This is a genomic window from Umezawaea sp., from assembly GCF_057122925.1.
Genome location: NZ_DBNGPQ010000032.1, coordinates 1 through 43678 on the forward strand (window position 1 = coordinate 1; position 43678 = coordinate 43678).

Genomic DNA, 43678 nt, shown 5'->3' on the forward strand with positions numbered 1-43678 from the left:
CCAGTACACCGAGGCCAGCCGGGACGCGTTGAACCAGTTCCAGGTGCCCGGTCAGCCGCCGAACTTCGAGGTCACCGCGACCTCCTCCACGGTCGGTGCCCCGGTGGGCACCGGTATCCCCGGGCTCGGCAACGCCACCCCCGGCATCCCCGGCGGCAGTGCCGTCGGGTCGCCGGTCGGTGGTGTCGGTGGTGTTCCCGGTGGCGGTGTCCTGCCGCCCCCGCAGCTCCCCGGTGGCGGCACGCAGCTGCCCCCCGGTGGTGGCACGGGCATCGCGCCGCCGGTTCCCGGTATCGGCACGGTCGTCAACCCGCCCGCCGCGGCGGGCATCCCCAAGGGGGGTGGCGGTATCGGTCCCGGTCTGGGGATCGGGCTCGGGTTGGCCGGTGCCGCGGGGCTGGGTGCGGTGGCCGCCACGGCCAAGGGCGCGCGGCTCGTGCGGGGCACCGGTGGACCCGGTACCGGTGCCGCGCCGAAGGTTCCTGTGGTGAAGCCCGGTGTGCCCGGTGTGGGTGGCAACGGCACGATCGGTGGCGCGGGCAAGTCCGGTGCCGCCGGGATGCCCGGTGTGCCGGTGGACGGCGACGAGCGCGCGAACCGCGGCACGGGTGCGGCGGGTGCGGCCGGGGCGGCTGCTCGCGGTGGCGCCGTGCGCGGTGGTGCCGGGTCGATGATGCAGCCCGCCGCCGCGGCGGGCGGGCGGGGTGCCGGCGGTGACGAGGACGAGGAGCACGTGCGCAAGTACGGGGTCGACTCGGACGACGTCTTCGGCGACGATCGGATGGTCGTGCAGTCCGTCATCGGTGAGGAACCCCAGAACAAGTGACGTCCACGGGCTCGGTCGTGCTTTCCACCCTGGAGTTCGACGTCGTGTGGGAGGCCGCCCGCCTGACTCGGCGCAACGTCGCCCTCGACGTGCCCAGCCCCGGGATCACCCACGCTGAGCGCGCGGAGTTCGTGCGGAACGCGTGGGCGTCGCTGGAAGGTCGTGACCTGGCCCGTGGTGGTCGGGTCGCGGCCGAGATCGCGGACGCGCTGGCGCTGCTGGGCAACCCGCAGGTGTCGATCGACCTCTGGATCTGGGCGGGTGGCCGGAAGATCAAGGGGCTGGCGGCCTCGGCGGGTGAGGACGCGGTGCTCGCCGTCGTCGACGGCGCCGAGGTGTGGCTGATCGAGGCACGGGGCAGCGCGCTGGCGGAGGCCGCCGTGTCCGTCGCGGGCGACATGCCCGCGGGCTTCGGGCGCTCGATCAGCCTGCCGAACGACGTGCTGCGCGAGGCGTCGGACGAGGCGGGCCGCAACCCGGAGAAGCTGGTGCTCGCCTTGGAGCGCAAGGGTTTGCCGTTGAGCGACGCGCAGGAGTTGGCGCGCATGGCCGAGGGCATGGGCACGCGCGGCCAGTTCGGTGCCGAACGCGGGCAGCACGGCGGACCCCCGGTGCGCGCCGGGCGGGTGGTGGCGTTCCACGACACGACCTCCGGCCGCTTCCTGCACCAGGTCCGCCCCAGCACGGACGGTCGGAACTGGAGCACGATCACGCCCGTCGACAACGCGCGCCTCGCGGCCTGCGTGTGGGAGCTCGTGCAGGAGGTCTGACCGCGGAACCGCGCCGCGCGCCACCGCGTCGATCCCGGTGTGGGACTCCGGGTGTCGAGTGAACCGAGCGACCTCTCCGGATGACTTTCCGCGATAAGCCGCGTCCGCGCCGCGGAACGGCTCTAGCATTCGAATGAACCATTCGAAGGGGGTTGGTGTGGCGGTCGCGAAGTTCAACGCCGAAGCGATGGACCAGTGCCGGAGCACGGTCTCCAGTCAAGCCGGACAATTCGGCGCGGTGGGGGACGGGTTCACCAACCTGTACGGAAATCCGGGCATCTTCGGCACGCTGGCGGGTTCCGGTGCGGTGGCGTCCGCCGCGTCGGGCGTGGACGAGGCCGCGGGCACCGAGTTCGCCGCCGCCGAGACGCTGCTCGGCAAGGTCGAACGGGCGCTCGACACGATCCAGCAGGCCGTCGCGAACATCGACGTCGACGGCGCCGACAACTTCCGGGCGGTGTGACCTGTGAGCGCGAAGGACGAGGTGGCGGCCCTGCCCGGCGGGCAGGCGGTCGCCGCGCTGGCGGAGAAGGTGGACGCGGCGCAGCCCGAGGCGGTGCGCGAGATCGCCACCCGCTGGAAGGAGGCCGCGGCGAAGTGCGGCGACAGCGGGAACGCGGTGCAGCGGTCGGTGAACCAGCTCGACGGCGCCTGGGAAGGCGGGTCGGCTGATGGATTTGTCGCCTACATGGGTGAATTCACCAAGAGTGGCAATTCGCTCAAGGACGCGTTGACCAATGCCGCCGCCGATCTGGAATCGGTGGCCGGGGCGTTGGAAACGGCCAAGACTTCGATCACCCGCATCTGCGAGGACCTGTTGAGCGCCGCGAAGCAGGCCCGGCAGAAGAACGCCGCGATGCCGCCCGAGGACGTCGACGGGATCATCAGCGCGCTGTGCGCCGACGCGGCGGGGGACGCCGGGCCGATGATCGAGACGGTCGAGAACGCGGTGAGCACGGCCGCGGGAGCGCTGAAGGGGAGGGCTTCGGGCATCGCGCCGAAGTTCTCGACCATGGCCGACCCCGGCGTGCAGGTGTTCGTGCCCGCGCCCGACAACCCGATCCAGTGGACCCCCACGCCGGAGGCCGGGACCACGACCTCCGCGGCCGGGACCGCGCCCGTGCCGCAGGAGGCCGCGCCCGCCGCGGCCCAGCAGACCGGAAGCGGGTCGTCCGGCGGCGGCTCCGGCTCCGGTGGCGGAGGAGGAGGCTTCAGCGGCGGTGGTGGCGGAGGAGGAGGCGGTGGCTTCGGCGGGTTCGGCTCCAGCGGCCCACCCCCGTCCAGCGGCCCGCCCCCCGGCAACGTCGACCAGTGGATCCGGGAAGCCATCAAGATCTTGCAGGCCAACGGGATCCCGGTCACCGAGGAGAACATCGACGAGATCTGGACGATCATCGAGAAGGAGTCCGGCGGCAACCCGCACGCGCTGAACGACTGGGACTCCAACGCCGCCGCGGGCACGCCGTCGAAGGGGCTGATGCAGTGCATCGACCCCACGTTCCAGGCGCACAAGCTGCCGGGGCACGACGACATCTACAACCCGGTGGACAACATCATCGCCGGGGTCCGGTACACGTTCTCGCGCTACGGCGGGTTCGAGGGGCATCCCGGACTGGCGTCCATGGCCGGTGGCGGCGGGTACCAGGGGTACTGAGGCGAACCGGCCCCGGTCGCGCCGCGCGGCACTAGCCTGGCGGTATGCCGGATGACCTGCGCCGCCTGACCACAGCCGCTCGGGCGGACGTGCCGCCGTTCCACGTGATGGACGTGATGTCCGCCGCCGCCCGTCGGCAGCGGACGCACGGGGACGTCGTCTCGTTCGCCGCCGGGCAGCCGTCCAGCCACGCGCCGACGCCGGTGGTCGAGGCGGCGCGGCGGGCGCTGCTCGACCAGCCGCTGGGGTACACCGAGCAGCTCGGCATCCTGGAGCTGCGGGAGGCCCTCGCCGGGCACTACGCGCGGCAGTACGGGTTGTCGATCAGCCCGGACGACGTCGTGATGACCACGGGGTCGTCCGGGGCGTTCCTGCTGGCGTTCCTCGCCGCGTTCGACCCAGGGGCCCGCGTCGCACTGGCCCGGCCGGGGTACCCGGCCTACCGCAACATCCTGCGCGCCCTGGGGTGCGAGGTCGTCGAGCTGCCGTGCGGGCCCGAGACCCGGTTCCAGCCGACCGTGGAGATGCTGGCGGACGTCGGACCGCTCGACGGGCTGATCGTCGCCAGTCCCGCCAACCCGACCGGGACCGTGCTCGACGCCGCCGAGCTGGCCGCGCTGGGCGAGTGGTGCGTCGAGCGCGGTGTCCAGCTCGTCAGCGACGAGATCTACCACGGCATCAGCTACGGGCGTCCGCTCGCGTGCGCGTGGACGACCTCGCGCGAGGCCGTGGTGGTCAACTCCTTCTCCAAGGCCTTCGCCATGACGGGGTGGCGGCTCGGGTGGATGCTGGTGCCGCCGCGGCTGCACCGCGCCGTCGACCGGTTGACCGGCAACTTCACGCTGTGCCCTCCCGCGCTCGCGCAGCACGCGGCCGTGGCGGCGTTCGAGCCCGAGTCGTACGCCGAGATGGGCGCGCTGGTGGACCGCTACCGGGAGAACCGCGACCTGCTGCTGAGCGGCCTGCGCGACGTCGGGATCGACCGGGTCGCGCCCGCCGACGGGGCGTTCTACGCCTACGCCGACGTCAAGCACCTGACCGACGACTCGCTGGCGTTCTGCCGCGGGCTGCTGGACGACACCGGCGTCGCGATCGTGCCCGGTGTCGACTTCGACCCGGTGCACGGGCACGAGTTCGTCCGGTTCTCGTTCGCGGGCGCCACCGCCGACATCCTGGAGGGGATGCGGCGGCTCAAGTCGTGGCTGGCCTGAGGAACTTCCCGGTCACGGCGATCGTTCACGAAGTAAGAGACCCAGGGGGAGGCGCGACATGGTCCGGATCATCGCGGTGCTGTTGGCGATCTGGTTGGCGCTGACGATCCTCGGCGCAGTGGTCAAGGGTGTGTTCTGGTTGGCCGTCGTCGGAGGTGTGCTGTTCCTCGGCACCGCGGCCTACGGAGCGGTCAAGGGCCGGTCGAAGACCTGAACCCGGTGCCCTGAAACGCTGGATAACCGCAGGTCGAGCGTTCACTATGGGGCGATGCTCCAAGCAGACGAACGACGCCTCGCCGAGTGGGAGGCGCGCGCCGAGTGGCCCCTGACGGGGTTGGCGGTCGTCTTCCTCGTCGCGTACGCCTGGCAGGTGCTGGACGACGGCGCCACGCCCGGCGTGCGGACGGGGCTGGAGATCGCGCTCTGGGTGGTCTGGCTGGTGTTCGCGGTCGACTACGTCGTGCGGCTGAAGCTGGCGGTGGACAAGCGGAAGTTCGTCGTCCGGCACCTGTTCGACCTGCTGGCCGTGGTGCTGCCGGTCGTGCGGCAGTTGCGGGTGCTGCGCCTGGTCACCGTGCTCAACGTGCTGAACAAGCGCCTCGCGGGCAGGATCCGGCAGCGCGTCGGCATCTACGTGGCGGGCGTGACGCTGATGGTCGGCCTGTGCGCGTCGCTGGCCGTGCTGGACGCCGAACGGCACCAGGAGAACGCCACCATCACGACGTTCGGCGACGCCCTCTGGTGGACGCTGACCACGATCTCGACCGTCGGCTACGGCGACCGCTACCCGGTGAGCTGGGAGGGGCGGATGGTCGCGGGCCTGCTCATGGTCGGCGGCATCGCCCTGCTGGGCGTCATCACCGGCACGATCGCGTCGTGGCTGGTGGAGAAGCTCAGCGGGGTCGAGCAGCAGCTGGAGAGGGCGGACGAGGCGCTGCTCACCGAGGTCCGCTCGCTGCGCGCGGAACTGGCCGAGATGCGGGCGGAGCTGAACGCCGGGTCAACCGAGCACGCCTAGGCGCACCAGCTGCTCGCGCGCGGGCACGGCGCCCAGCCACAGCACGCCGCCCATGCCCGCCTCCACCGCGCCGTCGATGTTGCTCTGCCGGTCGTCGAAGAACACGCAGTCGTCGGGCGTCGTGTCGAGCTGCTCGGCCAGCGCGGCCCAGATCGCCGGGTCCGGCTTGGCCACGCCCAGGTCACCGGAGAACACCAGGTGCCGGAAGTTCTTCGCCCAGGCCTGCTCCTCGACGGCCCGGCCGAACGACGACGGCGCGTTGGACAGCAGCGCGAGCGGCAGGTCGGCCAGCTCCTCCAGCAGCGCCAGGGACTCCGGGTCGGGCTGGAGCCACCCCTCCGTGTCCACTTCGGTCAGCGAGGCCGCCAGCGACGGCGACACGGGGGTCTCCAGCACGTCGCCGACGGCCCGCCAGTAGTCCAGGTCGGACTGCCCGCGGTCGTAGGCGTCGCGGGCGGCCCAGTACGCGTCGTCGAACCGGTCCACCGGGACCCCGAGCATCGACGCCAACGTCGGCAGCGCCGCCGTCCGGGTGCTGATGACCTCGCCGTAGTCGAACACGATCCACATGGACGAACGCTCCCTCAACTCGCGGACGAGATCCGGCGCAACGTTTCCTTGATATCAGCCTCGGTGACGTCGCGGTGGGTCACGAACCGCAGCTTCCCCGCCATCGGACCCGCGTAGACGCCGAGGTGCCGGAGCCCGACGATGGTCACCTCCAGGTCCGGCACCTCCGCCAGCACGATGTTCGTCTCCGGCATCGGCACGGTCCACCCCAGCTCGACCAGGCCCTCGGCGAGCACCCTCGCGTTGGCGTGGTCCTGCGCGAGGTCGTCGATGCGGTCGAGGCCGACCAGGCCCGCCGCCGCGAGGACGCCGCCCTGCCGCACGCCGCCGCCGAGCATCTTGCGGATCCGCCTGGCTTCCGCGACGAACGTCGGCGAGCCCGCGACCACGGAGCCGACCGGCGCGCCCAGACCCTTGCTCAGGCACACCTGGACGCTGTCCACGCCCACCGTCAGCGCGGCGGGCGGGACGCCGAGCGCCACGGCGGCGTTCCACAGCCGGGCGCCGTCGAGGTGCACGCGCAGCCCCGTCTCCCTGGCCACGGACACGAGCAGCGCGTGCTCGTCGGGCTGGGTGACCGTGCCGCCCGCGTAGTTGTGCGTGTTCTCCAGGCACAGCACCGTCGTGCGGAGGTTGTAGTACGGACCCTCCACGCCCGCGGCGGCCCGGACCGCGTCGGCCGAGGCCCGGCCCGGCGCCGCGTCCCACGCCAGCGCCTCCGGCATCCCGCCGGCCAGCCAGGCCGCGGTGCCCAGTTCGGCGTCCAGCACGTGGGCGCCCACCGGCGCGAGGAACCGGTCGCCCCGGTTCAGGTGGATCATCAGCGCGATCAGGTTGCCCATCGACCCGGAGGGCACCCACAGCGCCGCGTCCACCCCCAGCAGGTCGGCGACGCGTTCCTCCAGCGCCCGCATGGTCGGGTCGTGGTCGATCACGTCGTCGGCCACCTCGGCCACCGACATGGCGAGCCGCATGGCCTCGTCCGGTTGGGTCACGGTGTCGGAGCGGAGGTCGATCGGTGCGATCTGGGTCACGAATGGATCACATCACACCGGGCGGCCGCACACCGAACGCGATCGGCAGTAGGACGGTAGGGGTGACGCACGTCTCCCGAGGGGGTCGTGCAACCGTTGGCCCCGTCAGTTCCGTCCCTTACTCGCAAGCACGACGAGCGGAGAGAGTCCGCGTGGACCAGCACGACGAGCAGGAGTTCGCGGAGTACTTCGCAGCTCGCCGGGAGGCCGTGCGCCGAACGGCGTTCCTGCTCTGTGGTGACTGGCACCGGGCGGACGACTTCGCGCAGACGGCGTTCGTCGCGCTGCACCGCAGGTGGCGCAAGATCCGGGACAAGCAGGCCCTGGACGCCTACGTCCGCCGGTCCGTGGTGCGCGCGGTGATCGACGAGTCCCGGCGGCCGTGGCGGAGGGAGCGCTTCGTGGACCGGCTCCCCGAGGTGCCCGCGGGCGACGGCGAGGTCGGCGAGTCCGTGGCGACGCGGGAAGCGCTGGTCCAGGGCTTGCGGCGGGTCCCTCCCCGGCAGCGGGCGGTGCTCGTGCTGAGGTTCCTGGAGGGATTGGACGTGGCGGCTGCCGCCGAGGCGCTGGGATGCTCGGAGGGCACCGTGAAGAGCCAGACCGCACGCGGGCTGGCGGCACTGCGCGAAGCCCTCGGCGACGCGATCGACGACTTGCGACCGGCTTCATGACCGCGCCGAGGAGGTGGCTCTAGGTGGACGAGAACAAGCTCGCCGAGCTCTTCAACGACGCGGTGCGGAACGCGCCACCGGCGTCCTTCGACGCGGGTGACGTGCGGGCGGCGTCCCACCGGGCGGCCGTGCGGCGGCGGTCGGCCGTCGCGCTCGGCTCCACCCTGGCCGCGGTGCTGGTGTTCGGCGGCGCCGCCCTCGGTGCCGGGCTGTTCGTCGACCGGTCGTCGAACAGCGTCACCGGTGCGGTCGCCGACGCGGGGTCGGGCGAGGCCGCCGAGAAGCCCGCGGCTCCCTACGACCTCGGTTCGGCGCAGGCCTCCGTGCAGCGCGACGGACCGCTCACCCAGAACGTCCCCGAAAGCTCTTCCACGCAGGGAGCAGAGCCTTCGGGGAACGTCAGCCCTCCGGCTGACGGCACCCCCAGCGGGTGCGGCACGGTCGACCGGGAGCTCGCCAACGCCCTCGCTGGCGAGCTCTCGGTCGCTCCGGACCAGGCGTCCCCCGCGGGCCTGGCGTGCCCGTCCGGGTCCAGGTCGGCGGCGTTCGACGTGGACGGCGGGCGGGTCCTCGCCGTCGTGGTGCCCGGCGGCGCGGCGCTGGTCGCCCCTCCCGGCGCGGCGCTGACCTCGGAGCCGACGCTGAGCGACGCCACGTTGTACGTGGTCAGCGAGTCGCCGAAGTTCGCGGACCGGGTCGACGGGATCGCGGCGAACCTGCGCGGGAGGTTCTGACCCAGGGCAATCTGGCACGAGTGTCCCAGAAATTTGGTACGATAGTGCCACATTTCTGGAGGTGTCGTCGTGGCGTGGTTCGTCCTGGTGGTCGCAGGCCTGTTCGAGGCCGGGTGGGCCATCTCGCTCAAGCAGTCCGAGGGCTTCACCAGGCTGGTGCCCTCGCTGGTCTTCGCCGTGACGTTCGTCATCAGCGTCGGCGGTCTCGCCTGGGCGTTGAAGCAGCTCCCGGTCGGCACCGCCTACGCGGTGTGGACCGGCATCGGCGCGGCCCTCACGGCCGTGATCGGCATGGTCTGGCTCGGTGACGGCGTGTCCACGCTCAAGCTGGTGTCGCTCACCCTCATCGTCGGTGGTGTGATCGGCCTCAACCTCGCGGGCGGTGGACACTGACGTGGGACAATCAGCCCCCATGACCGCTGCAACCCCCAAGGGCGAGCGCCGCCGCCAGGCGCTCGTCGAGGCCGCGATCGGCCTTCTGGTCGACGGCGGGTTCGACGCGGTCCGGCACCGCGCGGTCGCGGAGCGCGCGGGCCTGCCGCTCGCCTCGACCACGTACTACTTCGACTCGCTGGACGAGCTGATCACCGTCGCCCTCGACCGGCACGGCCGCGCCGAGCTGGCGTACGGCAAGGCCAGGCTCGCCGAGCTCGACCCGGAGGAGTGCGGCGGCGACGCCTTCACCGAACTGGTGCTCGACCTGCTGCTCGGGCCCGCCGAGGACGTCGAGGCCGTCGTGCTGCGCTACGAGCGGCTGGTCGCCACCGGCCGCCGCCCGTTCCTGCGCCCCCTGATGCGCGAGCTGACCGTCGAGCTGCGCTCCCTGCTGCTGGCGATCTTCACCAAGGCGGGCAAGAAGATCACCCCCGAGCACGTCGAGGACCTGATCGCGATCGTCGACGGCACCGTGGTGAACGCGCTGGTGGAGGTCAGCCCGGACCCGAGGGCCGCCGCGCGCCGCAAGCTCGCCGCGGCGCTCGCGAGAACCGCCTGAGCTTTCGTGCAACCCCGCTCGCGCACCGCGCGTGGTAGGGGGTGAGTGCGCGGAAGGGGTATGCATGCGCAAGGCCGAAGAACCGGGCTTTCGTGAATTCGCGGTGACCCATGCCGCGTCCCTGCGCCGCACCGCGTACCTGTTCTGCGGCGACTGGCACACCGCGGAAGACCTGATGCAGCAGAGCCTGATGAAGCTCTACCAGGCGTGGCACCGCGTCCAGCAGCAGGACCACGCGGGCGCCTACGCCCGCAAGATCCTCCTGCGCACCTGGCTGGACGAGAAGCGGAGACCGTGGCGGCGTGCGGAGCAGCGTGACGGCGAACTGCCGGAGACGGCCGATTCGAACGCGGACCCGGACCTGGTCAGCGGTCGGCTGTGGGCACGGGACCTGATCCAGAAAGCCTTGATCAAAGTCCCGCCGCGGCAACGGGCGGTGCTCGTCCTGCGCTATTTCGAGGATCTGTCCGTCACGGACGTCGCGGCGGTGATGGGGTGCACCGAGGGAACGGTGAAGAGCCAGACGGCGAGAGGGCTCGTGGCGTTGCGGGCGGCCGTCGACGCTTTGGAGAACAACGGCTCGGCCATGGAGACGGAGGTGGCGTCGTGAGTGAACAGGACTTGCGGGATTCCATGCAGCAAGCCGTGTGGGACGAACCCCCGCTGGACTTCGACCCCGACTCGTTCATGGCCCGCGCCGAGCAGCTCACGAAGCGCAGGCGTGCGCTGATGAGCGTCGGCGTCGCCACCGCGCTGATCATCGCCGCGGTCGCCACGCTGCCCGCCGTCCTGACCTCGGGGCGCACCAGGGTGGAGTCGGCCACCAGCGTGTCCACGACCGCCACCCCCGGCCCCTCGACGGCGAACTTCCCGTGGCCGCCCAACGACGAGCCCCGCAGGAACCACACGTACGAGCAGGACCAGCCGTACCTGGAGAACATGTGGGTCAACGTCATCAGCCCCGCCCTCCAGCGCCAGGGCGCTGATCCCAGCAGCATCGGCGTGTGGAGCCCGACCTACCAGGGGACGGGCTACGAGCGGGACAACTCGGCGGCCGACGTGCTGTACGGGTCGGTCTCCTACGTCGGTCCCGGCGGCCCCGCGCAGCTGGGCACCACCATCGCGGGCGTGAGCGCGTGGGGGCCGCCGCCGGACGAGTTCTGCGCGATCCGCCAGGACGCCAACACCACGTGCAACGCGACCAGGAGGTCCGACGGCTCGATGGTGGTCGCGGTGGAGTTCGCCGCCGACAAGACCACGAGCAACGGCTTCTACTCGGGCTACCGGTCCATCTACCACTACCGCAAGGACGGTTCGGTGGTGGGGATGGAGTCCAGGGCGAACTTCGTGAACTCGACCGTCTACGCCAACACCGGGATCCCGCTCACCTTCGACCAGTTGGTCGACCTGGCCACCAACGAGATGATCGCCCTCCCGCGTTGACTAGGCTCGTCCCGTGAGCAAGCCCCGGATCTCGAACGTCCTCGCAGGCCGCTACGCCTCCACCGAGCTGGTGACCCTGTGGTCCGCCGAGCACAAGATCGTGCTGGAGCGCAGGCTCTGGCTCGCCGTGCTGCGGGCACAGGCGTCACTCGGCATCGAGGTCCCGGAGGGGGCCGTCGCCGACTACGAAAGGGTCGTCGACCAGGTCGACCTGGCCTCGATCGCCGCCCGCGAGCGGATCACCCGCCACGACGTGAAGGCGCGCATCGAGGAGTTCAACGCCCTCGCGGGCCACGAGCACGTCCACAAGGGCATGACCTCCCGCGACCTGACCGAGAACGTCGAGCAGCTCCAGGTCCTGCGGTCGCTGGAGCACGTCCGCGGCCGCACCGCCGCCGTGCTCGCGCGCCTGGCGCGGCTGGCCACCGAGTACACCGACCTGGTCATCGCGGGCCGGTCGCACAACGTGGCCGCCCAGGCCACGACGCTCGGCAAGCGCTTCGCGACCACCGCCGACGAGGTGCTGGTGGCGTTCACCAGGCTCGACGAGCTGATCGCCCGCTACCCGCTGCGCGGGATCAAGGGGCCGGTCGGCACCGCCCAGGACATGCTCGACCTGCTCGGCGGCGACCCGGCGAAGCTCGTGGAGCTGGAGCGCACGGTCGCGGGCCACCTCGGCTTCGAGAAGGTCCTGACCAGCGTCGGCCAGGTGTACCCGCGCTCGCTCGACTTCGACGTCGTCTCCAGCCTCGTGCAGCTCGCTGCGGGCCCGTCGTCGCTGGCGAAGACCATCCGCCTGATGGCCGGGCACGAGCTGGTCACCGAGGGCTTCAGGCCCGGCCAGGTCGGCTCCAGCGCGATGCCGCACAAGATGAACACCCGCTCGTGCGAGCGCGTGAACGGCTTCGCCGTGATCCTCCGCGGCTACCTGTCCATGGTCGGCGAGCTGGCCGGTGACCAGTGGAACGAGGGCGACGTGTCGTGCTCGGTCGTCCGCCGGGTGGCCCTGCCCGACGCGTTCTTCGCGCTGGACGGCCTGCTGGAGACGCTGCTGACCGTGCTGGACGAGTTCGGCGCGTACCCGGCCGTCGTGGCCCGGGAACTGGACCGCTACCTGCCGTTCCTCGCCACCACCAAGGTGCTGATGGGCGCCATCCGCGCCGGTGTGGGCCGGGAGACGGCCCACGAGGTGATCAAGGAGAACGCGGTCGCCGTCGCGCTCGCGATGCGGGAGCAGGGCGCCGAGAACGACCTCCTCGACCGCCTCGCCGCCGACGAGCGCCTGCCGCTGGACCGCGCCCAGCTCGACGCGCTGCTGGCCGACCGGCTGTCGTTCACCGGTGTGGCCGCCCAGCAGGTCGAGTCCGTCGTCGGCCAGGTCGAGAACGTGCTCACGAAGTTCCCGACCGCGGCGGGCTACGTCCCGGAGCCCATCCTGTGACCCCGGTCGTCCACGGCCTCTTCGTCCACCCGATCAAGGGCTGCACGGCGACCGCGCTCACCACGAGCGCGGTCGTCGAGACCGGCCTGCTCCACGACCGCGACTTCATGCTGGTGGACGCCGCGGACGGCCACTTCATCAGCCAGCGCAAGCTGCCCGCGATGGCCGTCATCCGCCCGACCGTGGTCGACGGGGGCCTGCTCGTGACCGCGCCGGGCCTGGAGGACTACGAGCACAAGACCCGCCCCGACGGCGACCGGCGCGAGGTCACCGTGCACTGGTGGACCGGCGAGGGCGTGGACCAGGGCGACGAGGCGGCCGAGTGGTTCACGCTCGCCCTGGGCCGTCCGTGCAGGCTGGTGCGCGTGCCGCCCGACCTCGACCGGCAGCTGGACGACGAGGGCCGGGTCGGCTTCGCGGACGCCCACGCGCTGCTGGTGACGTCGCTGTCCTCCCTGGACGGCCTCAACGAGCGGATCGTCCGGACCGGCGCGGACCCCGTGCCGATGAACCGCTTCCGCCCCAACGTGGTCGTGAGCGGCTGGCCCGAACCGCACACCGAGGACCTCGTCCGCCGGGTGTCGATCGGCACGGCGTCGTTCGGCTACTCGCGGATCTGCGTGCGCTGCGTCGTGCCGACCGTGGACCAGGAGACGGGCCTGAAGGCGGGCCACGAGCCGACCAAGACCCTCGCGGGCTACCGCCGCGCCCAGGGCGGCGTCACCTTCGGCATGAAGGCGAAGGTCCTCCGCCGCGGCACGGTGTCGGTCGGTGACCCGGTCGACGTCACCGAGTGGGCTCCTGTTCAAGCTGACGGGTGAAATCCACCGGCGAACGGTGTGCGGGACGCCGCCGCCGGTGGATTCTGAAGTGCCATGATCCGCAACAGGGTGATCTCGTCGACGGCGCAGTCGGTGGTGCAGGCGGGCGTCGTCCACGTCCACCGCCCCGCCCGGCCCGCCCCGGTGGTGCCGCGCCAGCTCCCCGCGGCGCCGGGGCCCTTCGCGGGCCGGGTCCGCGAGCTGGCCGCGCTCGACGACGCGTCGTTCGCGGTGATCTCGGCGATCGGCGGCGCGGGCGGGATCGGCAAGACGTGGTTGGCGTTGCGCTGGGCGCACGAACGCCTGGAGCGGTTCCCGGACGGCCAGCTGTTCGTGGACCTGCGCGGGTTCAGCCCGGACGGTGACCCGGTGCGGCCCGCGGTCGCGGTGCGCGGCTTCCTCGACGCGCTGGGCGTCGACCCCGGCCGCGTCCCCGTCGACCTGGACGCGCAGGCGGCGCTCTACCGCAGCCTCGTGGCCGGGCGGCGGATGCTGGTGGTGCTGGACAACGCGGCCGACGCCGACCAGGTCGTGCCGCTGCTGCCCGGCGGGTCGACGTGCACGGTCGTCGTGACCAGCCGCCGAACCCTGACCACGCTGATCACCCGGCACAGCGCCCACCACCTGCCGCTGGACGTCCTCGGCGACGACGAGGCCCGCGGCCTCATGGCGCACCGGCTGGGCCCCGCGCGCGTGGCGACCGAACCGGGGGCCGCGGCGGAGCTGGCCCGGCTCTGCGGGGGGTACCCGCTGGCGCTCGCGATCATCGCGGGTCGCGCGATCCCCCGTCCACGCGTCCCGCTCGCCGAGTTCGCCGCCGAACTGCGCCAGCAGGGGCTCGGCGCGCTGGACGACGACGATCCCGCCGCCAGCTCGCGCGCCGTCCTGTCGTGGTCGCACCGGGCGCTGGGCGCCGACCAGCGCGGGTTGTTCGAGCTGCTGGCCACCGCTCCCGGCCCGGACATCGGCCTGGCCGCCGCGGCCCACCTCGCCGACCTGCCCGTGCCGACGACCAGGAAGCTGCTCACCGACCTGGAGGAGGCGTCGCTGCTCCGGCGCGAAGCCCACGGCCGCTACTCGATGCACGACCTGATCCGCGGGTACGGCGCGGACGTCGCCGCCGAGCTGCCACCGGACACCCGGACGGCCGCGCTGCGCAGGATCGTCGACCACTACCTCCACACGGCACGCGCGGGCGCGGAACTCCTGGACCCGCACCGCATCCCGGTCCGGTTCGCCCCACCGACCCGCCCACCGGACCCGCCCGCCGACCGCCGGGCCGCGTTGGCCTGGTTCGACACCGAACAGGCGTGCCTGCTGGCCGTCCACCGCGAGGTCGTCGACCGGGGCTGGCACGAGGTCGTGTGGCAGCTGGCGTGGACGCTGACCCCGTTCCGCTCGCGCCGGGGCCACCACCACGACGACGTGGCCGCCTGGCGAGCCGGGCTCGCGGCGGCCGAACACGACCCCGACCCCGTGGTCCACGCGGTGGCCAACAGGTTCTTCGGCGCCACCAGCCTGGTCGTCGGTCGGCACGACCAGGCCGTCGAGCACCTGCACGCCGCACTCGACCTGGCCGAACGGCACGACGACCGCACCGGCCGGGCCCACACCCACCGGCTGCTCGCGAGCGCGTGGGAGCAGCGGGGGGACTTCCGCCGGGCGGTGGACCACGCCACCAGGGCGCTGCACCTGCACCGGGGCGCCGACCACCCCGTGTGGGAGGCGAACGCGCTCAACCAGGCGGGCATGTACACCGCTGTGCTGGGCGAACTCGACCGGGCGCGGGAGCACTGCGCCGCCGCGCTCGCCCTGCACCGCCGCATCCACAACCCCGAGGGCGAGGCGGCCACGCTGAAGTCCCTCGGCTACATCGCCCACCACGCCGGACAGCACCGCGAGGCGCTGGAGCACTACCACCGGGCGCTCGCCGTCTACCGCGACCTCGACAACACCTACGCCGAGGCGGGCACCGTCGAGTTCCTCGGCGACCTCCACCTCGCACTGGGGCAGCGCGCCGACGCCCGAGCCCTGCTGCTCGACGCGCTCGCGGTCTACCGGGCGCAGCAGTGCGACGACGAGGAGGAGCGCGTGAACGGCAAGCTCGCCGCCCTCGACGACGCCGGAGCGCCGGGCCAGGGGGCGTGAGGCCCGCCGCGGGGTCGGCTACAGCGGCTGCCAGCGGAGCCTGTCGCCGCTGCCCGCCGTGCACACCATCGGCTTGAGCCTGCGGTTCACGGCTATCGCGCCCTCCACCGGGCACGCCGTGCCCTGCATCACGACCAGCCCCTCCTCCGGCGGCTCGGGGTCAGCGGGCTCCTCCGGCGGTGGTGGAGGCGGTGGCGGCGGCTCGGCCGGGGGCGGCGGAGCGGGCGGTGGTGCCTCGGTGGTGGGCTCCACCTCGACCGGAGCGGGCTCCGGGGCGACGGGCGGCTGCACCGCGATGACGTCGTTCGACGGCACCGGTGGGGAGCTGGCCTGCGCCGACGTGGGGGCGGGCGAGATGGTCGGGATGCTCGGGGACGGTCTGGGGGCGGCGTCGGGGGCGCCGCACGCGGTCGCGACGAGCACCAGCGCGAGACCGGTGATCGCTGTTCCGCAGGCCTTCTTCGGGGAAAGCACGAGGTGCACCATAGGTGCGGACGGCCGAGACCTGAACCCCCGATCGGGCTACAGGCGGCCCGCGTCGATGATTCGGCTGAGGAACCGCCGCGTCCGCTCGTGGGTCGGGTCTCCCAGCACCTGCTCCGGCGGACCGGACTCCAGGAGCCTGCCGCCGTCGAGGAAGCAGATGCGGTCGGCGACCTGCTTCGCGAACCCCATCTCGTGCGTGGCCATCAGGATCGTGCGGCCCTGACCTGCGAGTTCCCGCACGAGCGCGAGCACTTCGCCGACCAGTTCCGGGTCGAGGGCGCTGGTGATCTCGTCGAACAGCAGCAGCCGCGGGTCGTAGGCCAGCGCCCGCGCGATGGCCACCCGCTGCTGCTGGCCGCCGGACAGCCGGTCCGGGTACGAGCCCGCCCTGTCCGCCAGGCCCACCCGGTCCAGCAGTTCACGGGCCCGGTCGTCGGCCACCGACCGCGGCACGCCGTGCACCACGCGCGGCGCGAGCGTCACGTTGTCGAGCACGGACATGTGCGGGAACAGGTTGAACGCCTGGAAGACGATCCCCATCGCCCGCCGCGCCACGTCGGCGTCCACGCGCGGGTCGGACACGTCCACGCCGTCGAGCAGCACCTGCCCGTCGTCCAGCTCCTCCAGCAGGTTGGCGCAGCGCAGCAGGGTCGACTTGCCGGAGCCCGACGACCCGATCAGCACCACGACCTCGTGCTCGTGCACGTCGAGGTCGATGCCGTCGAGCACCGTCGTGGCGCCGTACCGCTTCACCAGTCCGCGCACACCCAGCACCGGATCGGTCCCCGACATCACGCCCCCTGCCTGCGCGCGGCGCGCCGCGACACCCAGTCCGCCAGCCGCCCGGACGGCACGGAGAGCAGCACGAACAGCAGCCCCGCCACGACGTACGGAGTGAAGTTGTACGACGTGGACGACTCGATCTGCGCGGCCCGCACGGCGTCGACCGCGCCGAGCACCGAGATGAGGCCGCAGTCCTTCTGGAGCGCCACGAAGTCGTTCAGCAGCGCGGGCAGCACGCGGCGGACCGCCTGCGGGAGCACGACGAGCCGCATGGTCCTGCGGTGGTTCAGCCCGAGCGAGCGGGCGGCGGCCAGCTGCGACGGGTGGATCGACTCGATGCCCGCGCGGAAGACCTCGGCCACGTAGGCGGAGTAGACGAGCACGAGGGCGATGCCGCCGAGCAGCACCGGGTCGTTCGGGACACCGGACAGCCGCAGCCCCGGCAGGCCGAAGCCGACCAGGTACAGGCAGATGATCAGCGGCAGTCCGCGGAACAGGTCGACGTACCCGGTCGCGAACGCCCGCACCGGGAACCAGACCGGGCCGCGCAACGTCCGCAGCGCGGCGATCCCCAGCGCCAGCACCAGGATCACGGCCTCGGCGGCGACGAGCACCCGGACGTTGAGCCACAGCCCGTCGAGGACCGCGGGCAGGGTGCGCCACGCCGTGTCCAGGCTGAAGAACGACTGCCGCACCCTGGGCCAACCCGGTGCGCCGCGCACCGAGAACCAGACGACGGCCGCGAAGACCGCGGTGGACAGCAGGGCGACCGCGGTGGAGCGACGAGCGCGGGAACGCTTGTACGCCGAGCGTTCCCGCTGGAGGTCGCTCATCACTTGAGTTCGGGCGCCTTGCCCTCGGTGGTCAGCCACTGCTTCTCGATCTCGGCGAGCCTGCCCTGCGACCGCAGCGCCTCCACGGCCGTGGACACGCAGCCGGTCAGCTTGCTGCCCTTGTCGAGCACGATGCCGAACATCTCCGGCTTGCCGTCACCGGCCGGGATCTGGCCGACGATCGTGGTGTCCTGCAACTCCGAGCTGGTGATGAAGAACGCCGTCGGCAGGTCCACCACGATCGCCTCGACCTGACCGGCGGTCAACGCGGCCTTGGCGTCGTCGTTCGTGTTGTAGACGGCGATGTCCTGCTCGGCGGCCAGCCGCTTCGCGGCGGTGAAGCTCGTCGTGCCGACCTGGGCGCCGATCTTGGCCTTCCGCACGTCGGCCAGCGTCTTGGCACCGGCCACCGGCGAGGTCTTCAGCGAGACGACGGCCTGCGCGACGGTGTAGTACGGCGCCGAGAAGTCCACCGCCTGCTTGCGCTCGTCGGTGATCGAGAACTCGGTCAGGTTCGCGTCGTAGGTCTTGGCGCCGGGCTGGATGGCCGCGTTGAACGGCACCCTCACCCACGCCACGTCCTCCTTCGCGTAGCCGAGCTGCTGGGCGACGGCGTAGGCGACGGCCGACTCGAAGCCCTTGCCGTTGGTCGGGTCGTCGTCCTGGTACCACGGCGGGTAGACCGGCTGGTCGGTGCCGAACGTGAACCTGCCCTTGGTCAACGTCGTCAGGTTGTCCTTGGTGCAGGGGACGCCGTCGACGGCCGTGGGCCCGGTGGGTCCGGTGTTCTCGTCCACCGGGGCGCAGGCGGACAGCAGCAGGGCTGCGAGGAGCAGGGCGGGTGCGCGCATGTCGGGAATCTAGCCGTCCACGAGGCTCTTTTGGAGGTCGACCCGCCATCTGGGAAATCCGAAATCTGCCTGTGACCTGCGCGGATGCTTTCCATCGGGCAAAGAAATGGTCTGAACAACTTGGCCGTACCGGGGCTGGCCTGCGTGATTGACACCACCGTCCGCCGAGCGGTCGGGGTCCGGGCGCGAAGTACGCTGGCCCGCGTGCCCAAGCTCGCCGATTACCCGCAGGTCGCCGTAGGCAAGGTCCGCAGGCTGTACGCCGTGGACGACGAGCTGCTGCTGCTCGTCGCGACCGACCACATCTCCGCCTACGACCACGTGCTCTCCAGCGAGATCCCGGACAAGGGCCGGGTGCTCACCGCGATGAGCGTGTTCTGGTTCGAGCAGCTCGCCGACGTGGTTCCGAACCACCTCGTCGCCTACGACGACCCGCGCATCCCGGCCGAGGTCCGCGGCCGGGCACTGCTGGTCAAGCGCCTGGAGATGGTGCAGGTCGAGTGCGTGGCGCGCGGCTACCTGACCGGTTCCGGCCTGTCGGACTACCGGGCAACCGGCGCCGTGTGCGGCGTGGAGCTGCCGCCCGGCCTGGTCGAGGCGGCCGAGCTGGCGGAGCCGATCTTCACGCCCGCCACGAAGGCCGAGCTGGGGTCGCACGACGAGAACGTGAGCTTCGAGGCCGTGAGCGCCGAGGTGGGCGCCGAACTGGCCGACCAGCTCCGCGAGACCACGCTGGCCGTGTACCGCGAGGGCCGCGACTTCGCCCGCAAGCGCGGGATCATCCTGGCCGACACGAAGTTCGAGTTCGGCCACGACCGCGACGGACGGCTCGTCCTCGGCGACGAGGTCCTGACCCCGGACTCGTCGCGCTACTGGCCCGCCGACGTCTACCAGCCGGGCCGCGTGCAGCCGTCGTTCGACAAGCAGCAGGTCCGCGACTGGCTCACCTCGCCCGCCTCCGGCTGGGACCGCGCGTCCGACACGCCGCCGCCCGCGCTGCCGGACGAGGTCGTCGAGACCACCCGCGCCAGCTACGTCGAGGCGTACGAGCGGATCTCCGGCCGGTCGTTCGCGGACTGGATCTCCTGACCGGGTTCGGCGCGGAGGGCTCTCCTCCGCGCCGAACCTCGTGGTCAGAGGGCTGACAGCAGCTCGTACTCCTCGTCCGCGGTCAGGCCCGCCCGCCGCACCCGGTCGATCCCCAGCTCGTGCTCGTACGCGAGCGCGTCCTTCGCCGTCTCGCCGACGGGCCGCACCCGCAGACCGGCGGCCATCGCGGGACGGGCGTCGCGGAACATCATCGCCAGGTGCGACTCGGTCAGCCACAGCGGCAGCGACCGGGGACCGGCCCACGGCGCGATCTTCAACCGGTCCAGCACCTCCAGCGGGACCCGCACCAGCTGCGTGCCGGGGGGCGCCACGGCCCCGGCGATCTCACCGAGGAAGAAGCTCAGCGGCTCCGACGGCCCGGTGCCGTCGAACGTCCCCACCAGCCGGTTCTCCGCCGCGTCCACGATCCACGCCGCCAGGTCGCGCACGTCGACGTGCGACGCGGCCTGGTCCGGCGAGTCCGGCACCGCGACCTGCCCGCCCTTCGACATCCGCGCGGGCCAGTACCCGAACCGGTCGCTCGGGTCACCGGGCCCGGTGATCAACCCGGCCCGCAGGATGAACGCCCGGTCCTCCAGCTGGTCCAGGACGGCGTGCTCGCTCGCCACCTTCACCGACCCGTACCGGTTCGCGTCGAACGGCGCGGTCGGGTCGTCCTCCAGCGGCGGCAGCGTCGGCGACTGCACCGTCTGACCGGCGGACGAGTGGTCGCGGTACACCGAACAGCTCGACACGAACGTCCAGTGGCCCGTGCTCCCCGCCAGGACGTGCAGCGCCTCCCGCACCCAGTTCACCGACATCTTCGCGACGTCGACGACGGCGTCGAACTGCTCGCCCCGCAGAACCTCCAGGGCCCCCGGCTGATCCCGGTCGACAACAACAAGGTCCGCACCCTCGGGCACGGACCCGGAAGCACCACGTGCCGCGCACACAACCTCGTGGTTGCGACGCACGGCCTCCGTCGCCACCGCCTTGCTGAGGAAGACGGTTCCACCCAGCACCAGGATTCGCATACCCGTAACACTGACGACCCGATCGTGGTTCCGCCACCGGTCTCGCAGAGGGCGAACGGCACCACCTGGCGATTTGCACCAAAGTGATCGTCCGATGGCGTTAAGTGATCTTCGAGAAACTTGCGAAGAGGGCAACGAAACCGCAGACCTGCGGACGACTGGTCACAACGCTCGGACTGCCGCTCGTGCCGGAGACCCGGCCAGGCCGCGCAAGCTGCTCAGGAGCCTGCTGCTGCCGGGGCAGAAGGAGGTCCACTTCCACAACGAGAAGAACGACCGCCGCAAGATCGTCCTGTCGCGCCTGGTCGTGTCTGGTGCGCTGGTGCACGTCTACCAGCGCACCTGCGCGACCGGGGAGGAGCGCGCTCGGCAGGAGTGCTTGGTCGCCGTGGTGGTCGACCTGACCGCCTTGGGCGTGGCCAGGATGGTCCTGGACACCCGTCGCGAGCGCGACCGGCACGACAAGCGGACCATCCGGGCGGTCCTGGGCAAGGAGGCGAAGGAACCCGTCGTCCACGAGCACGTGGTGAGCGGTCAGGAGCAGATGCTGTGGATCGCCGACGTCGTCGCGTGGTGCTACGGCGCGGGAGGTGGGTGGAGGAGGCGGGTCACGCCCTTGGTGGCCAGGGTGGTTGATCTCGACACCTGGTCCTGACAGCGCAAAGCGCGGCTGCCAGCCGTCCGGCTGGGAACCGCGCCTACTTCCTCGGCCTACTGGCCTCGGCTCCTCAAATATGCATCCCCGTCTCCGCCGATCAAGCTGTGTAACCCGAACGTGTGATGACCTGCGGATGTGGCCCAGCGCACCCGTGGCCGGGGTGAACGTGCAGGTCAGGTAGGCTGTGCGGTATCCCCCGCCCTCTGTAACAGGGAGCAGCCTGCTGTGGCTCGTGTCGTTGTCGACGTCATGCCGAAGCCCGAGATTCTCGACCCGCAAGGTCAGGCGGTGGCCAATGCGCTGCCCCGGCTCGGGTTCGAGGGAATCACCAGTGTCCGCCAGGGCAAGCACTTCGAGTTGGAGGTCGACGACTCGGTCGACGACGCCACGCTCGAGAAGATCGCCGAAACCTTCCTCGCGAACCCGGTCATCGAGGACTGGGTGGTTCGGCGGGTCGACGCATGAGCGTTCGCGTTGGGGTGATCACGTTCCCCGGCACGCTGGACGACGTGGACGCCGCTCGTGCGGCGCGGTACGCCGAGGCGGAGGCCGTGCCGCTGTGGCACGGTGACCCGGACCTCAAGGGTGTCGACGCGGTGATCGTGCCGGGTGGGTTCTCCTACGGCGACTACCTGCGCTGCGGCGCCATCGCCCGGTTCGCGCCGGTCATGCAGTCCGTGGTCGAGGCCGCGGGCAAGGGGATGCCGGTCCTGGGCATCTGCAACGGGTTCCAGATCCTGTGCGAGGCGGGTCTCCTGCCGGGCGCGCTGGTCCGGAACTCCGGTCTGCACTTCGTGTGCAAGGACCAGTGGCTGAAGGTGGAGAACAACACCACCGCCTGGTCCAGCCGCTACGAGGTGGGCGCCGAGATCCTGGTGCCCCTCAAGTCGGGCGAGGGCGGCTACCAGGCCACCCGGTCCACCGTGGACGAACTGGAGGGTGAGGGCCGCGTGGTGTTCCGCTACGTCGGCGACAACCCCAACGGGTCGCGCGGCAACATCGCGGGCATCACCAGCGCCAACGGCCGGGTCGTCGGCCTCATGCCGCACCCGGAGCACGCGATCGACGCGCTGACCGGCCCGACGGACGACGGACTGGGCATGTTCCTGTCCCTGATGGATGCGGTGGTGAACGCATGACGACCGACACCGTCAAGCACGCGGAGACCACGCCGGACCAGGAGCAGCCGTTCCGGGAGCTGGGTCTCAAGGACGACGAGTACGCCCGCATCCGCGAGATCCTCGGCCGCAGGCCGACGGACGCGGAACTGGCGATGTACTCGATCATGTGGAGCGAGCACTGCTCCTACAAGTCGTCGAAGGTGCACTTCCGGCACTTCAGCGAGTCGCTGACCGACGAGATGCGCGCCAAGATGCTCGCGGGCATCGGTGAGAACGCGGGCGTCGTCGACATCGGCGACGGCTGGGCCATCACGTTCAAGGTCGAGTCGCACAACCACCCGTCCTACGTCGAGCCGTACCAGGGCGCGGCGACGGGCGTCGGCGGCATCGTGCGCGACATCATCGCGATGGGCGCCCGGCCGCTGGCCGTCATGGACTCGCTGCGCTTCGGCAAGGCGGACGCCCCCGACACGCGCCGGGTGCTGCCCGGCGTCGTCGCGGGCGTCGGCGGCTACGGCAACTGCCTCGGCCTGCCGAACATCGGCGGCGAGGTCGTGTTCGACGAGTCGTACGCGGGCAACCCGCTGGTCAACGCCCTGTGCGTCGGTGTGCTGCGGGTCGAGGACCTGCACCTGGCGCACGCGTCCGGCGCGGGCAACAAGATCATCCTGTTCGGTGCTCGCACCGGGCTGGACGGCATCGGCGGCGTGTCCGTCCTCGCGAGCGACACGTTCGCGGGCGACGACGGCAGCGGCAAGCGCAAGAAGCTGCCCGCGGTGCAGGTCGGCGACCCGTTCACCGAGAAGGTGCTGATCGAGTGCTGCCTTGAGCTGTTCGGGCAGGGCATCGTCGTCGGCATCCAGGCCCTCGGCGGCGCGGGCCTGTCCTGCGCGACCTCGGAGCTGGCCAGCGCCGGTGACGGCGGCATGCACGTCTACCTGGAGCGGGTCCCGCTGCGGGCGACGGGCATGACCCCGGCCGAGATCCTGTCGAGCGAGTCGCAGGAACGCATGTGCGCGGTCGTCGCGCCGGAGAACGTCGACGCGTTCATGGCCGTCTGCGCGAAGTGGGACGTCATCGCCTCCGAGATCGGCGAGGTCACCGAGGGCGACCGCCTGGTGATCACGTGGAACGACGAGGTCGTCGTGGACGTGCCGCCGCGCACCGTGGCGCACGAGGGCCCGGTCTACCACCGGCCCATCGAGCGCCCGGCCGACCAGGACGCGCTCGTGGCCAACGGCCCCGAGTCGCTGGCCAGGCCGACCGAGGCCGCCGACATCCTGAAGACCATCGTCACGATGGCCGCCTCGCCGAACCTCGCGTCGCGCCGCTGGGTCACCCAGCAGTACGACCGCTACGTGCGCGGCGGCACGGTCCTGGCGCAGCCGTCGGACGCGGGCATGATCCGCATCGACGAGGAGACCAACCGCGGCATCGCGCTGGCCACCGACTGCAACGGCCGCTTCACCAAGCTCGACCCGTACGCAGGCGCGCAGCTCGCGCTGGCAGAGGCCTACCGCAACGTGTCGGTCAGCGGCGCGACGCCCATCGCGGTGTCGGACTGCCTGAACTTCGGCTCGCCCGAGGACCCGGCCGTCATGTGGCAGTTCGAGCAGGCCGTCAAGGGCATCGCCGACGGCTGCCGCGAGCTGGGCATCCCGGTGACCGGCGGCAACGTCAGCTTCTACAACCAGACCGGCAGCACGGCGATCCTGCCGACGCCGGTCATCGGCGTGCTGGGCGTGATCGACGACGTGCGTCGCCGCATCCCGACCGGCATCGGCGCCGAGGCGGGCGAGACCCTGCTGCTGCTGGGCGACACCCGCGACGAGTTCGGCGGCTCCGAGTGGGCCCACGTCGTGCACGGCCACCTGGGCGGCACGCCGCCGAAGGTCGACCTCGCACGGGAACGCCTGCTCGGCGAGGTGCTGCTGGCGGGGTCGCGCGACGGCATGGTGTCCGCCGCGCACGACCTGTCCGACGGCGGTCTGGCCCAGGCGCTGGTCGAGGCCTGCCTGATCGGCGAGACCGGCGCGCGGGTGTTCCTGGACGGTGACCAGGACGCGTTCACGCAGCTGTTCAGCGAGTCCGCCGGCCGCGTGCTCGTGGCCGTGCCGCGCAGCGAGGAGCTGCGGTTCACCGACATGTGCACCGCGCGCCAGCTGCCGTGGCGCAAGGTCGGCGTCGTCGACCCGGAGTCGGAGTCCCTGGAGATCCAGGACCTCGGCCAGCTCCCGCTCGGCGAGCTCCGCGCGGCCTGGGAGGGCACCCTCCCCGCGCTGTTCGACTAGCACCGGTGGTGGTGGGGAGGCCGTGGTGGTCTCCCCACCACCTCGGGGTCAGCCGTTGGCCAGCGCCTGGAGGCGGTCGTAGCCGCCGTTGAACAGGTTCTGGTCAACAGGCGTCGACGAGTACTGCCAGAACGTGTGGAAGTCCCGGTCGAACGGGAGCGCGCCGGGTGTCGAGGCGTACCCGGCCACCCACAGCGGGTTCGTGGTCTTGAAGCTGGCGTTGACGCACTGGTCCCACCAGCTCGTGGACGTGTGGATGACCGGGTGGACGCCGGTCCGCGCGTGGTAGGCGTCGCTGAAGGCGAGCACCCAGGACGTCATGGCGGCCCTCGACAGGCCGTGGCAGGTGCCGCCGTAGGGGTTGTGCTCCACGTCCAGCGCACCCGGCAGGGTTCGGCCGTCCCTCGACCAGCCGCCGCCGTTGGCGAGGAAGAACTCCGCCTGCGCCTGGCCGCTCGACCGGTCCGGCAGCGCGAAGTGGTAGGTGCCGCGGATCATGCCGACGTCGTACGGGCCGTTGTACTGCTGGGCGAAGCACGGGTTGCGGTAACCCGTGCCCTCGGTGGCCTTGACGTACGCGAACCGCTTGCCCCGCCTCCGGTGAACGGGTCACCGGAAGGACCAGGCGCCTCACTCGCCGACGAGCGCGAGCAGCCTGTCCCGCGGGTGCCGCTCCACGGACGGTGACGGTCGGAGCCACAGCGGGTAGACGCCCCGGCCGCGGGGCAGCGCCCCCGGCGTCGCCGAGTGCTTGTCCACCCGCAGCGGGTTCACCGGGCCCGCCTCGGCGCCCGCGCACTGGCTCCACCAGGTCGTCGACGTGTAGACGACCGGGTAGCGGCCGGTCCACTCGTGGTAGGTGTCGCCGAAGTCCAGCACCCAGTCCGACAGCGCGGCCCTGGACAACCCGTAGCAGGCCTTGCCGTACGGGTTGAACTCCAGGTTCAGCGCGCCGGGCAGGGTCATGCCGTCGTTCGTCCACGCCCCGCCCTTGTCCACGAAGAACTCCGCCTGGTCCGCGCCGCTCGACCGGTCCGGCAGCGCGAAGTGGTAGGCGCCGCGGATCAGGCCGGCGTCGAACGACTCGGCGTACTGGCCGCCGAAACCGGGGTTCACCCGGTCCACTCCCTCGGTCGCCAGCACGTAGGCGAACCTCTTCCCCTGCTGCCAGAGGGCCGTCCAGTCGGCCTCGGTCGGCTCCTGCGCGCTCACGTCGACGCCGGACACGGCGCTCTCCACCTGCCTCACGGCCGCGCTCAGCCCAGCGCCAGGCGGACCAGCTGGTCGTGGTCGCCGTTGAAGAGGTTCTGGTCGCCGGGGAACAGCCCGGCCGCGTCCCACTGCCAGATGGTCTCGTGGTCCCAGCCCACGGGCAGCGGGCCGAGGACCTCGGCGTAGTGCGCGACCCACAGCGGGTTCGTCCGGCCGAAGTGGACGGTGCCGCCGACGCACCTGTTCCACCAGCTCGCGGAGGTGTAGATCGTCGGGTACCGCTGCGTGCGCGCGAGCATCCGGTTGCTGAAGTCCAGCACCCACCGGGTCATCTCGGCCTGGTCCAGCCCGTAGCAGGCGTCGCCGTACGGGTTGTACTCCATGTCCATCGCGCCGGGCAGCGTCTTGCCGTCCGCCGACCAGGCACCGCCGTTGTCGGCGAAGAAGTCGGCCTGCTCGGCTCCGCCGGAGCGGTCCGGCAGCGCGAAGTGGTACGCGCCGCGGACCATCCCGACCTCGTAGGAGCCGATGTACTGCTGGGCGAACTTCGGGTTGCGGTACCCGGTGCCCTCGGTCGCCTTCACGTAGGCGAAGCGGGCGCCGTCCGCCCACGACCGCTCCCAGTCGACGTCGCCCTGGTGGCTGCTCACGTCCATGCCCGGTACCTCGCCGAACGGTGCGAGGGACCGGGCGGTCCTGGTCGTGCCCTCGTGCTTGGCGATCTGCGAGCCCGCGTGGTGCTCGGCGGACCCTTCCGGCAGCGGTGCCGCGGTGGTGCTCGACACGGGCGTCGCGACGAGCGCGCTCGCCGCGAGCGTGATGACGCCGAGCCGGGTGGTCCAGGCGCGGAAGCGGGGTCGGTCGACCACGGGACGCCCCCATTCGGTCGTAGATCGTTGAGCCGTTAGGCCTAGATCATCCGTCCGGATCGGGCGAACCGCACCCGGTGATCACCCGAGTGGACCAGTCGAAGGGCACGTTCGGGGACGGCCTCCGACTAGTCCAGGCGTGCGAGCTCGTCGGCGGTCAACTCAACGTGGGTGGCCCCGGCCGAGTTGCGGATGCTCTCCGGCCGCGACGAGCCGGGGATCGGGATGACGACCGGGGCCTTGGCCAGCATCCAGGCGAGGCACACCTGCTGCGGGCTGGCGCCGTGCGCCTCGGCGATCTCGGCGAACGCCGAGTTCCGCTCGCCCAGTTCGCCGGCCTTGCCGATGCCGCCGAGCGGGCTCCACGGCAGGAAGGCGATGCCCATCTCGGCGCACAGCTCCAGCTCGGGTTCGCTCGACCGGAACGACGGGGAGAACTGGTTCTGCACGGAGACGAGCCTGCCGCCGAGGACCTCGTTCGCGAGCCGGATCTCGTCGGGGTTGAAGTTCGAGATGCCCGCCTGCTTGACCTTGCCCGCGTCCAGCAGCTCCGCCAGCGCGCCGAACGAGTCGGTGAGCGGGACGGTCGGGTCCGGGCGGTGGAACTGGTAGAGGTCGATCGCCTCGACGCCGAGCCGCTTGAGCGACGCGTCGCAGGCCGACCGCAGGTACTCGGGGCTGCCGTTGAGCGCCCAGCCGCCGCCCGCGACCCTGGTGTGGCCGCCCTTCGTCGCCACGAGCACGCCGTCGGCCGCCGACCCGAGCCCGCGCAGGGCCTCGGCGATCAGCTCCTCGTTGTGACCGAAGTCGGTGTCGTCGAGCGAGTAGGCGTCCGCGGTGTCGATCAGGGTCACGCCCGCCTCCACGGCGGCGCGGACCGTGGCCAGCGCGCGTTCGCGGTCCGGGCGGCCTTCGACGGACAGCGGCATGCCGCCGAGTCCGATCGCACTGACCTCGACGTCGCCGATCCGGCGGGTGCGCATCAGGTGTACCTCCTGGGACGAAAGTGGTGGACCGAGTCTGCGCCCGAAGAATTAAGCTGTCCAACAGAACAGGCTTATGACATTCAGCAGTTTGGGTGATTAGTCGTGGAACTGCGCCAGCTCGAGTACTTCGTGGCCGTGGCCGAGGAGTGCCACTTCACCAGGGCCGCCAAACGCGTGCACGTCGCCCAATCGGGTCTGTCCGCCTCCATCCGCTCGCTGGAGGCCGAGCTGGGCGCGCCCCTGTTCGTCCGCAGCACCCGTCAGGTCGAGCTGACCGAGGCGGGCCGCGCCCTGCTGGTCGAGGCCCGGCGCGCGCTCGGCTCGGTCGACGCCGCCCGCGACGCCGTCGCCGCCGTGCAGGGCCTGCTGCGCGGGTCGCTGTCGGTCGGCAGCCTCCAGTGCCTGCACGTCGTCCACCTGCCCGCCGTGCTGGCCGCGTTCCACGACGCGCACCCCGGCGTCGAGATCCGGCTCCGGCAGGGCGGCACCGCCGACCTGGTGGACGAGGTGCGGGCGGGCCGGGTCGACGTGGCGTTCGTGACGCGCTCGCCCGACCGGGACGTGCGGATGTCCACCCTGGCCACCGAACCCCTGGTGCTGGCGTGCGCGCCGGAGCACCCGCTGGCCGGGCGGCCGTCGGTGGCGCTGCCCGAGCTGGCGGGCGAGTCGTTCGTGGACTTCAACGAGGGCTGGGGGACGCGGGACGTCGTCGACCGCACGCTCGCCGCGGCCGGGGTGGACCGGCGGGTCGGCGTGGAGGTCAACGACGTCCACTCACTGCTGGACTTCGTCGGCTTCGGTCTCGGCGTCGCGCTGGTGCCGCGGTCGTTCTCGCTCAAGACGGACCTGGTCCGGTTCGTCGACCTGGACGGCGGCCCGGTCGCGGAGACCGTCGTCGTCACGGGCACGACGGTCAGCGCCGCCGCCAGGGCGCTGCTGGACCTCGTACGAGCCGGTTAGCTCCCAGCCCGCGGGCGGCGCGATCCTCATGGCGGTGCCGGGCTCGACGGTGAGCGCGCCCCTCACCGGCTTCGGCAGGTCGGTGCCGAGGTGCAGGAACGTGCCGACCACGGCGCCGCGGACGTCGAACTCGTCGGCGAAGGTGACGTCCTGCAGGGACAGTCCGCCCGCGAACCTCGCCTCGGCCGCCGACGCGCGGCCGTGGAACACCGCCCCGGAGAACAGCGCGGGCTTGGACGCCCGCAACTCGTTGATCATGGTGATGCCGTAGAAGTGGGCCCGGCGCGCGTTGAGCCGCCCGATCCTCCTGCCCGACAGCCGGAAGTACTCCAGCCGTGCCCCGGTCAGGTCCAGGTGGTAGGCGGTCGGGTCCTCGTCCGCGCCCCACGGCAGCAGGTCGGTGATCAGCCGCTGGGCGGTGCGCCGCACCTCGCGCTCCCGGTCGCTGCTCGCCAGCTCCTCGTCCGTCGACTCCCTCGGCAGCTTGTCGGGGTCGCCCGAGTAGTCGCCGGTGAAGCCCGCGTGGTGGAACGGCCTGCGCAGGTACGCGCACAGCACGTCCAGCACGGTCTGCTTGTACCGCGGCGCCGCCGCCGTGAGCCCGGCCAGCGCGTGCATCGCACCCACCCGCACCTGGTCCGCCTCGTGGCCGAGCATCTCCACCGACCGCGCGAACCGCTCGTCGGCGACCTTGTCGCTCTCCAGTTCGTGCCGGGCCTCCTCGGTGCGGCGCCTGCGGTCGTTGAGCCACAGCGCGTACAGCGCCACGACCGCGCCGCCCGCGAGCCCACCGGTCTTGACCGCCTCCGCCTTGGACAGCTTCGGCTCCACCAGCAGCAGCACCACGACCGTCGCGACGGTCACGGCGACCGCCCCGAGCACGCTGGCCAACAACATCCCGCGTCCGCGCACCATCAGCTCCTCACCAGTCCGGTGCCGTCGGGGCGCTGGTCGACGACCCACCCGTCCGGCAGCTGGTTCTCGTGGTTCAGGGACACGAACATCGAGTGCGTGCGGGCCACCTGGCCGCCCGCCATCCGCAGGTCGAGACCACCGGTGAACTTCGTCCCGCTCAGCTCGACCGGCTGGTCGAACACGGCCCGCTCGAAGGACACCGGTCCGGAGAACTCGGTCCTGGTGAACTTCACCGGCCCGAGGAAGCGGGTGTCCCGGAAGTCGACCCAGTCGTCGGCGGACGCCTCCTGGAACGAGACCTTCCCGTGGAACACCGCGTCGTGCAGGTGCAGCCGCCCCTCGACCTGGCAACCGCTGAGGAACGCGTCGCCGTGCACGTGCGAGTGGTGCAGCGAGTTGGAGTGCCGCAGCACCGCGTCCCGCAGCGTCAGCCGCCCGATCCGCCGGTGGGACAGCTCCAGGAACGACAGGGTCGCCTTCGACAGGTCCACCTCGTAGTGCGGCGCGTCGACCTCGCCGACCTCGGGCAGCAGGTCGGCGATCAGCCGCTGGGCCGTGCGGCGCACCTGGAGTTCGGCCTCGTCCTGGTCGTCCCCCAGCTCGAACGGCCTGCGCAGGTAGGAGCACACGATGTCGAGCACGGTCTGCGTGTACTCGGTGCGCGACCGCGCCAGCCCCGCCAGCGCGTGCAGCGCGCCGACCCGGACCTGGTCCGTGTCGTGCCCGAGCAGTTCCACGGCACGGGCGAACCGCTCGTCGGCGACCCGCGACCGGTCGTGCTCGGCGCGCTGGTTCTCCAGGTCCTGCCGCGCTTCCTCGGTCCGCCGCCTGCGGTCGTTGAGCCACAGCGCGTAGAGGGCGATCACCGTGCCGCCCGCGAGGCCGCCGGTCTTGATCGCCTCGTTCTTGGCCGCGTTCGGGTCGAACACGACCAGCCAGCCGCTCACCAGGAGGAACGCGCCCACGGCGCCGACGATCGTCGGCGCCAGCATGTTGCGCCTGCCCTTGAGCCTGATCACCGCGAACGCCGCCGCGGCGGCGAGCACGACCGCTCCCGCGATCCAGAGGTACTTCACAAGACGGGCATTGTGCTCGGTGGGCGCCACCGCTGTCCCCGGAACCACCGGGGGTTCGTGCGGGCGGTGTGCCAACTCACCGCTGTGGACCATGATGGGCGGGCAACGGTGGTGACGAGGGGGAGCACGTGGCTGAGCGGCCCGGTTGGGCGTCGGGGGACATGGACCTGGAACGCCCCAGCGTCGCTCGCATCTACGACTACTTCCTCGGCGGTGCGCACAACTTCGCGGCGGACCGGGCCGTGGCGAACAGGACGCTGCGGGCCATGCCCGAGCTGCGCGGGGTGGTCCTGACCAACCGGGCGCTGCTGCGCCGGATGGTCCGCCACCTGCTGGGCCTGGGGATCCGCCAGTTCCTCGACCTCGGTTCCGGCATCCCCACGGCGGGCAACGTGCACGAGATCGCGCACCGCGTGGACCCCTCGTCGAAGGTCGTCTACGTGGACGTCGACGCGGTCGCCGTCGCGCACGGCAGGTCGATCCTCGTGGACGTGCCGAACGCGACCGCGCTGCGGGCCGACGTCCGCGAGGCGAAAACCGTGCTGGAGTCCGCAGAAGTGCGGTCGACACTGGATTTCGACCAGCCGATCGCCGTGCTGATGATCGCGCTGCTGCACTTCGTGCCGGACTCCGACGAGCCGCACCGCCTCGTCGCCGAGTACCTCGACCCGCTCGTCCCCGGCAGCTACCTGGGCGTGTCGCACTCCGGTTACGAGGACGGAGAGGAGGGTGAGGGCGCCGCACGGGCGCGCCGGACCTACAGCGAGGAGGTGGCCAGGATGACCCACCGCAACCGGGCGGAACTCGCCGGCCTGTTCGGCGACCTGGAGATCGTGGACCCCGGCGTGGTGCGGATGCCCTACTGGCACCCGGAGTCGCCGGACGACGTCGACGAGGCCGCGGCGCGCTTCCCCGGGTTCGCCGCGCTGGGGCGCAAGCGGTAATGGTCGACTCCAGTGGGCAACCGGCCGTATCCTCTGCGTTTGTGGCGGCAGGCCGACGAACATGACGGAACGGGTTGACCAGCGGGTGCCCAGCAGCCGATCGGAACTGGACCCGGCCCTGGTGGCCGGGGCCGAGGCGTTCGCGCGCACGTGGGCCACGGCGGTGATCGGCAGCAGCTACGTGCCGATGACCAGGGCCGAGGTGGCGGAACACCTCCAGGCGTTGACCGAGGTGCTGGTCACCGCGCTGTTCGCGAACCCGTTCCGCACGGCCCCCGGCCACGAGATCGGCGCCCGCCTGGTCGAGGCCCACTTCACCGGCACGGACACGCTCGGCCGCACCGTGCAGCTGCTCGGCGACGACCTGCTGACCGAGCTGGGCATCACCCTGGACGACCGCATGGCGCCCCGCCTCGCCGCGCTCCAGGGCGCGCTGGCCGCCGGGTACGCCCGCGCGCTGCGCGAGCGGACGCTGGCCGAGCAGGAGGCCATCCGGGCAGCCGTCCTCGACGCCCGCGACCAGGCCGAGGCGGCGCTGCGGGCCAGCGAGGCCCGGTTCCGCGCGATGTTCACCGAGGCCGCCATCGGCATCGGCATCGCGGACATCGAGGGCCGCATCCTCGACGTCAACCAGGCGTTGCAGGACATGCTCGGGTTCACCGTCGACGAGATGCGGCAGTACAACATCCGCGACCTCATGCACCCCGAGGACAGCGGTACCGTCTGGCGGCTCTACGACCAGCTGATCGCGGGCGACTGCGACCACTACCGCGCCGAGAAGCGCTTCCACCGCGCCGACGGCGAGCAGGTGTGGACACACCTGACGCTGTCGCTCGTGCGCGACGACCACGGCGAGCCGCAGTACCAGGTCGCGATGATCGAGGACGTCACCGACCGCCACCTGCTCCAGAACCGCCTGCGCTACCAGGCGCTGCACGACCCGTTGACCGGCCTGCCGAACCGCGCGCTGTTCCTGGAACGCCTCGGCCGCGTGTTCGCCGCCGCCGCGGGCGCCACCGGCCGCAGGGCCGGTCTCTGCTACCTCGACCTGGACGGCTTCAAGGTCATCAACGACAGCCTCGGCCACGACATCGGCGACCAGCTGCTGGTGGAGGTGGGCCGCCGCCTGGACCACTCGGTCTCCGGCGACGGCAAGCTGGTCGCGCGCATGGGCGGCGACGAGTTCGTCATCCTGGTCGAGGGGTCGGACAGCACCCAGGACATCGTCAACGTCGCCGACCGCGTCCTGCACGAGCTGGAGGCCCCGATCAAGATCGGCGGCCACGAACTGACCGTGTCCGCCAGCATCGGCATCGTCGAACGCCCCCTCCTGGGCACGACCGCCGCCGACCTGATGCGCGACGCGGACATCACGCTGTACTGGGCGAAGGCCGACGGCAAGTCCCGCTGGGCCCTCTACAACCCGGAGCGCAACGCCCGCGAGGTCGCCCGCTTCACCCTCTCGGCCACCATGCCCGCGGCGCTGGAGCGCGACGAGTTCTACGTCGACTACCAGCCGCTGGTGCGTCTCGCGGACAGCAGGATCACCGGCGTGGAGGCGCTGGTCCGCTGGCAGCACCCCGAGTTCGGCAGGCTGGCACCGGACCGGTTCATCGAACTGGCCGAGGAAACCGGCCTCATCGTCCCGCTGGGCCGCTGGGTGCTGCGCAAGGCGTGCGAGGAGGGCCGCCGCTGGCTGGAGGAGTTCGGTGACGCGGCCCCTTTCGTCAGCGTCAACCTGGCGGTCCGGCAGAGCCGCGACCCGGAACTGGTGCGCGACGTGAAGCGCATCCTCGACGAGTGCGGCCTACCACCCCACCACCTCCAACTGGAACTCACCGAGAGCGCCATCATGGGCACGGCGGACGAACCGCTGGAAGCCCTGCGAGCCCTGTCGGACATGGGTGTCAGGATCGCCATCGACGACTTCGGCACCGGCTACTCGAACCTCGCGTACCTCAAGCACCTGCCGGTGCACGAACTCAAGATCGCGGGGTCGTTCATGGAGGGCTTGCGCGCGGCGGACGAGGAAGACGCCGTGGACGCCCAAATCGTGTCGACCCTGGTGCAGCTGGCCCACGCCCTGGGCCTAGGCGTGACGGCCGAGGGAGTAGAAACCCCGGCCCAGGCGAAAAGGCTGCACCGAATCGGGTGCGACACCGGTCAGGGCTGGTTCTTCGCCCGACCGGGTCGCCCCGAGGACGTGGACCACCTACTACGCGGCGGCCTTTAAAAAGCTTGCCACAACAAAAGCAGGCCAGGGCCTTCCCTGAGCCACGGCCGATTTTACTCGGGGGATGTGACCCTTGCCCTGGTAGATCGGGCAGGCGGTCACCACCTGCCCCTGAGCCCGATCACAGGGTCAGATCGAGGGGGCCCCGAGTCACATCGGCCACCCCGGCTGGGACCGACAGCCACCCGATCCCCTGGGACTCGCAGTTACCCGATCTCGGGGACTCGCAATTACCGATCTCGGGGACCAGCAGCGACCCATTCCCCCAGGACTGGCAACCGCTCACCCCCGCCCCTCGATCAACACCCGCAACATCCCGTCGAACCGCTCCAACTCCTCCGAGCTGAACACCGAGAACGACTCCGCGGCCACCCGAGCGGCCACCTCCGCCCCGGCCCACCGCAACTCCACCCCCAGCGCGGTCAGCCGATGCCGAACCGCCCTCCCCGGCCCCGGCACCCTCTCGATCAACCCCCTCCCGATCATCCGGCCGGCCAACGTCCCGAACGCCTGATCGCTCTGGAACGTCAACAGGGCCAGGTCGTGCAACGACGCCTCGGGGTTCTCGTCCAAGTGCCGCAACGCGTCCCACTGCACCAGGCTGATGTCCAGCTCGGCCAACTCCGCCGTCATCGCGCGGTGGTGCCGCATCTGGAGCCGCTTCACCGCGTGCGCCACGTCCTGGGGAGATCTGCTCACGGCCACCACCGTAGTCCACTTGTTTATATAAACATGTTGATATAGCGTCTCCCGCATGTTTTCCGATGAAGGCCAGGGCCGCCCCTTCCTCCTGCTGCACGGCGGCGGAGGCCCTCGAACCGTGGCCGGGTTCGCCCGCCTCCTGTCCGAACGCGCCAGGGTCGTCACCCCGGTGCACCCCGGTTTCGGCGGCACCCCGCGCCCCGCCGACCTGACCGACATCCGCGGCCTGGCCCACCTCTACCTGGACCTCCTGGACGACCTCGACCTGCGCGACGTCACCGTCATCGGCAACTCCATCGGCGGCTGGATCGCCGCCGAGATGGGGGCCGCGGGCAGCGACCGCGTCACCGGCGTCGTCCTGGTCAACGCCGTGGGCCTGGAGAGCCCGAACCACCGGGTGGTCGACGTCTTCCCGCTGGCCCCCGCCGAGCTGGCCGCGCTGAGCTTCCACGACCCGGCCGGGTTCACCCTCGACCCCGCCGCCATGACCGGGGCGCAGCTGACCGCGGCGAAGGCCAACCGCGAAGCGCTCGCCACCTACGCGGGCACGGCGATGACCGACCCCACGCTCCGCGACCGCCTGCGGGGCACCTCCGTCCCCACCCTCGTCCTCTGGGGCGAGTCCGACCGGGTCGTCACCCCGGACTACGGCCGGGAGTACGCCGAGGCCATCCCCGGCGCCGAGTTCCGCCTGCTCCCGAACACCGGCCACGTGCCCCAGGTGGAGACCCCCGACGCGCTGCTCGCCGAGGTGTGGGCGTTCGCGACCGGCCAGCCCGCCCGCTAGACCAACCCCGGCCGCGCTGCCCCTCCCCGACCGAGGAGCCGAACCCGTGCCGACCACCAGGTCACGGGCGGGTGTTCCGCTGATCACCCGTCCGGCCCGGACGCGCCCGTCCGGCTAGCCTCGCCGGGTGGCACACGACACCGCACCCCGACGCACGTCGGTGACCGGCACCGCCGTGCCCGACGACCAGGGCCGCACCCGCGACGGAGGAGACCGATGAGGGCAGCGTTCGTGGTGCCGGGCAAGCCGGAGCTGGCCGAGGTCGTCGAGTGGGCCGACCCCGTGCCCGCCGACGGCGAGGTGCAGGTCGAAGGCCTGCTCGTGGGCATGTGCGGCACCGACGTGGAGATCGTCCGCGACGGCTTCGGCACACCGCCGCCCGGCCGGACGGGGTTCGTGCTGTTCCACGAGTCGCTCGGCCGGGTCGTGGCCGCGCCGATGGGCGGCGACCTGGCGCCGGGCGACCTGGTCGCGGGGGTGGTGCGGCGGCCGGACGCCGTGCCGTGCTCGGCGTGCGCCGTGGACGCGTGGGACTTCTGCCAGAACGGGCAGTACACCGAGCGCGGCATCAAGGAGCTCGACGGCTACGGCATGCAGCGGTGGAGCGTGCCGCCGAAGTACGCGATCAAGCTCGACCCGACCCTCGGCGACCTCGGCGTGCTGACCGAGCCGACGTCCATCGTGGCCAAGGCGTGGGACCAGGCGCTGCTCAACTGCCGCCGCGCCCACCTGACGCCGCGGACCGTCCTGGTCACCGGCGCGGGCCCGATCGGCCTGCTGGCGGCGATGCTCGCCGTGCAGCGCGGCCTGGCCGTGCACGTGGTCGACCGGGCCACCTCCGGCCGCAAGCCGGACCTCGTGCGCGGGCTCGGCGCGACCTACCACTCCACTGTGGACACCGTGCCCGAGGTGGACGTCGCGCTGGAGTGCACCGGTGTCGCCGAACTGGTCTGGGAAACCGTCCGCCGCGCCGCCGTGACGGTGCTGACGGGACTGTCCGGCGACCACGGCGCGTTCCCCGCCGAACGCCTGGTGCTCGACGAACTGGTGCTGCACAACCGTTCCGTCGTCGGCTCGGTCAACGCGGGCCTGCCCGACTGGCGCACCGCCGCCGCGGCGCTGGCCGCCGCCGACCGCTCGTGGCTCGGCGGCCTGATCACCCGCCGGGTGCCGCTCGACCGCTTCGTGGACGCGATGGAGCGGCAGCCCGACGACGTGAAGGTGGTCGTGGACCTCGCCTAGCGGACCGGTGCGGCCACCACCTTCCCCGCGTTGTTGCCGGGCACCTCGCCTCCTGGGGCGGACGCGCGGTACCGCGCCGCGCGAGCTGCACGTCCCGGAACAGCCCCTGGCCGCGGTCCGGTGGGAGCTGCGACCGGTCGGTGAAGTGGATCGCCAGGTCGTCCGCCCGGTCCGACGGGAACGCCTTGATCGCCAGCGCGTTGTCCCCTTGCGCAGCAACGGGTCACGTCGAAGTCGTGGGTCGGGCAGGTGCCGACGACCTGGTCCGGGCCCGCGACCCCCGTGCCGTTGAGCCGCACCTCGCCGCGGGACATCACGCCGCCGTTGAGCTTGAGGAACGTGTGCACGCCCGCCGCGGTGGTCGGGCGAACGGCGGCGGACCGGTGTTGATTCCGAACCGGCACTCTCCGCGACTCGGGATCCGATACCTTGCCCCCATGAGCCACTGGCACCGCGCCGCGGCACTCGCCGCCGCCGTCGCCCTCCTCGCGGGCTGCTCGCAGAAGACCTCGGGCTCCGCGTCCTCCGGGGCGTCCGAGTCGGGCGGGGCCACCTCGGCGACCTCGGCCGCGCGGCCGTCCGCGAGCGCGAAGCCACCGGTCACCCGGCCGAAGGAGGTCGACCTCACCGGCGTCGACTCGTGCTCCGTGCTCACCGACGCCCAGAAGAAGCAGTTCGACCTGGTCAGGGAGTCGGCGAGGCTGCCGTACCCGACCCATCCCGAGGCGGTCCTGTGCTCGCTCGGGTCGAGCGACTTCTCCTACGGGGTCGGGGCCGCGGTCATCACGAGCGAGGGCATCGAGATGTACGCCGAGGGGCTGGAGTCGGGCAAGGCCTCCGCGACCGTGGTCGGGGGCTTCCCCGCGGTCCTGAGCGAGTTCCCCGGCGCGCTGCCCGCCTGCTTCGTCGGCCTTGACGTCGCGGACGGCCAGATGGTCGAGGTCCAGGTCGACGGCTCCAAGCTCCCGATGCCCGAACTGTGCACCCGCGCCACGAAGATCGCCGAAGCGGTCGTCCAGACGATCAGCGCGAAGTGACGGACGTCCTGAGTAGAACTGCGCGAATACCAGTGGAACCGTCGCGGCGCGCCCTGCATCAGAGTTAAAGTCGTCTCAATTGCACTCACTGGGGTAAGTGCAGGACTGAGGAGGGTGTGCCGTGTTCATCGCGGATGGTGGTGGGGGCTCGTCGCAGCCCTCGGTTCCTGCGTACAGCGGTTCGAAGCAGGGGCTCAAGATCGAACCCTCGGCCATTCCCGCTGCTCGGAAGGTTTTCGAAGACGCCCTGACCGTGCTGGACGAGCAGATCAGGGCGACCCGCGCCTCGCTCAAGGCGCAGGAGTGGGCGCGCGACCCGGTCAGCGCGGAGACGGCGGAGAAGTTCAACGTCCGCACCTTCGAGGGCGGGGACACCGCCGCCACCGCCGCGATCCTGGCGTACCGCGAACAGCTCAGCGGAGTTGTGAGTCAGCTCACTCAAATCGAGGCCACCTACCGCAGGGTCGAGGGTGACAACGTCGCGTCCTGGGGGCGCGTCAACCCGGCCTGAACCGGCCAGCCGTACGACCGCACCCGAGGGGGCGAAGGACCATGGGCGATCACCGCTGGCGCGGGTACACCCACGAAGAACTGCACAAGATGATCAACGGCGGCCCTGGCGTGGCCGCGTCCATCCCGCTGGAGGACAGCTGGAAGGCGCTGTCGGAGACGCTCACCCAGATCGACGCGTCCATCCAAGAAGGACTGACGAAGGTCGGCGCGAGCTGGGAGGGTTCCTCGGCCGAGGCCGCCACCGCCGCCCTGTCGCCGCTCGCGGCGTGGGCGACCGACGCGGGCCAGGGCGCGGACACGATGAAGGCCTCCGCGCACCTCCAGGGCGGCTACATCGCGGACGCGCGCAAGGAGATGCCCGAGCCGCTGCCGATCACGACCGAGGCACCGTCCACCGGAGACAAGGTGCTCGGCGCGCTGGCCGGTCCCGTGGGCATCATGCACGTGATCAACCAGCAGAAGGACCACGAGGCCCAGGAAGCCGCTCAGGACAACGCTGAGCAGAAGGCCGTCACGGTCATGAACAACTACCAGTCCAGCAGCGAGTGGAACAGCGACACGCTGGGCGAGTTCGTCCCGCCGCCGCAGGTCGTGATCGACACGCCGCCGCCGAGCGGCGCGGGCTCGTACAACAGCACCAGCGCGAACTACACGAGCACGGACTCGTCGACCTTCACGCCCAAGGGCGGCGACGGCACCACGAGCACCTCGTTCGCGGCACCGCCGACGGGCACGCCGATCAGCCAGCCGCCGGTGTTCACCGGTGGCGGCACGACGAACCCGTCGTGGACGCCTCCGCCGGTCCAGCCGCCGGTGAACCTGCCGCCGGTCCAGCCGACGCCTCCGCCGCCCGGTGGCTTCCCGCCGCCCGGTGGGTTCCCGCCTCCCGGCTCCGGCCCGGTCCGGCCCCCGGTCAGGCCCGGCCCGGTTCCGCCCGGCGGTCTCCGGCCGACCGGTCAGCCCGGTCCCGGTGGCCGTCCCGGCGTGCCCGGCGGCTTCCGACCCGTGGGTCCCGGCGGTCCTGGAGGCCCCGGCGGTTCCTCGGGCGGTCCCGGTGGCCAGGGTGGTCCGGGTGCCGGTCGCGGCGGCTTCGGCGGCGTGCCCGGCGGTCCCGGCCAGGGCATGAGCGGTGCGAACGGCCCCGGTGGCCAGTTCGCCGGCCGTCCCGGCGGCCCCGGTGGTCCCGGCGGCGGCTTCGGCCCCGCTGGCGCGAACGGCCCCGGTGGCCGTCCGGGCCAGGGTGCCGGTGGCATGGGTGCCGGTCGTGGGGGCGACGGCGAGGAGGACGGCGAGCACAAGATCGCGGACTACCTGGTGGAGACGGGTGACGTGTTCGGCGACGAGCGCCTCGTCGCGCCGCCCGTGATCGGGGAGACGCCGCAGCAGTGACGTACTTCGGGGGGCCGGTGGAGAGGGAGCCCGTGGTCCTCTCCACCGAGGAGTTCGACGTCGTGTGGGAGCACCTGCGACTGGGGCCGATGCCCCTCGTCATCAAGGTGCCCTCACCCGGCAAGACCGAGCGCGAACGCCGCGACCTGGAACTGCGGGTCTGGCACGCGCTGGAGTCGCGTGGGTTGGGGCGGCCGATCGCGCTGCACCCCGAGTTCGACCACCTGATCAGGATGTTCGTCCGCCCCCAGGTGGAGGTGGACGCCAGGGTGTGGACGGGCAGGAGCGTCCGCGTGCTCGCCGTCGCGAACGGCGACGCGGGCGCGGTGGCCACGCTGTCCGGCGACCGGATCACGTTGCAGCGCGCGGCGGGGTCCGGTCTGCCGACGGCGGTGATCGCCGCGCTGCCGCAGCACCCGGCCGGGAGCGGGCACTCGGTGACCATGCCGAGCGCCGACCTGGAGGCCGCCGTCCAGAAGTCCGACGGCACGCCCAAGAGCCTGGAGAACTCCCTGCGGGAGCACGGAGTGCGGGACGAGGACGCGAAGACGCTGGTGAAGATGTTCACCAACCTCGTCCACACCGGCAACTTCGGTGCGGCCGCCCGCGACCGGTACGGCAAGCGCTGCCGTCCGGAGCGGGTGGTCGCGTTCTTCGACACCGAGGACGGCCGCTACCTCCAGCAGCGCCGTGCGTCGGGCGGCACCGAGCCCTGGAGCACGTTCACCCCCACCGACCTGCGCAGGTTGACCTTCCAGGTCGACGAGCTGCTCGCGGAAGCCGTGCGCAGCGCGAAGGGCTGAGGTTCCGGGCCCGTGCCGCAGGAGTGCCACGGGCCCGGACCAGCCCTGGCGCACACCCCGCCGATGGGGTTTGATCACCCTCACCGCCGCCGCCCCCTTGCACGAGGAGACGGCGACATGACCATCGAGCGCAGGCGCTTCCTGATCGGCACCGGGATCGGCCTGGCACTCCGGGCCCCGTTCGGGCCCCCGGCGCACGCCAGCGCCACCGAGCAGCCACCCGCGGAGAAGGCCGCCCTCTGGCGGGAGTTCGCGGCCGACCCGTACGACCACCCGCAGATCCCCAACGTGGCCTACGCGGGCTACCGGACCGGTGAACGGCCGCCGCGCCGCCCGGTCCGCGCGAACGTCCTGAGCTTCGGCGCGAGGAACGACGGGTCGGCCGACGCCTCGGCCGCCATCAACCGGGCCGTCGAGGCCGTCGGCCGCCGAGGCGGTGGCACCGTCCTCGTCCCCGCCGGGACGTACCGGATCGACGACATCATCCGCATCGGCCACGACGACGTCGTGCTGCGCGGCGAGGGCAGCGGCCGGACCGTGCTGCACGCGACCCGTTCGCTGGAGGAGGTCGTCGGCGTCAACCGCAGCCGCTACGGCAGCGAGAACTCCGCGTGGAGCTGGAGCGGCGGACTCGTGTGGGTGTGCCACCGCGACCGCTACCAGCCGTTGATCGACGCCATCAAGGCCCGCCGGTGGCCGTTCGAGGGCTGGACGGGCAACGAGGGCGACGTCGGCGAGGACCTGACGACGCTCGCGGAAGCGGCGCCGCGCGGGGCGTTCACGATCACCGTGACCGACGGTCGCGAGCTGCGCGCGGGCCAGCGCGTGCTGCTCAAGCTGGACGACGACGGCCGGCACGGGCTGCCGAAGCTCATGTGCGGCGACGTCGAGGGCACCGCCGCCTACGACTGGGCGAGCAAGACCAAGCTGCTCACCTACTTCCCGTTCCAGTGGCCGGTGCGGATCAAGTCGGTGCGCGGCAACAGGGTTCGCCTCGAACAGCCGCTCCCGCTCGCCGCCCGGCCCGCGTTCCGGCCGCGCCTGACGACGTTCGGTCCGGTCGTCACCGGCGCGGGCGTCGAGGGGCTGACCATCCGGATGGTGAAGACCCCACGGCCGAAGCACCTGCTGGACAAGGGGTACAACGGTCTGGTGTTCCAGTGCGCGTGGGACTGCTGGGCTGACGACGTGTCCGTTGTGGACAGCGACAACGGCTTCCTCTTGGTCTCCAGCAAGGGGATCACGCTCACCCGCACCGGCGTGAGCGGTCGCGGGCAGCACCACTCGTACGCGTGCCGCGAGCAGTCGCACGACAACCTGGTGCAGGACTTCGCCATCGGGGCGTTCACCGAACCGCCGACACCCGGCTCCACCCACCACGGCATCAACGTCGAAGGCCTGTCGTGCGGCAACGTCTGGTCGCGCGGCCGGATGGAGGCGGGCACGTTCGACACCCACCGCGGGCTGCCGTTCGGCAACGTCCGCACCGAGGTGGAGGTGTTCAACGACGGTCAGCACGGCGGCAGCGCGGACGCGGGTCCGTTGTACGGGGCCAGGTTCGCGCACTGGAACGTGACGATCACCAACGCCCGCGCGGGCTGCGTGAAGATCGACACCGTGGCGCCGTCCAGCGCGACCGTGGCCATCTCCGAGTGCACCGAGTTCGGCCAGGTCGACAAGCCCGACTTCGCGGGCGCGCTCGGCTCGCGGATCGAGCTGCACGGGACGACCGCCGTACGACCCGCGAACCTGCACGCGGCGCAGCGGGACCTCCGCCGACACCGCGACTAACCTGGACGGGTGCCGTCGAAAACCGTTGACCCACACGAGATGCGCGCCGCGGTGGCGGCCGTGCTGCCCTGGCTGGAGGGCGCCGCCGACCAGCCGGAGCGGACCGTGCTCGCCGCCGCGGTGCGCCTCAGCCTCCGCACCCTGGAGCAGGACGCCCCCGGCCGCAGCGTCGAGGTGCGCGTGCCGCCGTTCGCCGCGGTGCAGTGCGTCGCGGGTCCGAGGCACACCCGCGGCACGCCGCCGAACGTGGTCGAGACCGATCCCCGCACCTGGCTCGAACTCGCGACCGGCAGGCTGACCTGGGCGGACGGCCTCGACGCCGCGAGGATCACGGCATCGGGCAGTCGCGCCGACCTGTCCGCGCTGCTGCCCGTCCTGCGCCTCTAGCGCGATCTACCATTCCGGCATGAGCAACGCGGAAGCGAGCCCCGAGGTCGTGCCCTGCGAGTCCACGCGCTCAGCTCCCCAGCTCCTGCTGCCGCGCCTGGTCCCGCTGGGCGGTCCCAGGGCCCAGCCGGTCCGCCGCACGCTGCCGCAGCGCGCCAGGTCCCTCATCGGCGCCTGGTGCTTCATCGACCACTACGGTCCCTCGACGCCGAGCATGGCCGTCCCCGGCCACCCGCACACCGGCCTTCAGACCGTGTCCTGGCTGTTCAGGGGCACCATCGAGCACCGCGACACCGTCGGCACGAGGTCACTGGTCCGGGCGGGCGAGGTGAACCTCATGACCGCCGGTCGCGGCATCGCCCACTCCGAGCACGCCACCGCGGACTCGGACCTCCTGCACGGCGTCCAGCTCTGGGTGGCCCTGCCGGACCGCGACCGCTTCACGGCTCCGCGCTTCGAGCACCACGTCCCGACCCCGACGGCCGTGGGCGACGCCACCGCGACCGTGTTCCTGGGTTCGCTGGCGGGCTCGTCGTCGCCGGTGGAGACCAGCACGCCGCTGCTCGGAGCCCAACTGGACGCCCCCGCGGGCTCGACGCTGACCCTCGACGTCGACCCCGCGTTCGAGCACGGGCTCCTCGTCGACTCGGGTGACGTCGAGGTCGAGGGCGTGGCCGTGACCGACGCCCAGCTCCTCTACCTGCCCACCGGCGCCGAGACCGTGACGATCGCCGTCGGCGACCACCCGGCCCGCCTCCTGCTGCTCGGCGGCGAACCGCTCGACGAGCGCATCGTCATGTGGTGGAACTTCATCGGCCGCACCCACGACGAGGTCGAGCGCTTCCGCGCCGAGTGGCAGGCCCAGATCCCGGAGCGGGAAGGCCCGTACGGCACCTTCCCCACCGAGTGGCCCTCGGTCCTACCGGCCCCGGAACTGCCGAACGCCCGCCTCAGGCCCCGCGACTAGAACCACGACCCGATCGTCTTCACCGCGCCCGCGGCCCCGTCGTAGACGTCCCGCCCGAACTCCGCGACGTTGCCGACGGTGCCGACCACGATGTCCCCGGCGTCGTTGAGCAGCTCCACCCCGGTGTCCGCGGCACCCTGCCCGGCCTCGGACCAGTTGCCGGAGAACAGGTCGCCGACCACCCGCCCGCCACCCGTGACGACGTCGCCGACCAGGTCCGCGCCACCGGCACCGACGTCGCCGACCAGGTCGACCACCGGCCCCACACCGGGCAGGTTCGAACCGGGCAGCGACGGGCCGACCGGGCTGTCGTACCACTTCTGCGACGTCACCGACCCACCGTCGCCGGTCGCGATCTTGGCCAGGTTGGAGACGGACTCGCTG

45 protein-coding genes and 2 pseudogenes are annotated in these 43678 nt (G+C 71.8%); 33 read left to right on the forward strand and 14 right to left on the reverse strand.

Annotation, left to right across the window (positions count from 1 at the left end):
* The 7 genes from AC156L_RS04740 to AC156L_RS04770 form a co-directional block, all read left to right on the forward strand.
* A partial coding sequence (locus AC156L_RS04740; RefSeq protein WP_414719923.1) for a hypothetical protein occupies nucleotides 1-826 on the forward strand: 826 nt, incomplete at its 5' end.
* A gap of 17 nt (nucleotides 827-843) precedes the next feature.
* The gene (locus AC156L_RS04745) at nucleotides 844-1596 is read left to right on the forward strand and encodes an ESX secretion-associated protein EspG (protein ID WP_330877062.1); all 753 of its coding nucleotides are present in this window, start codon (nucleotides 844-846) and stop codon (nucleotides 1594-1596) included.
* A gap of 157 nt (nucleotides 1597-1753) precedes the next feature.
* Nucleotides 1754-2059 carry a hypothetical protein gene (locus AC156L_RS04750; RefSeq protein ID WP_330877061.1) on the forward strand — a complete coding sequence of 102 codons (306 nt, stop codon included), beginning with the start codon at nucleotides 1754-1756 and terminating at the stop codon, nucleotides 2057-2059.
* Nucleotides 2060-2062: 3 nt separating this feature from the next.
* Nucleotides 2063-3250: a transglycosylase SLT domain-containing protein gene (locus AC156L_RS04755; RefSeq protein ID WP_330877060.1), complete on the forward strand. Its 1188-nt coding sequence runs from the start codon at nucleotides 2063-2065 to the stop codon at nucleotides 3248-3250.
* 44 nt (nucleotides 3251-3294) lie between these two features.
* Nucleotides 3295-4461: a pyridoxal phosphate-dependent aminotransferase gene (locus AC156L_RS04760; protein WP_330877059.1), complete on the forward strand. Its 1167-nt coding sequence runs from the start codon at nucleotides 3295-3297 to the stop codon at nucleotides 4459-4461.
* A 58-nt stretch (nucleotides 4462-4519) separates the two neighbouring features.
* Entirely contained in the window at nucleotides 4520-4675 is a 156-nt protein-coding gene (locus tag AC156L_RS04765) for a hypothetical protein (RefSeq protein ID WP_330877058.1), read from the forward strand.
* 54 nt (nucleotides 4676-4729) lie between these two features.
* Entirely contained in the window at nucleotides 4730-5479 is a 750-nt protein-coding gene (locus AC156L_RS04770) for a potassium channel family protein (RefSeq protein WP_330877057.1), read from the forward strand.
* Here the strand turns inward: AC156L_RS04770 and AC156L_RS04775 are convergent.
* Nucleotides 5462-6049 carry an HAD-IA family hydrolase gene (locus AC156L_RS04775; protein ID WP_330877056.1) on the reverse strand — a complete coding sequence of 196 codons (588 nt, stop codon included), beginning with the start codon at nucleotides 6047-6049 and terminating at the stop codon, nucleotides 5462-5464. The genes AC156L_RS04770 and AC156L_RS04775 overlap by 18 nt on opposite strands.
* Before the next feature lie 14 nt (nucleotides 6050-6063).
* Complete coding sequence (locus AC156L_RS04780; RefSeq protein ID WP_330877055.1) at nucleotides 6064-7083, reverse strand: threonine aldolase family protein; 1020 nt, start codon at nucleotides 7081-7083, stop codon at nucleotides 6064-6066.
* 152 nt (nucleotides 7084-7235) lie between these two features.
* Here AC156L_RS04780 and AC156L_RS04785 point away from each other — a divergent pair, with 152 nt between their 5' ends.
* The 9 genes from AC156L_RS04785 to AC156L_RS04825 all read left to right on the forward strand — a co-directional run bounded on the left by AC156L_RS04785 (nucleotide 7236) and on the right by AC156L_RS04825 (nucleotide 15335).
* Nucleotides 7236-7754, forward strand: a complete 519-nt coding sequence (locus AC156L_RS04785; protein ID WP_330877054.1) for a SigE family RNA polymerase sigma factor — start codon at nucleotides 7236-7238, stop codon at nucleotides 7752-7754.
* A 23-nt stretch (nucleotides 7755-7777) separates the two neighbouring features.
* On the forward strand, nucleotides 7778-8488 hold the full coding sequence (locus AC156L_RS04790) for a hypothetical protein (protein WP_330877053.1): 711 nt from the start codon (nucleotides 7778-7780) through the stop codon (nucleotides 8486-8488).
* Between the two features lie 69 nt (nucleotides 8489-8557).
* On the forward strand, nucleotides 8558-8881 hold the full coding sequence (locus tag AC156L_RS04795) for a DMT family transporter (RefSeq protein ID WP_330877052.1): 324 nt from the start codon (nucleotides 8558-8560) through the stop codon (nucleotides 8879-8881).
* Nucleotides 8882-8900: 19 nt separating this feature from the next.
* The gene (locus AC156L_RS04800; protein ID WP_330877051.1) at nucleotides 8901-9482 is read left to right on the forward strand and encodes a TetR/AcrR family transcriptional regulator; all 582 of its coding nucleotides are present in this window, start codon (nucleotides 8901-8903) and stop codon (nucleotides 9480-9482) included.
* Nucleotides 9483-9546: 64 nt separating this feature from the next.
* Nucleotides 9547-10092 carry an RNA polymerase sigma factor gene (locus AC156L_RS04805; protein ID WP_330877050.1) on the forward strand — a complete coding sequence of 182 codons (546 nt, stop codon included), beginning with the start codon at nucleotides 9547-9549 and terminating at the stop codon, nucleotides 10090-10092.
* Nucleotides 10089-10925: a hypothetical protein gene (locus AC156L_RS04810; protein ID WP_330877049.1), complete on the forward strand. Its 837-nt coding sequence runs from the start codon at nucleotides 10089-10091 to the stop codon at nucleotides 10923-10925. Before AC156L_RS04805 ends, AC156L_RS04810 begins: the two co-directional genes overlap by 4 nt.
* 13 nt (nucleotides 10926-10938) lie before the next feature.
* Nucleotides 10939-12366, forward strand: coding sequence for an adenylosuccinate lyase (gene purB, locus AC156L_RS04815; protein ID WP_330877048.1), 1428 nt, complete (start codon nucleotides 10939-10941; stop codon nucleotides 12364-12366).
* The gene (locus AC156L_RS04820; RefSeq protein ID WP_330877047.1) at nucleotides 12363-13187 is read left to right on the forward strand and encodes an MOSC domain-containing protein; all 825 of its coding nucleotides are present in this window, start codon (nucleotides 12363-12365) and stop codon (nucleotides 13185-13187) included. The genes purB and AC156L_RS04820 overlap by 4 nt, the downstream gene beginning before the upstream one ends.
* 54 nt (nucleotides 13188-13241) lie before the next feature.
* On the forward strand, nucleotides 13242-15335 hold the full coding sequence (locus AC156L_RS04825; protein WP_330877046.1) for an ATP-binding protein: 2094 nt from the start codon (nucleotides 13242-13244) through the stop codon (nucleotides 15333-15335).
* An 18-nt stretch (nucleotides 15336-15353) separates the two neighbouring features.
* Here AC156L_RS04825 and AC156L_RS04830 read toward each other — a convergent pair whose 3' ends face one another.
* Genes AC156L_RS04830 through AC156L_RS04845 form a run of 4 tightly spaced genes read right to left on the reverse strand, consistent with a single transcriptional unit; the run spans nucleotide 15354 to nucleotide 18288 of the window.
* The gene (locus tag AC156L_RS04830; RefSeq protein ID WP_330877045.1) at nucleotides 15354-15809 is read right to left on the reverse strand and encodes a hypothetical protein; all 456 of its coding nucleotides are present in this window, start codon (nucleotides 15807-15809) and stop codon (nucleotides 15354-15356) included.
* A gap of 48 nt (nucleotides 15810-15857) precedes the next feature.
* Entirely contained in the window at nucleotides 15858-16613 is a 756-nt protein-coding gene (locus AC156L_RS04835; protein ID WP_330877044.1) for an amino acid ABC transporter ATP-binding protein, read from the reverse strand.
* On the reverse strand, nucleotides 16613-17437 hold the full coding sequence (locus tag AC156L_RS04840; protein WP_330877043.1) for an amino acid ABC transporter permease: 825 nt from the start codon (nucleotides 17435-17437) through the stop codon (nucleotides 16613-16615). The genes AC156L_RS04835 and AC156L_RS04840 overlap by 1 nt, the downstream gene beginning before the upstream one ends.
* Entirely contained in the window at nucleotides 17437-18288 is an 852-nt protein-coding gene (locus AC156L_RS04845) for an ABC transporter substrate-binding protein (protein ID WP_330877042.1), read from the reverse strand. Before AC156L_RS04845 ends, AC156L_RS04840 begins: the two co-directional genes overlap by 1 nt.
* Before the next feature lie 204 nt (nucleotides 18289-18492).
* On the opposite strand from AC156L_RS04845, the gene AC156L_RS04850 reads away from it, so the two are divergent.
* Nucleotides 18493-19377, forward strand: coding sequence for a phosphoribosylaminoimidazolesuccinocarboxamide synthase (locus tag AC156L_RS04850; protein WP_330877041.1), 885 nt, complete (start codon nucleotides 18493-18495; stop codon nucleotides 19375-19377).
* Nucleotides 19378-19421: 44 nt separating this feature from the next.
* Here the strand turns inward: AC156L_RS04850 and AC156L_RS04855 are convergent, their stop codons facing one another.
* Entirely contained in the window at nucleotides 19422-20411 is a 990-nt protein-coding gene (locus tag AC156L_RS04855; RefSeq protein ID WP_330877040.1) for an NAD-dependent epimerase/dehydratase family protein, read from the reverse strand.
* 94 nt (nucleotides 20412-20505) lie between these two features.
* On the opposite strand from AC156L_RS04855, the gene AC156L_RS04860 reads away from it, so the two are divergent.
* From AC156L_RS04860 to purL, 4 genes are all read left to right on the forward strand, one after another.
* Nucleotides 20506-21066 (forward strand): hypothetical protein, encoded by a 561-nt coding sequence (locus AC156L_RS04860; protein WP_330877039.1) that lies wholly within the window; start codon nucleotides 20506-20508, stop codon nucleotides 21064-21066.
* Nucleotides 21067-21294: 228 nt separating this feature from the next.
* Nucleotides 21295-21534, forward strand: coding sequence for a phosphoribosylformylglycinamidine synthase subunit PurS (gene purS / locus AC156L_RS04865; protein WP_330877038.1), 240 nt, complete (start codon nucleotides 21295-21297; stop codon nucleotides 21532-21534).
* Nucleotides 21531-22208 (forward strand): phosphoribosylformylglycinamidine synthase subunit PurQ, encoded by a 678-nt coding sequence (gene purQ, locus AC156L_RS04870; protein WP_330877037.1) that lies wholly within the window; start codon nucleotides 21531-21533, stop codon nucleotides 22206-22208. Before purS ends, purQ begins: the two co-directional genes overlap by 4 nt.
* Nucleotides 22205-24481: a phosphoribosylformylglycinamidine synthase subunit PurL gene (gene purL / locus AC156L_RS04875; RefSeq protein WP_484406630.1), complete on the forward strand. Its 2277-nt coding sequence runs from the start codon at nucleotides 22205-22207 to the stop codon at nucleotides 24479-24481. The genes purQ and purL overlap by 4 nt, the downstream gene beginning before the upstream one ends.
* Nucleotides 24482-24529: 48 nt before the next feature.
* Here the strand turns inward: purL and AC156L_RS04880 are convergent.
* The 4 genes and pseudogenes from AC156L_RS04880 to AC156L_RS04895 all read right to left on the reverse strand — a co-directional run.
* Nucleotides 24530-25075: pseudogene (locus AC156L_RS04880) on the reverse strand (GH25 family lysozyme); the annotation flags it as partial.
* 36 nt (nucleotides 25076-25111) lie between these two features.
* Nucleotides 25112-25729, reverse strand: a complete 618-nt coding sequence (locus AC156L_RS04885; RefSeq protein ID WP_330877035.1) for a GH25 family lysozyme — start codon at nucleotides 25727-25729, stop codon at nucleotides 25112-25114.
* Nucleotides 25730-25737: 8 nt separating this feature from the next.
* Entirely contained in the window at nucleotides 25738-26562 is an 825-nt protein-coding gene (locus AC156L_RS04890; RefSeq protein WP_330877034.1) for a lysozyme, read from the reverse strand.
* A gap of 128 nt (nucleotides 26563-26690) precedes the next feature.
* Nucleotides 26691-27545, reverse strand: coding sequence for an aldo/keto reductase (locus AC156L_RS04895; RefSeq protein ID WP_330877033.1), 855 nt, complete (start codon nucleotides 27543-27545; stop codon nucleotides 26691-26693).
* A 105-nt stretch (nucleotides 27546-27650) separates the two neighbouring features.
* On the opposite strand from AC156L_RS04895, the gene AC156L_RS04900 reads away from it, so the two are divergent.
* Nucleotides 27651-28508, forward strand: coding sequence for a LysR family transcriptional regulator (locus AC156L_RS04900; protein ID WP_414719922.1), 858 nt, complete (start codon nucleotides 27651-27653; stop codon nucleotides 28506-28508).
* Between the two features lie 914 nt (nucleotides 28509-29422).
* On the opposite strand, the gene AC156L_RS04905 is transcribed toward AC156L_RS04900, so the two are convergent.
* Nucleotides 29423-30499, reverse strand: a complete 1077-nt coding sequence (locus AC156L_RS04905; RefSeq protein WP_330877031.1) for a pentapeptide repeat-containing protein — start codon at nucleotides 30497-30499, stop codon at nucleotides 29423-29425.
* Nucleotides 30500-30627: 128 nt separating this feature from the next.
* Between AC156L_RS04905 and AC156L_RS04910 the strand changes: the two genes are divergently transcribed.
* Nucleotides 30628-31443: an SAM-dependent methyltransferase gene (locus tag AC156L_RS04910; RefSeq protein ID WP_330877030.1), complete on the forward strand. Its 816-nt coding sequence runs from the start codon at nucleotides 30628-30630 to the stop codon at nucleotides 31441-31443.
* 61 nt (nucleotides 31444-31504) lie between these two features.
* Nucleotides 31505-33676: a putative bifunctional diguanylate cyclase/phosphodiesterase gene (locus AC156L_RS04915; protein ID WP_330877029.1), complete on the forward strand. Its 2172-nt coding sequence runs from the start codon at nucleotides 31505-31507 to the stop codon at nucleotides 33674-33676.
* Nucleotides 33677-33958: 282 nt separating this feature from the next.
* Here the strand turns inward: AC156L_RS04915 and AC156L_RS04920 are convergent, their stop codons facing one another.
* Nucleotides 33959-34375: a MarR family winged helix-turn-helix transcriptional regulator gene (locus AC156L_RS04920; RefSeq protein WP_330877028.1), complete on the reverse strand. Its 417-nt coding sequence runs from the start codon at nucleotides 34373-34375 to the stop codon at nucleotides 33959-33961.
* Between the two features lie 55 nt (nucleotides 34376-34430).
* Between AC156L_RS04920 and AC156L_RS04925 the strand changes: the two genes are divergently transcribed.
* The 9 genes from AC156L_RS04925 to AC156L_RS04965 all read left to right on the forward strand — a co-directional run bounded on the left by AC156L_RS04925 (nucleotide 34431) and on the right by AC156L_RS04965 (nucleotide 43294).
* The gene (locus AC156L_RS04925; RefSeq protein ID WP_330877027.1) at nucleotides 34431-35165 is read left to right on the forward strand and encodes an alpha/beta fold hydrolase; all 735 of its coding nucleotides are present in this window, start codon (nucleotides 34431-34433) and stop codon (nucleotides 35163-35165) included.
* 216 nt (nucleotides 35166-35381) lie between these two features.
* Nucleotides 35382-36407, forward strand: a complete 1026-nt coding sequence (locus AC156L_RS04930) for a glucose 1-dehydrogenase (protein WP_330877026.1) — start codon at nucleotides 35382-35384, stop codon at nucleotides 36405-36407.
* A gap of 437 nt (nucleotides 36408-36844) precedes the next feature.
* Nucleotides 36845-37444 carry a DUF3558 domain-containing protein gene (locus AC156L_RS04935; RefSeq protein WP_330877025.1) on the forward strand — a complete coding sequence of 200 codons (600 nt, stop codon included), beginning with the start codon at nucleotides 36845-36847 and terminating at the stop codon, nucleotides 37442-37444.
* A gap of 121 nt (nucleotides 37445-37565) precedes the next feature.
* Complete coding sequence (locus tag AC156L_RS04940; RefSeq protein ID WP_330877024.1) at nucleotides 37566-37955, forward strand: transcriptional regulator; 390 nt, start codon at nucleotides 37566-37568, stop codon at nucleotides 37953-37955.
* Nucleotides 37956-37996: 41 nt separating this feature from the next.
* On the forward strand, nucleotides 37997-39346 hold the full coding sequence (locus tag AC156L_RS04945; protein ID WP_330877023.1) for a PPE domain-containing protein: 1350 nt from the start codon (nucleotides 37997-37999) through the stop codon (nucleotides 39344-39346).
* The gene (locus tag AC156L_RS04950; RefSeq protein WP_330877022.1) at nucleotides 39343-40149 is read left to right on the forward strand and encodes an ESX secretion-associated protein EspG; all 807 of its coding nucleotides are present in this window, start codon (nucleotides 39343-39345) and stop codon (nucleotides 40147-40149) included. The genes AC156L_RS04945 and AC156L_RS04950 overlap by 4 nt, the downstream gene beginning before the upstream one ends.
* 117 nt (nucleotides 40150-40266) lie before the next feature.
* Nucleotides 40267-41940, forward strand: a complete 1674-nt coding sequence (locus tag AC156L_RS04955; RefSeq protein WP_330877021.1) for a glycosyl hydrolase family 28-related protein — start codon at nucleotides 40267-40269, stop codon at nucleotides 41938-41940.
* Nucleotides 41941-41979: 39 nt separating this feature from the next.
* Nucleotides 41980-42327, forward strand: a complete 348-nt coding sequence (locus AC156L_RS04960) for a sterol carrier family protein (protein ID WP_414719921.1) — start codon at nucleotides 41980-41982, stop codon at nucleotides 42325-42327.
* Nucleotides 42328-42346: 19 nt separating this feature from the next.
* Nucleotides 42347-43294 carry a pirin family protein gene (locus tag AC156L_RS04965; protein ID WP_330877019.1) on the forward strand — a complete coding sequence of 316 codons (948 nt, stop codon included), beginning with the start codon at nucleotides 42347-42349 and terminating at the stop codon, nucleotides 43292-43294.
* On the opposite strand, the pseudogene AC156L_RS04970 reads toward AC156L_RS04965, so the two are convergent.
* Nucleotides 43291-43678: pseudogene (locus AC156L_RS04970) on the reverse strand (alpha/beta hydrolase); the annotation flags it as partial. The gene AC156L_RS04965 and the pseudogene AC156L_RS04970 overlap by 4 nt on opposite strands.

What these genes read in the sequence shown, in the direction of transcription:
- AC156L_RS04960 (WP_414719921.1), top strand. Translation starts at nt 41,980, where the DNA reads ATGCGCGCCGCGGTGGCGGCCGTGCTGCCCTGGCTGGAGGGCGCCGCC.
- AC156L_RS04930 (WP_330877026.1), top strand. Translation starts at nt 35,382, where the DNA reads ATGAGGGCAGCGTTCGTGGTGCCGGGCAAGCCGGAGCTGGCCGAGGTC.
- AC156L_RS04805 (WP_330877050.1), top strand. Translation starts at nt 9,547, where the DNA reads ATGCGCAAGGCCGAAGAACCGGGCTTTCGTGAATTCGCGGTGACCCAT.
- AC156L_RS04765 (WP_330877058.1), top strand. Translation starts at nt 4,520, where the DNA reads ATGGTCCGGATCATCGCGGTGCTGTTGGCGATCTGGTTGGCGCTGACG.
- AC156L_RS04835 (WP_330877044.1), bottom strand. Translation starts at nt 16,613, where the DNA reads ATGTCGGGGACCGATCCGGTGCTGGGTGTGCGCGGACTGGTGAAGCGG.
- AC156L_RS04935 (WP_330877025.1), top strand. Translation starts at nt 36,845, where the DNA reads ATGAGCCACTGGCACCGCGCCGCGGCACTCGCCGCCGCCGTCGCCCTC.
- AC156L_RS04925 (WP_330877027.1), top strand. Translation starts at nt 34,431, where the DNA reads ATGTTTTCCGATGAAGGCCAGGGCCGCCCCTTCCTCCTGCTGCACGGC.
- AC156L_RS04895 (WP_330877033.1), bottom strand. Translation starts at nt 27,545, where the DNA reads ATGCGCACCCGCCGGATCGGCGACGTCGAGGTCAGTGCGATCGGACTC.
- AC156L_RS04800 (WP_330877051.1), top strand. Translation starts at nt 8,901, where the DNA reads ATGACCGCTGCAACCCCCAAGGGCGAGCGCCGCCGCCAGGCGCTCGTC.
- purL (WP_484406630.1), top strand. Translation starts at nt 22,205, where the DNA reads ATGACGACCGACACCGTCAAGCACGCGGAGACCACGCCGGACCAGGAG.
- AC156L_RS04955 (WP_330877021.1), top strand. Translation starts at nt 40,267, where the DNA reads ATGACCATCGAGCGCAGGCGCTTCCTGATCGGCACCGGGATCGGCCTG.
- AC156L_RS04965 (WP_330877019.1), top strand. Translation starts at nt 42,347, where the DNA reads ATGAGCAACGCGGAAGCGAGCCCCGAGGTCGTGCCCTGCGAGTCCACG.
- AC156L_RS04855 (WP_330877040.1), bottom strand. Translation starts at nt 20,411, where the DNA reads ATGCGAATCCTGGTGCTGGGTGGAACCGTCTTCCTCAGCAAGGCGGTG.
- AC156L_RS04760 (WP_330877059.1), top strand. Translation starts at nt 3,295, where the DNA reads ATGCCGGATGACCTGCGCCGCCTGACCACAGCCGCTCGGGCGGACGTG.
- AC156L_RS04825 (WP_330877046.1), top strand. Translation starts at nt 13,242, where the DNA reads ATGATCCGCAACAGGGTGATCTCGTCGACGGCGCAGTCGGTGGTGCAG.
- AC156L_RS04860 (WP_330877039.1), top strand. Translation starts at nt 20,506, where the DNA reads ATGGCGTTAAGTGATCTTCGAGAAACTTGCGAAGAGGGCAACGAAACC.
- AC156L_RS04775 (WP_330877056.1), bottom strand. Translation starts at nt 6,049, where the DNA reads ATGTGGATCGTGTTCGACTACGGCGAGGTCATCAGCACCCGGACGGCG.
- AC156L_RS04770 (WP_330877057.1), top strand. Translation starts at nt 4,730, where the DNA reads ATGCTCCAAGCAGACGAACGACGCCTCGCCGAGTGGGAGGCGCGCGCC.
- AC156L_RS04945 (WP_330877023.1), top strand. Translation starts at nt 37,997, where the DNA reads ATGGGCGATCACCGCTGGCGCGGGTACACCCACGAAGAACTGCACAAG.
- AC156L_RS04915 (WP_330877029.1), top strand. Translation starts at nt 31,505, where the DNA reads ATGACGGAACGGGTTGACCAGCGGGTGCCCAGCAGCCGATCGGAACTG.
- AC156L_RS04840 (WP_330877043.1), bottom strand. Translation starts at nt 17,437, where the DNA reads ATGAGCGACCTCCAGCGGGAACGCTCGGCGTACAAGCGTTCCCGCGCT.
- purQ (WP_330877037.1), top strand. Translation starts at nt 21,531, where the DNA reads ATGAGCGTTCGCGTTGGGGTGATCACGTTCCCCGGCACGCTGGACGAC.
- AC156L_RS04845 (WP_330877042.1), bottom strand. Translation starts at nt 18,288, where the DNA reads ATGCGCGCACCCGCCCTGCTCCTCGCAGCCCTGCTGCTGTCCGCCTGC.